The 57,265-nt window shown below is 76.7% G+C and carries 55 protein-coding genes (1 of these 55 cut by a window edge); 16 read left to right on the top strand and 39 right to left on the bottom strand.

Translation table 11 applies throughout. The features are described 5' to 3' along the window. From ACI78U_RS06335 to ACI78U_RS06295, 9 genes are all read right to left on the bottom strand, one after another. Positions 1-1,309, bottom strand: partial view of an ATP-dependent helicase gene (locus tag ACI78U_RS06335; RefSeq protein WP_456874435.1) — the 5' end (the start) only. The gene continues 2,096 nt to the left of window position 1, outside the view; 1,309 of the gene's 3,405 nt are visible here — the first part of the coding sequence; its start codon is at positions 1,307-1,309; its stop codon lies off the left edge, out of view. After that, positions 1,306-4,494 (bottom strand): ATP-dependent helicase, encoded by a 3,189-nt coding sequence (locus ACI78U_RS06330; RefSeq protein WP_456874434.1) that lies wholly within the window; start codon positions 4,492-4,494, stop codon positions 1,306-1,308. Before ACI78U_RS06330 ends, ACI78U_RS06335 begins: the two co-directional genes overlap by 4 nt. 76 nt (positions 4,495-4,570) lie before the next feature. Then, positions 4,571-4,885, bottom strand: coding sequence for an MGMT family protein (locus tag ACI78U_RS06325; protein WP_456874433.1), 315 nt, complete (start codon positions 4,883-4,885; stop codon positions 4,571-4,573). Positions 4,886-4,888: 3 nt separating this feature from the next. Beyond that, positions 4,889-5,479 (bottom strand): TIGR03086 family metal-binding protein, encoded by a 591-nt coding sequence (locus ACI78U_RS06320; RefSeq protein ID WP_456874432.1) that lies wholly within the window; start codon positions 5,477-5,479, stop codon positions 4,889-4,891. Positions 5,480-5,612: 133 nt separating this feature from the next. After that, positions 5,613-6,773 (bottom strand): adenylyltransferase/sulfurtransferase MoeZ, encoded by a 1,161-nt coding sequence (gene moeZ / locus ACI78U_RS06315; protein WP_456874431.1) that lies wholly within the window; start codon positions 6,771-6,773, stop codon positions 5,613-5,615. Between the two features lie 105 nt (positions 6,774-6,878). Beyond that, complete coding sequence (locus ACI78U_RS06310) at positions 6,879-8,519, bottom strand: hypothetical protein (protein WP_456874430.1); 1,641 nt, start codon at positions 8,517-8,519, stop codon at positions 6,879-6,881. Then, the gene (locus ACI78U_RS06305; protein ID WP_456874429.1) at positions 8,516-9,439 is read right to left on the bottom strand and encodes an ATP-binding cassette domain-containing protein; all 924 of its coding nucleotides are present in this window, start codon (positions 9,437-9,439) and stop codon (positions 8,516-8,518) included. The genes ACI78U_RS06310 and ACI78U_RS06305 overlap by 4 nt, the downstream gene beginning before the upstream one ends. Before the next feature lie 120 nt (positions 9,440-9,559). After that, positions 9,560-10,513, bottom strand: coding sequence for a DUF3152 domain-containing protein (locus tag ACI78U_RS06300; RefSeq protein WP_456874428.1), 954 nt, complete (start codon positions 10,511-10,513; stop codon positions 9,560-9,562). Positions 10,514-10,638: 125 nt separating this feature from the next. After that, positions 10,639-11,727 (bottom strand): alpha/beta fold hydrolase, encoded by a 1,089-nt coding sequence (locus ACI78U_RS06295; RefSeq protein ID WP_456874427.1) that lies wholly within the window; start codon positions 11,725-11,727, stop codon positions 10,639-10,641. A gap of 68 nt (positions 11,728-11,795) precedes the next feature. Between ACI78U_RS06295 and ACI78U_RS06290 the strand changes: the two genes are divergently transcribed. Then, positions 11,796-12,437, top strand: coding sequence for a TetR/AcrR family transcriptional regulator (locus ACI78U_RS06290; protein ID WP_456874426.1), 642 nt, complete (start codon positions 11,796-11,798; stop codon positions 12,435-12,437). Positions 12,438-12,534: 97 nt separating this feature from the next. Next, positions 12,535-12,771 (top strand): DUF3107 domain-containing protein, encoded by a 237-nt coding sequence (locus ACI78U_RS06285; protein ID WP_089402287.1) that lies wholly within the window; start codon positions 12,535-12,537, stop codon positions 12,769-12,771. Positions 12,772-12,831: 60 nt separating this feature from the next. Here ACI78U_RS06285 and ACI78U_RS06280 read toward each other — a convergent pair whose 3' ends face one another. Continuing rightward, complete coding sequence (locus ACI78U_RS06280; RefSeq protein WP_456874425.1) at positions 12,832-13,482, bottom strand: ferritin-like fold-containing protein; 651 nt, start codon at positions 13,480-13,482, stop codon at positions 12,832-12,834. Positions 13,483-13,917: 435 nt separating this feature from the next. Between ACI78U_RS06280 and ACI78U_RS06275 the strand changes: the two genes are divergently transcribed. The 4 genes from ACI78U_RS06275 to ACI78U_RS06260 are packed head-to-tail and all read left to right on the top strand — an operon-like array spanning position 13,918 to position 18,506. Then, entirely contained in the window at positions 13,918-15,492 is a 1,575-nt protein-coding gene (locus tag ACI78U_RS06275) for a DEAD/DEAH box helicase (protein WP_456874496.1), read from the top strand. Positions 15,493-15,507: 15 nt separating this feature from the next. Continuing rightward, a complete protein-coding gene (locus ACI78U_RS06270) occupies positions 15,508-16,671 on the top strand; it encodes an outer membrane protein assembly factor BamB family protein (protein WP_456874424.1) in 1,164 nt (387 codons plus the stop codon). A 48-nt stretch (positions 16,672-16,719) separates the two neighbouring features. Further along, the gene (locus ACI78U_RS06265; RefSeq protein ID WP_456874423.1) at positions 16,720-17,640 is read left to right on the top strand and encodes an alpha/beta fold hydrolase; all 921 of its coding nucleotides are present in this window, start codon (positions 16,720-16,722) and stop codon (positions 17,638-17,640) included. Continuing rightward, complete coding sequence (locus tag ACI78U_RS06260) at positions 17,637-18,506, top strand: oxygenase MpaB family protein (RefSeq protein WP_456874422.1); 870 nt, start codon at positions 17,637-17,639, stop codon at positions 18,504-18,506. The genes ACI78U_RS06265 and ACI78U_RS06260 overlap by 4 nt, the downstream gene beginning before the upstream one ends. Here ACI78U_RS06260 and ACI78U_RS06255 read toward each other — a convergent pair. Continuing rightward, entirely contained in the window at positions 18,503-19,390 is an 888-nt protein-coding gene (locus tag ACI78U_RS06255) for a LysR family transcriptional regulator ArgP (RefSeq protein WP_456874421.1), read from the bottom strand. The two genes, ACI78U_RS06260 and ACI78U_RS06255, sit on opposite strands and share 4 nt — an antisense overlap. A gap of 76 nt (positions 19,391-19,466) precedes the next feature. On the opposite strand from ACI78U_RS06255, the gene ACI78U_RS06250 reads away from it, so the two are divergent. After that, entirely contained in the window at positions 19,467-20,105 is a 639-nt protein-coding gene (locus tag ACI78U_RS06250; RefSeq protein ID WP_456874420.1) for a LysE/ArgO family amino acid transporter, read from the top strand. On the opposite strand, the gene ACI78U_RS06245 is transcribed toward ACI78U_RS06250, so the two are convergent. The 5 genes from ACI78U_RS06245 to ACI78U_RS06225 all read right to left on the bottom strand — a co-directional run bounded on the left by ACI78U_RS06245 (position 20,102) and on the right by ACI78U_RS06225 (position 23,450). Then, positions 20,102-20,959 carry a RecB family exonuclease gene (locus ACI78U_RS06245; RefSeq protein WP_456874419.1) on the bottom strand — a complete coding sequence of 286 codons (858 nt, stop codon included), beginning with the start codon at positions 20,957-20,959 and terminating at the stop codon, positions 20,102-20,104. The two genes, ACI78U_RS06250 and ACI78U_RS06245, sit on opposite strands and share 4 nt — an antisense overlap. A gap of 35 nt (positions 20,960-20,994) precedes the next feature. Then, entirely contained in the window at positions 20,995-21,852 is an 858-nt protein-coding gene (locus ACI78U_RS06240) for a PHP domain-containing protein (RefSeq protein WP_456874418.1), read from the bottom strand. A gap of 43 nt (positions 21,853-21,895) precedes the next feature. Next, positions 21,896-22,534 (bottom strand): PH domain-containing protein, encoded by a 639-nt coding sequence (locus ACI78U_RS06235; protein WP_456874417.1) that lies wholly within the window; start codon positions 22,532-22,534, stop codon positions 21,896-21,898. 6 nt (positions 22,535-22,540) lie between these two features. Beyond that, positions 22,541-22,699 (bottom strand): hypothetical protein, encoded by a 159-nt coding sequence (locus ACI78U_RS06230; RefSeq protein ID WP_456874416.1) that lies wholly within the window; start codon positions 22,697-22,699, stop codon positions 22,541-22,543. 127 nt (positions 22,700-22,826) lie between these two features. Further along, entirely contained in the window at positions 22,827-23,450 is a 624-nt protein-coding gene (locus ACI78U_RS06225; RefSeq protein ID WP_456874415.1) for a DUF6758 family protein, read from the bottom strand. Positions 23,451-23,531: 81 nt separating this feature from the next. On the opposite strand from ACI78U_RS06225, the gene ACI78U_RS06220 reads away from it, so the two are divergent. Further along, positions 23,532-23,984: an NUDIX hydrolase gene (locus ACI78U_RS06220; RefSeq protein ID WP_456874414.1), complete on the top strand. Its 453-nt coding sequence runs from the start codon at positions 23,532-23,534 to the stop codon at positions 23,982-23,984. A 24-nt stretch (positions 23,985-24,008) separates the two neighbouring features. On the opposite strand, the gene ACI78U_RS06215 is transcribed toward ACI78U_RS06220, so the two are convergent. Continuing rightward, on the bottom strand, positions 24,009-24,518 hold the full coding sequence (locus tag ACI78U_RS06215; protein ID WP_456874413.1) for a MaoC family dehydratase: 510 nt from the start codon (positions 24,516-24,518) through the stop codon (positions 24,009-24,011). 130 nt (positions 24,519-24,648) lie between these two features. Beyond that, on the bottom strand, positions 24,649-25,302 hold the full coding sequence (locus tag ACI78U_RS06210) for a TIGR04222 domain-containing membrane protein (protein ID WP_456874412.1): 654 nt from the start codon (positions 25,300-25,302) through the stop codon (positions 24,649-24,651). A gap of 194 nt (positions 25,303-25,496) precedes the next feature. On the opposite strand from ACI78U_RS06210, the gene ACI78U_RS06205 reads away from it, so the two are divergent. Both ACI78U_RS06205 and ACI78U_RS06200 read left to right on the top strand, forming a co-directional pair. Next, entirely contained in the window at positions 25,497-25,985 is a 489-nt protein-coding gene (locus tag ACI78U_RS06205; protein WP_456874411.1) for a hypothetical protein, read from the top strand. Continuing rightward, positions 25,982-26,914 carry an MFS transporter permease gene (locus ACI78U_RS06200; RefSeq protein WP_456874410.1) on the top strand — a complete coding sequence of 311 codons (933 nt, stop codon included), beginning with the start codon at positions 25,982-25,984 and terminating at the stop codon, positions 26,912-26,914. The genes ACI78U_RS06205 and ACI78U_RS06200 overlap by 4 nt, the downstream gene beginning before the upstream one ends. Before the next feature lie 3 nt (positions 26,915-26,917). Here ACI78U_RS06200 and ACI78U_RS06195 read toward each other — a convergent pair whose 3' ends face one another. After that, positions 26,918-27,211, bottom strand: a complete 294-nt coding sequence (locus ACI78U_RS06195; RefSeq protein ID WP_456874409.1) for a WXG100 family type VII secretion target — start codon at positions 27,209-27,211, stop codon at positions 26,918-26,920. Between the two features lie 158 nt (positions 27,212-27,369). On the opposite strand from ACI78U_RS06195, the gene ACI78U_RS06190 reads away from it, so the two are divergent. Further along, positions 27,370-31,548 carry an FtsK/SpoIIIE domain-containing protein gene (locus ACI78U_RS06190; RefSeq protein WP_456874408.1) on the top strand — a complete coding sequence of 1,393 codons (4,179 nt, stop codon included), beginning with the start codon at positions 27,370-27,372 and terminating at the stop codon, positions 31,546-31,548. Positions 31,549-31,556: 8 nt separating this feature from the next. On the opposite strand, the gene ACI78U_RS06185 is transcribed toward ACI78U_RS06190, so the two are convergent. From ACI78U_RS06185 to ACI78U_RS06170, 4 genes are all read right to left on the bottom strand, one after another. Further along, positions 31,557-32,069: a DUF6912 family protein gene (locus ACI78U_RS06185; RefSeq protein ID WP_456874407.1), complete on the bottom strand. Its 513-nt coding sequence runs from the start codon at positions 32,067-32,069 to the stop codon at positions 31,557-31,559. A gap of 69 nt (positions 32,070-32,138) precedes the next feature. Then, entirely contained in the window at positions 32,139-33,521 is a 1,383-nt protein-coding gene (locus ACI78U_RS06180) for a WS/DGAT/MGAT family O-acyltransferase (RefSeq protein ID WP_456874406.1), read from the bottom strand. Between the two features lie 104 nt (positions 33,522-33,625). Next, a complete protein-coding gene (locus tag ACI78U_RS06175; RefSeq protein WP_456874405.1) occupies positions 33,626-34,918 on the bottom strand; it encodes an AAA family ATPase in 1,293 nt (430 codons plus the stop codon). Then, positions 34,918-35,877, bottom strand: coding sequence for an SAF domain-containing protein (locus tag ACI78U_RS06170; protein ID WP_456874404.1), 960 nt, complete (start codon positions 35,875-35,877; stop codon positions 34,918-34,920). The genes ACI78U_RS06175 and ACI78U_RS06170 overlap by 1 nt, the downstream gene beginning before the upstream one ends. A gap of 205 nt (positions 35,878-36,082) precedes the next feature. On the opposite strand from ACI78U_RS06170, the gene ACI78U_RS06165 reads away from it, so the two are divergent. Continuing rightward, positions 36,083-36,400, top strand: a complete 318-nt coding sequence (locus ACI78U_RS06165) for a helix-turn-helix domain-containing protein (RefSeq protein ID WP_456874403.1) — start codon at positions 36,083-36,085, stop codon at positions 36,398-36,400. Between the two features lie 3 nt (positions 36,401-36,403). On the opposite strand, the gene ACI78U_RS06160 is transcribed toward ACI78U_RS06165, so the two are convergent. Next, positions 36,404-36,973 carry a hypothetical protein gene (locus ACI78U_RS06160; protein WP_456874402.1) on the bottom strand — a complete coding sequence of 190 codons (570 nt, stop codon included), beginning with the start codon at positions 36,971-36,973 and terminating at the stop codon, positions 36,404-36,406. Between the two features lie 82 nt (positions 36,974-37,055). Here ACI78U_RS06160 and ACI78U_RS06155 point away from each other — a divergent pair, with 82 nt between their 5' ends. Next, positions 37,056-37,778, top strand: a complete 723-nt coding sequence (locus ACI78U_RS06155) for a hypothetical protein (RefSeq protein ID WP_456874401.1) — start codon at positions 37,056-37,058, stop codon at positions 37,776-37,778. 73 nt (positions 37,779-37,851) lie between these two features. After that, the gene (locus tag ACI78U_RS06150) at positions 37,852-38,400 is read left to right on the top strand and encodes an Rv3235 family protein (protein WP_456874400.1); all 549 of its coding nucleotides are present in this window, start codon (positions 37,852-37,854) and stop codon (positions 38,398-38,400) included. Between the two features lie 62 nt (positions 38,401-38,462). On the opposite strand, the gene secA is transcribed toward ACI78U_RS06150, so the two are convergent. Then, entirely contained in the window at positions 38,463-41,597 is a 3,135-nt protein-coding gene (gene secA, locus ACI78U_RS06145; RefSeq protein ID WP_456874399.1) for a preprotein translocase subunit SecA, read from the bottom strand. A gap of 71 nt (positions 41,598-41,668) precedes the next feature. Next, positions 41,669-42,370 (bottom strand): SDR family NAD(P)-dependent oxidoreductase, encoded by a 702-nt coding sequence (locus ACI78U_RS06140; protein WP_456874398.1) that lies wholly within the window; start codon positions 42,368-42,370, stop codon positions 41,669-41,671. A gap of 42 nt (positions 42,371-42,412) precedes the next feature. Here ACI78U_RS06140 and ACI78U_RS06135 point away from each other — a divergent pair, with 42 nt between their 5' ends. Continuing rightward, complete coding sequence (locus ACI78U_RS06135; protein ID WP_456874397.1) at positions 42,413-42,805, top strand: pyridoxamine 5'-phosphate oxidase family protein; 393 nt, start codon at positions 42,413-42,415, stop codon at positions 42,803-42,805. A gap of 112 nt (positions 42,806-42,917) precedes the next feature. Then, on the top strand, positions 42,918-43,436 hold the full coding sequence (locus ACI78U_RS06130; RefSeq protein WP_456874396.1) for a GNAT family N-acetyltransferase: 519 nt from the start codon (positions 42,918-42,920) through the stop codon (positions 43,434-43,436). A 39-nt stretch (positions 43,437-43,475) separates the two neighbouring features. Here the strand turns inward: ACI78U_RS06130 and hpf are convergent, their stop codons facing one another. The 13 genes from hpf to ACI78U_RS06065 all read right to left on the bottom strand — a co-directional run. Beyond that, on the bottom strand, positions 43,476-44,198 hold the full coding sequence (gene hpf, locus ACI78U_RS06125) for a ribosome hibernation-promoting factor, HPF/YfiA family (protein WP_456874395.1): 723 nt from the start codon (positions 44,196-44,198) through the stop codon (positions 43,476-43,478). Between the two features lie 36 nt (positions 44,199-44,234). Next, positions 44,235-45,020 carry a ComF family protein gene (locus tag ACI78U_RS06120; RefSeq protein ID WP_456874394.1) on the bottom strand — a complete coding sequence of 262 codons (786 nt, stop codon included), beginning with the start codon at positions 45,018-45,020 and terminating at the stop codon, positions 44,235-44,237. Positions 45,021-45,083: 63 nt separating this feature from the next. Continuing rightward, complete coding sequence (locus ACI78U_RS06115; RefSeq protein WP_456874393.1) at positions 45,084-46,802, bottom strand: LpqB family beta-propeller domain-containing protein; 1,719 nt, start codon at positions 46,800-46,802, stop codon at positions 45,084-45,086. Next, on the bottom strand, positions 46,799-48,517 hold the full coding sequence (mtrB, locus tag ACI78U_RS06110) for an MtrAB system histidine kinase MtrB (protein ID WP_456874392.1): 1,719 nt from the start codon (positions 48,515-48,517) through the stop codon (positions 46,799-46,801). The genes ACI78U_RS06115 and mtrB overlap by 4 nt, the downstream gene beginning before the upstream one ends. Before the next feature lie 7 nt (positions 48,518-48,524). Beyond that, a complete protein-coding gene (gene mtrA / locus ACI78U_RS06105) occupies positions 48,525-49,232 on the bottom strand; it encodes an MtrAB system response regulator MtrA (RefSeq protein ID WP_456874391.1) in 708 nt (235 codons plus the stop codon). 217 nt (positions 49,233-49,449) lie between these two features. Continuing rightward, the gene (gene ahcY, locus ACI78U_RS06100) at positions 49,450-50,946 is read right to left on the bottom strand and encodes an adenosylhomocysteinase (RefSeq protein ID WP_456874390.1); all 1,497 of its coding nucleotides are present in this window, start codon (positions 50,944-50,946) and stop codon (positions 49,450-49,452) included. 121 nt (positions 50,947-51,067) lie between these two features. Beyond that, positions 51,068-51,907 carry an HNH endonuclease family protein gene (locus tag ACI78U_RS06095; RefSeq protein WP_456874389.1) on the bottom strand — a complete coding sequence of 280 codons (840 nt, stop codon included), beginning with the start codon at positions 51,905-51,907 and terminating at the stop codon, positions 51,068-51,070. A gap of 66 nt (positions 51,908-51,973) precedes the next feature. Next, positions 51,974-53,149, bottom strand: a complete 1,176-nt coding sequence (gene manA / locus ACI78U_RS06090) for a mannose-6-phosphate isomerase, class I (protein ID WP_456874388.1) — start codon at positions 53,147-53,149, stop codon at positions 51,974-51,976. A gap of 92 nt (positions 53,150-53,241) precedes the next feature. Next, positions 53,242-54,198: a DUF808 domain-containing protein gene (locus ACI78U_RS06085; RefSeq protein WP_456874387.1), complete on the bottom strand. Its 957-nt coding sequence runs from the start codon at positions 54,196-54,198 to the stop codon at positions 53,242-53,244. Positions 54,199-54,335: 137 nt separating this feature from the next. Next, positions 54,336-55,478, bottom strand: a complete 1,143-nt coding sequence (locus tag ACI78U_RS06080) for an SIS domain-containing protein (RefSeq protein ID WP_456874386.1) — start codon at positions 55,476-55,478, stop codon at positions 54,336-54,338. Continuing rightward, the gene (locus ACI78U_RS06075) at positions 55,475-55,684 is read right to left on the bottom strand and encodes a Trm112 family protein (RefSeq protein WP_456874385.1); all 210 of its coding nucleotides are present in this window, start codon (positions 55,682-55,684) and stop codon (positions 55,475-55,477) included. The genes ACI78U_RS06080 and ACI78U_RS06075 overlap by 4 nt, the downstream gene beginning before the upstream one ends. Next, on the bottom strand, positions 55,681-57,042 hold the full coding sequence (locus ACI78U_RS06070; protein ID WP_456874384.1) for a phosphomannomutase/phosphoglucomutase: 1,362 nt from the start codon (positions 57,040-57,042) through the stop codon (positions 55,681-55,683). The genes ACI78U_RS06075 and ACI78U_RS06070 overlap by 4 nt, the downstream gene beginning before the upstream one ends. A gap of 117 nt (positions 57,043-57,159) precedes the next feature. Then, on the bottom strand, positions 57,160-57,265 hold a 106-nt coding region (locus ACI78U_RS06065; protein WP_456874495.1), incomplete at its 5' end, for an integrase core domain-containing protein.

Below are 57,265 nucleotides of genomic sequence, written 5' to 3'. Positions count from 1 at the left end.
CCAGCCGGTCGGCCAGCGCCTCGGTCTCGTCGGCGACCGTCGTGTACAGGCCGGCGGTGACCAGCCCCTGCCCGGCGCCGGGTGCCGGGGTGAGGTCGGGCAGCGGTACGTCCGGCGCCGGCAACAGCCCGGCGACGTCGTTGGCGACGGCGAGCACCGCGCCGTCGTTGCGCCAGCTGGTGGCCAGGGTCAGCCGCTGCGCCTCCTTCCCGCGGGCGCCGGGGAAGGTGCGGGCGAACCGCTCGATCGTCCCGGCCGACGCGCCGCGCCAGCCGTAGATCGACTGCCGGGGATCGCCGACGGCGAGCACCGGGTGCCCGCTGCTGCGGCCGAACAGCGCCTCGAGCATGCGCAGCTGGCCGACGCTGGTGTCCTGGTACTCGTCGAGCAGCACGATCCGCCAGCGGGCGCGCTCCCGGCGGCCGACCTCGGGTGCGCTGACCGCGACCCGCGCGGCCAGCGCCACCTGGTCGGAGTGGTCGATCGCGCCGGCGGCCCGCTTGCGTCCCTCGAAGGCCTCGACCAGCGGCAGCAGCGCCACGCGGGCTCGCTGCCGGGCCAGCATGTCGAGCACCGGCTTGTACGGGCCGCGCTTGCCCTTCGCGTCGGGGTAGCCGGCGATGCGCCGCTCGAGCTGCGCGGTCCACTCCCGCAGCCGGTCGGCGCTGATGTCGTGCTCGCCGAGCTCGCCGGCCAGCGCGAGGACGTCCTCCACGGTGGTCAGCGGGCTCAGCGGCACGTCGGTCATGTCGCCGGTCCAGCCGGAGACCACGGAGGACGCCTGTCCCCAGCACATCGCCGGGCCGAGCACGCCGGCGCCGGGCTCGACGCCGATCCGCAGCCCGTGCTCGCTGACCAGCGACGCGGCGTAGCCGTGGTAGGTCGACACCGTCGGCATCCCGACGGCGAGCCGCTCCCGGAGCCCCGGGTCGGTCTCCGGGTGCCGCGCCAGCGCGGCCAGCCGGATCCGGATGCGCTCGTTGAGCTCGCTGGCGGCCTTGCGGGTGAAGGTCAGCCCCAGGACGGCGTCGGGGGCCACCAGCTCGTTGGCGACCAGCCAGCACACCCGGGCGGCCATCGTCTCGGTCTTGCCCGACCCGGCCCCGGCGACGACGACCAGCGGCCGGTCGGCCGGCGCCGACACCACCCGCGCCTGCTCGTCGGACGGCGCGTAGGACAGCCCGCAGCGCGCGGCGACCTCAGCCGGGGTGAGCACCCGGCGCGGCTGCACCGGCTCGGGCGCCGCGCCGAACAGGGCGTCGTCGAGGGCGAGCTGGTCCTCGACCCGAGTGGGCGTCCGCCGGCTCACGAGGTGACCTGCCGGCCGCGCTCGTGCAGCGGGCAGCTGCGCCGGGCCGGGCAGCGCGCGCAGTGGCTGCCGGTGCGCACCTCGAAGGTGGCCGCGCCCATGCCGTCGCCCACCTGCGCGACCAGCTGACCGGCCCAGCTGTCGGCCACCGGGACGTCGGCGGGCAGCGGGTCCTGCGCCTGCTCCTTGGCCTTCTGCCCGGAGCCGACCTGCAGCAGCGCCGCCCCGCCGGGGGCGTCGCCGTGGTCGCCGAAGGCACCGGCGGCGACGGCGACCTGGTAGGCGGCCAGCTGGCCGTGGGTGTCGATGTCCTTGGCCTGGGTGCGGCCGGTCTTGAGGTCGACGACGACCAGCCGCCCGGCGCCGTCGCGCTCGAGCCGGTCGACCTGGCCGCGGATGCGGGCGCGGCCCACGGTGACGTCGAAGTCGGCCTCCGCGGCCAGCAGCTCGCGGCGGTTGGCGGCGTGCCAGCCGAGGAAGCGCTCGAGCATGTCGCGGGCGGCGATCCGCTGTCGCTGGTCGGCCCAGCCGGGACCGAGGTCGAGCCGGTCGAGCTCCTCGGCCAGCGCGGCCCGCGCCTCGGCCGCGGCGAGCCCCTCGGCCACCCGCTGCGCGACGGTGTGCACCGCCGAGCCGACGGTGCGCGTGCTGTCGGGCGAGGCCTCGGCGCCGACCGCGCCGAGCACCCACGTGAGCGGGCACCGCTGGAAGGTCTCGATCGCCGAGGGGCGCACCCGCACCGGCTCGCCGTCGGGCACCAGCGGGGCGTCGTCGGACAGCGGCGCCAGGCCCCACCAGTCGGCCGGGGAGGCGCCGGGCACGCCGTCGTCGGCCAGCCGGCGCAGCACCGCGGCGGCGGCCGACCGGCGGGCCGGCCCGGTCTGCGGGTCGCTGACCGCCCGCCGCAGCTCGGCGACCAGCGCCGGCAGGGTGAGCGAGCGGGGCAGCGGCGTCAGCGGCCGGCCGTCGTCGGGCGGGGCGGCGACGAGGTCGAGGAAGCGGGAGGCGGTGGCGCCGGCGTCGGGCCCGTCGAGCGCCCCCTCGACGGCGGTGACCACCAGCCGGCGGCGGGCGCGGGTGCAGGCGACGTAGAACAGCCGCCGCTCCTCGGCCAGCATCTGGGTGCGCCGGTCGACCACCGCGCCGTCGATCCCGGCCACCCGCTCGACGAGCAGCTCGGTGCCCAGCAGCGTGCCGCGGTCGCGCAGGTCGGGCCAGATCCCCTCCTGCACGCCGGCCACGCAGACGACGTCCCACTCCAGGCCCTTGGCGGCGTGCGCGGTGAGCAGCCGGACCGCCTCGGTCACCGATCCGCGGCCGGCGTCGGCCAGCCCGGGCAGCTGCTGGGCCGTGAGGTGCTCGACGAACGCGCCGACGGTGGCCGAGGGCAACCGGTCGACGAAGCCGGCGGCGGCGTCGAACAGCGCGACGACGGCGTCGAGGTCGCGGTCGGCGACCGCCCCGGCCGACCCGCCGGCGGCGCTGGCCCGCGCCCACCGGCCGGCCAGGCCGCTGCGCTGCCACATCGCCCACAGCACGTCCTCGGCCGACCCGTCGCGGGCCAGCGCCACGCGGCCGGCGGCCAGCACCCCGGCGACCCTGCGGGCCGGGCGGGCGACGGCCTCGGGCAGTTCCTCGAGCAGCGCCTCGTCGGCGAGCGCGGTGGCCAGCGGCGCGCCGCGCTCGTCGGCGTCGACCCCCCGCTGGGCCTGGGCGATCCGCACCGCGCGGCGCAGCCGGCGCAGGTCGAGCACGGTGGCGCCGCCCAGCGAGGAGGCCAGCAGCGCCTCGGCGCCGGGCTCGTCCAGCGCCAGCGTGCCGGGCTCGGCGCCCGGCCGCGGCAGCAGCGCGGTGAGCGCGGCCAGCAGCGGCGCGACGGCGGGCTGCGCGGCCAGCGGGAGGTCGTCGCTCGCCACCTCGACCGGGACGCCGGCCGCGGTCAGCGCCCGCCGCAGCGGCCCGATGGCCAGCGCGGTGCGCACGACGACGGCCATCCCCGACCACGGGACGCCGTCGACGAGGTGCGCGCGGCGCAGCGTGTCGGCGACGTAGGCGGCCTCGACCGCCGCGGACCCGAAGACGTGCGCCTCCGCGGCGCCCTCGTCGGTGCCCTCGGCGGCGGTGAGCCGGCGGTGCTCCCACGGTCCGGGCAGCGCCTCGGCGACCCGGCGGCTGACCGCCAGCAGCGCCGGGCCCGAGCGACGGCACACCCCCAGCGACAGCCGCGGCGCGGGCCGGCCGGTGACGGTGCGGAAGCGGTCGGGGAACTCGACGATGCCGCGCGGCTCGGCGCCGCGGAAGGCGTAGATCGCCTGATCGGGGTCGCCGACCACGACCAGGTCGCCCCCGCCGCCGGCGAGCAGCTGCAGCAGCTCGACCTGCGCCGGGTCGGTGTCCTGGTACTCGTCGACGAACAGCCAGCGGGCCCGCTCCCGTTCGGCACGCAGCAGCGCGGGGTCGTCCTCGAGCTCGGCGATCGCGGCCCGGACCAGCTCGGCGGGGTCGTAGCCGGACGCGTCGCCGCCGCCGGCGGTGGAGAACGCGGTCACCGCCTCGTACTGTTCCTGGAACGCCGCCGCGTGCAGCCAGGCCTCGGTCCCGGTCTCGCGGGCCCACTCGGCCAGCGTCTCGGGGCCGACACCGCGCTCGGTGGCCCGCAGCAGCAGGTCGCGCAGCTCGTCGCGGAACCCGGCCGTCGACAGCGCGGGCAGCAGTGACGCCGGCCAGCGCACCGCGCCCTCGCCGGCGAGGTCACCGCGCAGCAGCTCGGCGACGACGGCGTCCTGCTCGGCGGCGGTGAGCAGGCGGGGCGGGGCCTCCCCGCGCAGCAGCGCCGCACGGCGCAGCACCCCGTAGGCGTAGGAGTGGAAGGTGCGGGCCAGCGGCTCGCGGATGGTGCGGGCGACCCGCGCGGTGACCCGCTCGCGCAGCTCGGCGGCGGCTCGGCGGCTGAAGGTCAGGACGAGGATCTGCTCGGGGTCGACGCCGCGCTCGATGCGCGCGGCGACCGCCTCGACGATCGTCGTCGTCTTGCCCGTGCCGGGGCCGGCCAGCACCAGCAGCGGCCCGCCCGGGTGGTCGACGACGGCCTGCTGGGTGGGGTCGAGCACCGGCCGCGGCGCCGTTCCCGCCGTCGGCTGCACCAGCCGGTAGACCGGTGCCGCCTCGTCCCCCCGTACCGCCACCCTCCGATGACACCACGCGCGGCCGACACCGTCAGGGAGCCGTCGGTCACGTCGGTCGCCCGGGTCCGGCCGGAGCTCACGGCCAGCGGACGGCGTCGAGGTCGACCCGGCCGCCGCGCACCGGCACGCCCTCGGCCGCGAGCCGCCCGAGCTGCTCGACCCGCACCGGCTCCGCGCAGGTGCCGTCGGCGCGGACGACCCGGTACCAGGGCACCGCCGCCCCGCCGGAGGACAGCGCGCGGGCGACCCGGCGCGGGCCGACGCCGACCAGCCGGCCGATCGCGCCGTAGGTGCTCACCCGGCCCGGCGGGATGCGCTCGACGACGTCGAAGACCGCCTCGTCGACGTCGGCGGGGTCGACGTCGACGGGGTCGGCGTCAGCGGCGCCCACGGGTCACGCCCGGCGGCCGAACCGGGCCAGCAGCCGGACCTGGGGAGACGCGTCGGCGGGGACCGGGACCGGCGCGGAGAAGAGGCCGGGCACCCCGTCGCGCGGCAGCCGGGCGGCGAGCCGCCCTGCGGCGCGGACCAGCGCCGGGTCGAGCGTCGCGTCACCGCCGGTGGCGCGGGCGAGGTCCCAGGAGTGCACGGTGAGGTCGACGGTCAGCTCGTCGACGTACTCCCACGCCGGGGCGGGCCCGCGGGACAGGTGCACGGTGCCTTCGGCCAGGTCGGCGCCGGCGACGGCGGCGAGCGCCTCGTCGGCCGCGGCCTCCCACGCGGTCAGCGGGTCGGGGGCGAGCAGCGGGTCGGTGCCCGCGGGCACCCGCGCGGCGACGTCGTCGAGCGGCTCGCCGGCCAGCAGGCCGGGCACCCAGTGCGCCTCGCCGACGAGGTGCGCGACCAGGTCGGCGACGGTCCAGCCGGGCAGCGCCTCGAGGTCCCACTGCCCGGGTTCCACGGCGTCGACCCGGTCGGTGAACGTGGCCTGGGCACGCTGGAAGAGCTCCAGCAGTTCGGTCGGGGACGGCGTCGGCTCGGGCACGCGGCCAGTCAACACGGACGCCGAGGGCCCGGCACCCGATGCGGGGTGCCGGGCCCTGGTGAGGTGCTGGAACGGCCCCCTCGCAGGGCCCCGCCGCGAGCCTGCGAGCGGTGGGGGGCGAGGGGGTCCTTCGTCAGTAGGTGGGCAGCGTCTTGTCGATGCGGGTCGCCCACGCGGTCACGCCGCCCTGGACGTGGACGGCGTCGGAGAAGCCCGCGTTCTTGACCGCGGCCAGCACCTCGGCCGAGCGGACACCGGTCTTGCAGTGCAGCACGATCGGCTTGTCCTGCGGCAGCTGCGAGAGCGCCCGGCCGGAGAGGATCTCGTCCTTCGGGATCAGCTTGGCGCCCGGGATGGACACGATCTCGTACTCGTTGGGCTCCCGGACGTCGATCAGCTCGAAGTCCTTGTCGGCGTCGATCATGTCCTTGAGCTCGTCGACGGTGATCGTCGAGCCGGCGGCGGCGGCCTGCGCCTCGTCGGAGACGACGCCGCAGAACGCCTCGTAGTCGATGAGCCCGGTGATCGGCTCGGCCTCGGGGTCCTTGCGCACCTTGATCGTGCGGAAGGTCATCTCCAGGGCGTCGTAGACCATCAGCCGACCCAGCAGCGTCTCGCCGATGCCGGTGATGAGCTTGACCGCCTCGGTGGCCTGGATGGCGCCGATGGTCGCGCAGAGCACGCCCAGCACGCCGCCCTCGGCGCAGGAGGGGACCATCCCGGGCGGCGGGGGCACCGGGTAGAGGTCGCGGTAGTTCGGCCCGTGCTCGGCCCAGAAGACCGACACCTGGCCGTCGAAGCGGTAGATCGAGCCCCACACGTAGGGCTTGCCGAGCAGCACGCACGCGTCGTTGACCAGGTAGCGCGTGGCGAAGTTGTCGGTGCCGTCGACGATCAGGTCGTACTGGCCGAAGATCTCGAGCACGTTGTCGCTGTCCAGCCGCGTCTCGTGCAGCCGCACGTCGACCAGCGGGTTGATCTCCTTGATCGAGTCGAGCGCGCTCTCGGCCTTCGACCGGCCCACGTCGGAGGCGCCGTGGATGATCTGGCGCTGCAGGTTCGACTCGTCGACGACGTCGAACTCGACGATGCCCAGCGTGCCGACGCCGGCCGCGGCCAGGTACATGAGGACCGGCGAGCCCAGGCCACCGGCGCCCACGGCCAGCACCTTGGCGTTCTTCAGGCGCTTCTGCCCGTCCATCCCGACGTCGGGGATGATCAGGTGGCGGCTGTACCGGCGCACCTCGTCGATCGACAGGTCGGCAGCGGGCTCGACCAGGGGCGGCAGGGACACGCTTGCTCCTCTTGGTTCGCGGACTCCGGCACGGGCCGGTGTTCGTGCGGACAACAGCGTCCCAGGCGCCGCTGTTCCCCCGTCGCGAGCCCCGGAGCGAGGGCCTCAGCCGCGCAGGTCCCGGCGCGCGTACGCGGCGAGCCCGGCGACTGCGAGCACCAGTGCGGTGACCAGCATGCCGACGGCACCGGCGACGTCCACCGGCTCGGCGGGGACCGCCGCCAGGTGCGCGAACGGTGAGATCCCGCGCACCCACGACGGCCAGCCGAAGCTGTCGGCGAGCACCAGCAGCAGGTATCCCCCGGCGGCGGGCAGGACCCCGATGGCGAGCACGGCCTGCGGCGCCAGGCCCAGCGCCAGCAGCGCGGCACCGAGGCACAGCAGCGCGACCGGGACCACCGACAGCGCGCCGGCGAGGGCGTCACCGGGGCCGAGCCCGGCCCCGACCCAGGACGCCCCGGCCCAGGTGGTCAGGCCCGCGGTGGCCGCGACGACGACGGTGCCGACGGCGACGGTCGCGGCCTCCCAGGTCACCCACCGCACCCGCCCGACCGGCCGGGAGTACAGCAGGGTGAGCCGGGACGCCGACTCGTCGGCGGCGACGGAGGCGATCCGCGCGGCGGCGTACGCGCCGACGGGCACCGCGAGCAGGGTGAACAGGGAAGCCGCGTAGCCCTCGACCGAGGCCAGCCGGGAGAAGCCGGCGGCGGCCGCCATCTCGGCGAAGACCGGGTTGTCCCGCAGGAAGTCCAGCATCGCGGTGGCCAGCAGGCCGATGAGCAGGAAGTAGGCCCCCACGCCCAGCGACCAGGTCAGCGTCGCGCGGCGGGTCCGGTGCACCGCGAACCCGGGCAGCGAGCGCAGCAGCCGGCTCGGCGGGCGGGCCCGGTCCCGGCCCTGCCACCGGCCGGCGCCGACGTCGCGCGCCCCGGCCAGGATCGCGGCCAGGACGGCCGGCACGGCGACCAGGACGGCGAGGACCAGCAGTGGGGCCCAGCGGTCGTGGGCGTACGGGGCCACCCGGCCGAGCAGCCCGAACGGGCTGAGCCACTGCAGCCACGCCAGGGCCTCGACGCCGTCACCGACCATGCGGGCCAGCAGGCCGGCGAGCAGGACCGTGACGGCGAGCCCGGAGGCTCCGCGCCGGTCGCCCAGCAGCTGCCCGGTGAGCACCCCGAGCGCACCGCCGGCCATGGCGGTGCCGCCGACGAGCGCTCCGAACAGCACCGCGCCGGCCGGCGCGGTGCCGGCAAGCAGCATCCCCGCGACCACGGCGGCGCCGACGACGACGCCGGCGGCGAGCAGCACGCCGAGCGCGGTGCGGACCAGCGTGGCGAGCCGGACCCGGCCGGCGAGCAGCAGGTCGGTCCGGCCGGCGTCCTCCTCGCCCCGGGTGACCCGCGTGCCGGCCAGCGCGGCCCACACCCCCGCGAGCGCCGCCGCGACCGTGCCGGTGCGCCACACGGTGAAGCCGCCGGGGTCGTCGAGGGCCAGCGGCGGCCCGAAGAGGGTCCGGATCGCCGGGTTGTCGGCGAGCGCCGTGAGCGAGTCGAGCCCGACCGCGCCGCTGAACGTCTGCTCGTACTGCTGGGCCACGAACGCGGTCAGCCCGCCGCACAGCACCGCGACGACGAGGGTCCCCCGGCGCACCTCACGGACCGCCGCGCGGCGGACGGCGGTGCCCGGGGAGTCCGGCGCGGCCGGCCGCGGGGCACCGGTGACCCGCGCGGGCGTCCGGGTCGTCATGCCGCGGCCCGCCCGTAGTAGTCGAGGAAGATCTCCTCGAGGGAGGCCTCCCGGACGTCGAGGCGCACCACGTCGGCCTCGCCGAGGGCGCGCAGCACCGCGCCGGGCGGACCGGTCAGGGCGAGGGTGAGCTGCAGGGGCGTCGTCCAGCGGACGTCGGCCACCCCGGGCAGCACGGCGATCCGCTCGAGGCCGGGCGCGGGGCGGGCGAGCTCGACGGTGACCTCCGAGCGGCGGAGCCGGCGCAGCTCCTCCAGCCCGGCGACCTCGACCAGCCGGCCGGCCCGCAGGATGCCCACCCGGGTGCAGACCGCCTCGACCTCGGCCAGTTGGTGGGAGCTGAGGAACACCGTCTGTCCCCGCTCGGCGGCCTCGGCGATGCAGCGCCGGAACTCACGCTCCATGAGCGGGTCCAGGCCGCTGGTCGGCTCGTCGAGCACCAGCAGGGGCGCCCGGGTGGCGAAGGCCGCGACCAGGGCCACCTTCTGCCGGTTGCCGGTTGAGTAGGCGCGCGCCCGCTTGCCGGGGTCCAGGGCGAACCGCTCGACGAGCTCGTCGCGGTAGGGCAGGTCGGTGCCCGGTCCCACGCCGGCGAGCAGGTCGAGGCACTCGCGGCCGGTGAGCCCGGGCCACAGCGCGACGTCGGCCGGCACGTACGCGAGGTGGCGGTGCGCCCGCTCGACGTCGTCCGCCGGGTCGCCGAAGACCTCGGCCCGGCCGGTGGTGGGCCGCAGCAGGCCCAGCAGCATGCGGATGGTCGTGGACTTGCCGGCGCCGTTGGGCCCGAGGAAGCCGAAGACCTCCCCCGCGGGGACCGACAGCGACAGGTCGACCACGGCCCGGGTGGCGCCGAAGCGCTTGCCCAGGGCCTCGAACAGGACGGCGGGCGGAGCGGACTCGGGCGTGGCGGACTCGGCCATGGCACTCCGATCGGAGCCGTAGGGACCACGACTGCCGACCAGGCTTCCCGGCGCACCGCCGAGCAGCGTAGTGCCCGGGGCCCGCCCCGGGGAGGACCTTGGTCACCGCGACCGGGCCGGTCAGGGGAAGGGCCAGGCGTTCCTCGCGCAGCCGTCGAGACCGAGCGTCTGCTGCTGCATGACCGGCGCGGGCAGGCCCGGCGCCGGGCACGGCTGGTGGCCGTTGCCCAGCGCGTGGCCGACCTCGTGGTTGACCACGTACTGGCGGTAGGTCGCGATGTCGCCGTCGTAGTGCGGGACGGCGGTCTCCCAGCGGGCCAGGTTGATGACCGCGCGCTCGCCGTACCGGCAGGAGGTGTAGCCGCCGGTGCCCACGCCCGGGCAGTAGCGCTCCATGCTCCCGGGGCTGACCAGGCTCACCCGGAACTCGTAGGCGCCCGGGTCGGTGGCGTCGACGCGCTGGAAGGCCATCCGGCCGCCGTTGCCCCAGGACCGCGGGTCGCCCAGGGTCGCCTCGACCGCGGCGGCGAAGGCCGCGGCGTCGACGCCGATGCCGTCCTCGACCTCGACGACGAACCGCTGCAGCGGCCCGCTGCCGTGGACGCCCGAGGAGCCGGGCACCACGGTCACGGTGCCCGCGCCCTGCTCGACGTAGGTCCCGGCCGCGGCCGTGGGGAGGCCGGTCGGGCCGGCGTCACCCTCGGCCGGCGCGGGCGGCGGGGTCGTGGCGGCGGTGGACGGCGCGGTCGACCGGGCGGTCGGGGCTGCCGACGACGTCGCCGGGCTCGCTGCGGGGGCCGGTGAGGAGGTGGCCCGCCCGGCGGTGACCACGTCGACCAGGGCCAGGACGGTGGCCAGCGTCAGCAGCGGGATGGCGTAGGCGCGCCAGCCGTGCCGGGCGACGAAGCGGCGCAGCCGGCCGGGCCGCCGGCGGCGCGGCGCGGGCGGTCGGGCGGCGACCTCACCGGACGGGGGACGGCGCCCCGGCGGGGGTACCGGGGGCCGGCGGCGCACCGGCTCGGGTACCGGCCGCAGCGGGGCGCCGGGGCGCCGGCCGGGCGGCGGACCTGCCACGTGCCGCCTCCTCGCGGTCGTCCTGCCGTCGCGCCGCGCCCCGGGTGGCATCGCGCGCCTCGGGGTCAGGTTCTCACGCCGCCGCGGCCCGCCGGGCGCGTCGCGGGGAAGGGCGCGTCGGCGGGTCAGCCGGCCCGGGTCTCCGGCGTGCTCGTCCCACTGCCCGGCGCGGGCCGCTCGTCCGGCCGCCCGGCGTCCTCGAGCAGGCCGAGCACCGCCCGCGCCGTCTCCTCGGGCGCCTCGAGCATGGCCACGTGCCCGACCGTCTCGAGCACCAGCAGCCGGGCGTCGCGCACGGTGGCGGCCAGGCGCGGCGCGAGGCGCGGGTCGACGAGCCGGTCGCGGTCGCCCCAGACCACCAGCGTCGGCATCCGCAGCGAACGGGCCAGCCGCCAGGCGTTGGCCCGGCCGACCCGCAGGTAGGAGGTGAGCAGGCCGCGCATGCTGCGGGCGAGCGACCGGTTGGCCCAGGCCTGGGCGGCGCGCTCCCGCGCCTCCTCGACGGCGGCGTCGAGGCGCTCGCGCGGCACCCGGGCGGGCTCGCCGAAGCACATCGCCAGCACGCCGCGCACCGACTGCTCGGGGGTCACGCGGGCCAGCCGCCGCTCGGCGAGGGTGGGCACACCCGGGAGCAGGAGCAGCAGCAGCGCCCGGCCGAAGGACTGCGGCACGCGGTAGACCGGCATGGCCGGCGAGACCAGCGTCAGGGTGGCGACCAGGTCGGGACGGCGGGCGGCGGCGACCAGGCTGACCAGCCCGCCGAGACTGTTGCCCAGCAGGTGCACCGGGCGGCCCTGCGCCTCGCCGGGCTGTGCCACGACGTGCTCGAGGACGTCGACGACGGCGCGGACGTGACCGCGCACCGAGTAGGAGCCCGACGGCGGCGGCTGCGAGCGGCCGAAGCCGGGCAGGTCGGGCGCCCAGCCCTCGCAGCGCACCGCCAGCAGCCCGGCCAGGTCGGTCCAGTTGGTCGAGGCGCCGCCCAGGCCGTGCACGTACACCGCCCGCTCGCGCGGCCCGTCGGCCGGGCCGGTGGCGGGCGTGGTGCGCACGAAGACCGTGCCGCCGGTGACCGGCACCTCCCTCCCGGGCCAGGCGGCGGGCGGGGCGGCGGGGACGGTCAGGTCCGCCGTCGAGAGGCGGGCGGTGGAGAGCGGCGCCACCGTGGGGGGCGCGGGGGTCCGGCGGGTGCGCGCTCGGCGGGCCTCGGGCACCCGGCGACGGTATGCCAGGCGGCCGCGGCGCGTGCGCCGGGTGACCCGCCGGTAACATCCCCGGCGCCATGCAGTCCTCCCGTCCGGTCCCCGCCCGCCGCACCTCGCGGTTGCCGCGCGGCGCCCGGCGGCTGCAGCTGCTGCAGGCGGCGCAGGAGGTCTTCGTCGCGCAGGGCTTCCACGCAGCCGCCATGGACGACATCGCCGACCGCGCCGGCGTCAGCAAGCCCGTGCTGTACCAGCACTTCCCCGGCAAGCGGGAGCTGTACCTGGCGCTGCTGGAGCAGCAGGTCACCGAGCTCACCGAGCGGCTGGGCGAGGCGATGGGCGGCACCGAGGACAACCGGCAGCGGGTGCAGGGCGCGGTGGGCGCCTACTTCGACTTCATCGACGCCGAGGGCGGCGCCTTCCGCCTGGTCTTCGAGTCCGACCTGCGCAACGACGAGGACGTGCGGGCGCTGGTCGACCGCGGGAACCGCGCCTGTGTCGAGGCGATCGCGGAGGTCATCGCCGGCGACACCGGCAGCCCGCCGGAGCAGGCGCACCTGCTGGCCTCGGGGCTGACCGGGCTGGCCGAGACCAGCGCCCGCTGGTGGCTGGCGCAGAAGGGCACCGTCCCGCGCGACGAGGCGGTGTCGCTCATGTCGGCGCTGGCGTGGCGCGGCATCTCGGGGTTCCCCCGGGTCGAGGGCGAGCACCCGGCGGGCTGAGCGCCCGTTCGCTGACGGCGCAGCCGCGCGACGGGGCCCGCCGACCGGCGCTGGACTAGCGTGGTCGGCAGCCGTGCAACCCGAGGAGGCATCCCGAGTGGAAGTCAAGATCGGTGTCCAGCACTCCCCCCGGGAGCTGGTCGTCGACAGCCCGAAGACCCCCGACGAGATCGCTGCCGACGTGGCCTCCGCCATGTCCGGCGGCACGAAGGACGGGCTGCTGACCCTGGAGGACGAGCGGGGCCGCCGCGTCCTCGTCCCGGTCGACCGGATCGCCTACGTGGAGATCGCCCAGGCCGACCAGCGCCGGGTGGGCTTCGTCGCCGGCGCCTAGCTCCGGCAACGCACGTCCCGCAGGGGCGTCCCCGCACCGCGGGGGCGCCCCTGCGTCGTGTCAGGGTTTGAGGCCGAGGGTGCGCATCCGCTCGGTGTGCGCAGCGGTGATCCGGTCGACCAGCCGGGCGATGCCGGTGAGGTCGCCGGTCCCCTCCATGATCAGCTGCGCCAGCCCCTCGCGCTCGGCGATGACCGCCTGCGACTGGGAGATCGCCTCCCCGACCAGCCGCCGTCCCCACAGGGCCAGCCGCCCGGCGAGTGCGCGCTGGGAGCGGATGGCAGCACGCACCTCGCGGACGGCGAACTCCGCGTGCCCGGTGTCGGCGAGCACCTCGAGGATGAGCGAGCGGTCGGGCTCGGGCAGGAAGCCGGCGATCTCGCGGTAGAAGTCGGCCGCCAGGCCGTCCCCGACGTAGGCCTTGACCAGGCCCTCCAACCACGTCCGCGGCCGGGTGCCCTCGTGGAAGCCGTCGAGGGCCGGCACGAACGGCGCCATCGCCGCAGCGGGGTCGGCGCCCAGCTCCCGCAGCCGCGCCGCGAGCCGGTCGTGGTGGCCCATCTCGGCGGCGGCCATCCTCGCCAGCGCGGCCCGGCCGTCGAGCGTCGGAGACAGCCGGGCGTCCTCGGCCAGCCGGTCGAACGCCGTCAGCTCGGCGTAGGCCAGCACGCCGAGCAGGTCGACGACGGCGCGGCTGTCGACCGTGCTCACGTGCCACCTCCGGGTGGGGTCGGGGCGGGCGGCCCGCGCGGCGACAGAGGCTAACCGCTCCCCGCGCTACCATGGGAACAGGCGGGCCGCCAGGTCCGCTGGTATCTGTGCGCTGACGATCGCTCGCCGACGCCCCGAGGAGCCCGTGACCGGGCACACCGGGCCGTCGCCCGGGGGCAGATCGAGCCCCGGTCCGCTGGCCGCGTCGGCGCTGGACACGCATCCCGCGACACCCGACCGCGGAGCGCCCGGACGACGCCGTCGTCGCCCGCCGGCCGCTCCCCCAGCCGACCAGAGGCGAGAGCACTGACCTCCACAGACCACACCCCCACCACCCCCGAGCTCGAGCACGCCGAGACCGGCGCGCCCGCGCCCGAGCAGGTCGAGCAGACCGTCGAGGCCCTCGGCGGCGCGCCCGTCGAGGAGACCGCGCCGCTGTTCAGCGACTTCGACGTCCACCCCGACGTCGTCGCGGCGCTGGCCGAGGCCGGCATCACCCGGACCTTCGCGATCCAGGAGCTCACCCTCCCGCTGGCGCTGGCCGGCAACGACCTCATCGGGCAGGCCCGCACCGGCACCGGCAAGACCCTCGGCTTCGGCGTCCCGCTGCTGCAGCGCGTCGTCCCCGCCGCGGAGGGCGGTGACGGCGTCCCGCAGGCGCTGGTCGTCGTCCCCACCCGCGAGCTGTGCGTGCAGGTCGCCCGCGACCTGGCCACCGCCGGGAAGAAGCGCGGCATCCGCGTTCAGGCCATCTACGGCGGCCGGGCCTTCGAGCCGCAGGTCTCCGCGCTGCAGGCCGGCGTCGAGGTCGTCGTCGGCACCCCCGGCCGGCTGCTCGACCTGGCCCAGCAGGGTCATCTGATCCTGGGCAAGGTCGGCGTGCTGGTCCTCGACGAGGCCGACGAGATGCTCGACCTGGGCTTCCTGCCCGACATCGAGCGGGTCCTCGGGATGGTCCCGGCGAAGCGGCAGACCATGCTGTTCTCCGCCACGATGCCCGGCCCGATCGTGAACCTGGCCCGCCAGTTCATGACCCAGCCCACCCACATCCGGGCGCACGGCAACGACGAGGGCTCGACCGTCCCGCAGACCACCCAGTTCGTGTACCGGGCGCACAACCTGGACAAGCCCGAGCTGCTGGCCCGCGTGCTGCAGGCGCGCGGCCGGGGCCTCGCGATGGTCTTCTGCCGCACCAAGCGGACCGCGCAGAAGGTCGCCGACGAGCTGGTCGACCGCGGGTTCGCCGCCGCCGCCGTGCACGGCGACCTCGGCCAGGGCGCCCGCGAGCAGGCGCTGCGCGCGTTCCGCAGCGGCAAGGTCGACGTCCTGGTCGCCACCGACGTCGCCGCCCGCGGCATCGACGTCACCGGCGTCAGCCACGTCGTCAACTACCAGTGCCCCGAGGACGAGAAGACCTACGTGCACCGGATCGGCCGCACCGGCCGCGCCGGGCGCGAGGGCGTCGCGGTCACCTTCGTCGACTGGGACGACGTGCCGCGCTGGCAGCTGATCAACAAGGCGCTCGACCTGCCGTTCGCCGACCCGCCGGAGACCTACTCCACCTCGCCGTGGGTCCGCACCGACCTGGACGTCCCCGAGGACGCCACCGGCCGGCTGCCGCGCTCGCAGCGCACCCGCGAGGGCCTCGACGCGGAGGTACTCGAGGACCTCGGCGAGACCGGCCGGAAGCCCAAGGGCGCCGGCCGCGGACCGGCACGGGAGGAGGTCCGCGACTCCTCCCGGGAGGACGGCGACCGCCCGGCCCGCTCGCGGTCGCGCTCCCGCCGCCGCACGCGGGGCGGGGAGCCCGCCGACGGGTCGGCCCCCGCCGCCGAGGCCGCCACTGCCGCCGACCCGGCCGACGCCGCTGCCGAGCAGCCTGCGGACGAGGGTGCGCCGCGCCGTCGCCGTCGCCGCCGCGGGGGCGCCCGTCGCCGCTCCGCCGGTGCCGCCGGCACCGACGTGGGCGGCGACTCCGGCGACGGCGGCGACTCCGAGTCCGCCGCCTGACGCCGATCTCCGCCGTTGGCGCTGCGTCCCCCGCCGTTGCGGGTCTGGGTCTGGACGGCGGCCACGCTCGCGCTGGCGCTGGTCGCCGTCCTGCTCTGGCGCGGCTCCAGCGTCGCGGCCACCGACAGCACGACCGCTGACCCGCCGTGGGTCCCCGACGCCGCGCCCGCCGCGGAGGTGGCCCGCGCCTGGTCGGTCGCGGCCGACGCCGGGCTGCCCCGCCGGGTCGTCGAGGGCGGCCGGGTCGTGGTGCCCGGTGAGCGCGGCCTCACCGCCGTCGACGCCGTCACCGGGGACGAGGCCTGGCACTACCGCCGGGCCGACGCCCGGCTGTGCGGCCTGACCGCGGTCGACGGGCTGGTGGTCGCCGTCTTCCGCACCCACGACCGCTGCGACGAGGCCCTGGCCCTCGACGCGGCCACCGGGGTGCGCCAGTGGACCCGCAACCTCAGCCTCCGCGCGGACGCCACGATCGCCGGCACCGAGCAGGCCGTGCTGGCCGGCAGCCCGACCGGGGTCGTGGTGCTCGACCCGGCGGGCAACAACGTCCGCTGGCGGGTCGCGGCGGCCGAGGACTGCCTCCTCGAGGACACCGACGTCGGTAGCGCCGGGGTGGTGCTGCTGCAGCGCTGCCCCGGGACCGCGGCGCTGCAGCTGCGGCTGTTCGACGCCTCCACCGGCCAGCCCCGGTGGACCAGGGACGTCCCCGTCCCCCAGGGCGCCGGCATCCGGCTGGTCGGCGCCGACCGGCTCGTCGGCGTCGTCACCGGCGACACCCTGCTGGTGCACCGCCCCGACGACGGCACCCTGCTCCAGCAGCTCCCGCTGCCCGCCGCCGGGGCCGACCCGGCCGCCGAGCCGCTGCTGCAGGCCGGCGCGGGCGACGTCGCGCTGGTGTGGGCCCGCGGCACCCTGTGGGCGCTGGACCAGGGCACCGGCGCCCCGCGGTGGGAGCTGCCCGCGCAGGGGCTGCCCACGGGGGGCGTCGGCAAGACCGCGTCGGGCTCGGCCGCCGTGTGGGTGCCCGAGTCGGGCGGGTTCGTGCTGCGCGACCTCGCCACCGGCGCCGAGGCCGGCCGGGCGGCGGTCGACGGCGGCCTGGAGGCCGGCGGGCAGGCCTCGCTGGTCGGGCCGGTGCTGCTCTACCGGCTCCCCGACCGGGTGCACGGCTTCGCCTGACCGGACGTCCTCGCTGCGGCGCCGCCGCGGCGGAGGTTGACTGGACACATGGTCCTGCCCGGGAGCCCCGAGATGCCGTCGGTCACCCTCGCCATCCCGTCCGACGACCTGCGGCAGCTGGCCGACCACGACGCGACCCCGCGGATCCTCGCCGGCCGGGCGGGCCCGCTGGCCGCGCTCGACACCGGCGGCGACGGGCGCCGCGGCACCGTCCTGCTGGTGCCCGGCTACACCGGCAGCAAGGAGGACTTCGCGCCCCTGCTGGCGCCGCTGGCCGCCCGCGGGCACCGGGTGGTCGCCATCGACCAGCGCGGGCAGTACGAGTCCCCCGGGCCCGACGACCCCGCGGCCTACACCGTCGCCGAGCTCGCCGCCGACGTCGTCGCGGTCGCCGCCCTGCTGCGCGAGGAGACCGGCATCCCCCACCTGGTGGGGCACAGCTTCGGCGGCCTGGTCGGCCGTGCGGCGGTCCTGGCCGACCCGGCCGCGTTCCGGTCACTGACGCTGCTCGGCTCCGGTCCCGCCGCGCTGGCCGGCCCGCGGGTCGACCTGCTCGAGCACCTCGGGCCGCTGCTCGACCAGGGCGGCGTCCCGCTGGTGGCTGCCACGCTGGAGCAGCTGGCCATGACCGACGAGCGCGCCCTGGCCGTGCCGCGGGCGACCCGCGCGTTCTACGGCCGCCGGTTCCTCGGCAACACCGCCGCCGGGCTGCGCGGCATGGCGCAGGCGATCACCACCGAGCCCGACCGGGTCGCCGAGCTCGCCGCCACCGGCGTCCCGGTGCTGGTGGCCCACGGCGAGGCCGACGACGCCTGGTCCCCGGCCGTCCAGGAGGACATGGCCCGGCGGCTGGGCGCCCGCCACGAGGTCGTCCCGCACGCCATCCACTCCCCCGCCGTCGAGAACCCCCTGCGGACGGTGCAGGTGCTCGAGACCTTCTGGGCGTCCCTGCCCGGGACCACCCGGTGAGCGGCGGGCGGCCCTCGGCGCGCGACTGGACGCCCGAGGAGGACCGGCTGGGCTTCTTCGGGCCGGACAGCGTCACCTGGCGGGTGCACGCCGACCCCGTCTACGGCGTCGGGGGGCTGCGGGCGCTGCTGCTGCAGGCCCTGCACCCGGTCGCGATGGACGGCGTCGCGCGCAACTCGGTGTTCCGGGAGTCCCCGTGGCAGCGGCTCGCCCGTACCGGGGAGTACGTGGACACGCTGACCTTCGGCACCCGGCGGGAGGCGATCCGGCTGGTGCGGCGGGTGCGCGGCATGCACCGGCGGCTCGGCGGCACGGAGGGGACGACCGGGCGCACGTACCGCGTCGACGACCCCGACCTGCTGCTGTGGGTGCACGCCTGCCAGGTGGACTCGCTGCTCGACGTCGCCCGCCGGGCCGGCGTCGTCACGCCCGCCGAGGCCGACCGCTACGTGGCCGAGCAGGTGGTCGCGGCCGAGCTCATCGGCGCCGACGCCGGCGACGTGCCCGCCTCGGTGGCCGACCTCGATGCCTACTTCACCCGGATGCGCCCGGCGCTCGCGCTCACCCCGGACGCCCGCGACGCCTGGCGGTTCATCGCGCTGCCACCGATGCCGCGGTGGGTGCAGCTGCTGACCCCCGCCCGGCCGGCGTGGGGCACGCTGGCGTCGCTGGCGGTGGCGACGCTGCCGCCCTGGGCCCGCCGGCTGGCCTCGCTGCCGGGGTTCGCGGTCACCGACGCGGCGGCGACGGCGGCGCTGCGGGCCTTCCGGACCGGCCTGCTGGCGCTGCCGGACCGGGCGCGGCTGTCGCCGGTCGTGCGTGCCGGGTTCGAGCGGACGGCGCCGCCGACGGCCCTGGGCGCCTAACCACCGGCGGCGGGCTGGTCGAGGGCGCGCCGCGCCGCCGCCAGCACCGCGGCGGCCACGCGGTCCAGCGACGGCGAGCGCAGCTTCCACTGCTGCCAGTACAGCGCGACGTCGACGGCGCCGTCCGGGTCGAGCGCGACCAGCTCGCCCGGCGGCTCCTGCTGGGCGGGCACCATGCCCCAGCCGAACCCGAGGCCGACGGCGGTCACGTAGTCGGCCGAGGCCGGGACGTGGTGCACCGGCGGCGTCCGCTCGTCGACCCCCCGCGAGCGCAGGTAGCGGTACTGCAGGTCGTCGCTGCGGTCGAAGACCACGACGGGCGCCCGGGACAGCGCCCCGGCGGTGACCCCGTCGGGGAACCAGTGCTGGGCGAACGCGGCCGTGGCCATCGGCCGGTAGGACATGCTGCCCAGCCGGGTGACGCTGCAGCCGGGCACGGGCTCGGCGTCCGCGGTGACCGCCGCCGTCACCCGGCCCTCCCGCAGCAGCACCGCCGTGCGCTCCTCGTCCTCCCGGTGCAGCTCGAAGGCCAGCTCGCCGGCGAGAGGGGCCAGCGCCGGCAGCACCCAGGTGGCCATGGAGTCGGCGTTGACCGCGACGGGCAGGGGCACCGGCCCGTGCGCGGCGTCGCCCACCAGCTCCCGGGTGACGTCGGCGGTGAGCAGCGTCAGCTGACGGGCCAGCCGCAGCACCGCCTCCCCGGACCCGGTCACCCGCACCGGCTTGCTGCGCACCAGCAGCACCCGGCCGGTGGCCGTCTCCAGCGCCCGCAGCCGCTGGCTGATCGCGCTCGGCGTGACGTGCAGGGCACGGGCGGCGCCGTCGAGGGTGCCGGCGGCGACGGTCGCCTCGAGGGCGCGCAGCTGTCCGAGGTCGAGGTCCACCCGATCATCAGAACAGCTACAGATCCTGCAGCAACGCGAACGGCGCTTCCGACGAGGGCCGCCTAGCGTCGCCGCCGTGTCCGCTGCCGTGTCCCCCGCCCTGCTGGCCGCCGTCTCCGGACTGGGGCTCGGGCTCTCGCTGATCGTGGCGATCGGCGCGCAGAACGCCTTCGTGCTGCGGCAGGGGCTGCGCGCCGAACACGTGGCCGCCGTCGTCGCCGTCTGCCTGGTCTCCGACGTCGCGCTCATCACCGCCGGGACCGCCGGGGCCGGCACGCTGGTCAGCCGGGTGCCCGGCGTCCTCACCGCGGTGTGCTTCGCCGGCGCGGCGTTCCTCGCCGCCTACGGTCTGCTGGCCGCCCGCCGGGCGCTGCGCGCGGCGGCCCTGGTCCCCGACGAGACCGGACGCCGCGCGGGGCTGGCGGCCACGCTGACCACCTGCCTGGCGCTGACCTGGCTCAACCCGCACGTGTACCTGGACACGGTGGTGCTGCTCGGGTCGCTGGCCGGCACCTGGGAGGAGCTGCGGTGGTGGTTCGCCGGCGGCGCCGCGCTGGGCAGCACCGTCTGGTTCGTCGCCCTCGGCTACGGCGCGCGGCTGCTGCGGCCGGTCTTCGCGCGGCCGGCGTCGTGGCGGGTGCTCGACGCCGTCATCGCCGTCGTCATGCTGGCGCTGGCGGCGTCACTGGTCGTGCAGGGCGTCCGCGGTGCCTAGCCGGACGCGGCGGGCTCGTCGGCCGGCAGGAAGCTCCAGGTCTCGCGCGCCGGCGCGGCGCCCTGCCCGGGCGGGCAGCTGCGCCGGAAGTCGCACCAGCCGCACTGCCGCCCGGGTGCGGCCGGGAACGCCTCGTCGGGGTGCACGCCCTCCTCGACCCGCCGGGTGGCGACGCCGATGTCCGCGGCGACGTCCTCGGCCCGCCGGACGTGGTTGGCCAGCGAGCGCTCGGTGTGCTCGAAGGCCGCGACCGTGCCCGACGGCAGGTGGTGCAGCTCCACCCGGCGGCAGGGCCGGCGCAGCGTGCGCTGCACGCCGAGGACGTACACCGCCAGCGCCGGTGAGCCGCGCGCCTCGTCCTCGGTACTGGGCACCCGGCCGGTCTTGTAGTCGACGACGACCAGCTCGTCCCCGCGCTGGTCGATCCGGTCGACCCGTCCCGACAGCGCCAGCGCCGGCGTGGTGGCCGCGACCTGGCGCTCCAGGCCGGCCGGCTCGTCGTCGGGGTCGACCGTGGCCAGGTAGTCGGTGAGCCACCCGGCGGCGCGGGCGCGCCAGCGGGCGGACTGCTCGGCGTCCCGGAAACCGGTGTCGGACCAGACGCCGTAGAGCAGCTGCCGCGCGGCCACCGCGGTGCGGCTCCCCCGCGGCAGGTCCCACCACGAGCGCAGCGCCGCGTGCACGGCCGAGCCGACCGTGTTGTGCGCCCACGGCGGCCCCTTGGGCGGCGTCGGCCGGTCGACGTAGGCGTGCCGGTAGCGGCGCGGGCAGTCGGCGAACGCGGCGAGCTTGCTCGGCGTCGCGGGGAACAGCCGCCGCGGCATGCCCGGCATCTCCAGTTGCGCGCTCCCCACACCGCCACGCTAGCGGCCGGGACGGCGGACCCGCGTCAGTCGGTGAACGGCGCGCTGCCGGTGCCCGCGGCCAGCAGCGCCTCGAACTGTCCGGGCTCGGTGGTACACGCGCCGATCGGCGTCGTCTTGTTCGTGCCGTGGTAGTCACTGGACCCGGTGGTGAGCAGGCCCAGCTCGCGCGCCAGCCCGTGCAGGTGGTCGCGCTCGGCGGGGCTGTGGTCGGGGTGGTCGACCTCGAGGCCGAGCAGCCCCGCGCCGGCCATCGCGGCGACCGCGGCGTCGTCGACCACCCGCCCCCGCCGGGTGGCCAGGCCGTGCGCGAACACCGGCACGCCGCCGGCCTCCCGGACCAGCCGGATGCCCTCGAGGACCTCGGTGTCGGCCTTGGCGACGTAGTGGGGACTGCGGTGGGACAGCAGTGTCGCGAACGCCTCGTCCACCGACTCGACGACGCCGGCCTCGACCAGCGCCCGGGCCACGTGCGGCCGGCCGACGACCCCGCCGCCGGAGGCCTCGACGATGCGCTCCCAGACCACCGGGTAGCCGGCCGCGGCCAGCGCGGCGACGATCCGCTCGCCGCGGCCCAGGCGCTCGGCGCGCAGCCTCGCCAGCTCGCCGGCCAGCGCCCGGTGCGCCGGGTCGAACAGGTAGGCCAGCAGGTGCACGCTGATCGGCGGCTGGTCGGCGGGGAACCACCGGCAGGACAGCTCCAGGCCGGGGACGACGGTCAACCCGGGCGGGCGGGCCGCGGCGGCGGCCGCCCAGCCGGCGGTGGTGTCGTGGTCGGTGAGGGCGACGACGTCGAGGCCGGCGGCGCGGGCGGTGGCGAGCAGGGCCGCGGGGCTGTCGGTGCCGTCGGAGACCGACGAGTGGGTGTGCAGGTCGATGCGCATCGGCGTCCAGCCTCCCCTGCCCGCGCGGGCCGCGCCCGGTCGGTCAGCGCGCCGGTGCGGGCGGGTCCTGGCGGGGCGCGCCGGGGATCGGCTGGGTGTCGTGCCGCGGCCGCTCGCGGGCGGGCGGCTCGGGGTTGCCCTCGTCGTCGCCGGCGGCGGCGCTGCCCAGGTCGCTGCCGAACAGCAGCCCGCTGACCTCCTGGTAGAGCAGGTCGGCGCGCGGCAGGAAGGTGATCTGCGACAACGCCTGCTGCTGACCGGCGGACTCGAAGCGGAAGGTGCCGTAGCCCAGCACCTGACCCAGCAGCGTCTCCTTCCAGGTCAGGTCGGTGATCCGGCGCAGCGGCAGGAGCGTGACGGTGCGGGCGATGATCCCCGAGGTCAGCAGCACCCGGCGGCGGGTGACGATGAAGTGCCGCATCCACCACTCGCCGACCCGCAGCGCGAGCGTGCCCAGCGCGGCGAGGACGACGAGCAGCCCGAGGCCGGCCGAGAACCGGTTGTCCGGGTCGAGGGTGAGCACCCAGATCCCGGCCGCCAGCACCGGCAGCGTCTTGGTGGCCGGCCACAGCAGCACCGCCCAGTGGCGGCGGGTCGCGACGACGGCCTGCTCGCCCGGGAGCAGGTACTTGGCGGCGTCCTTGGCCCACCGCGGCGGGCGGCCGTCGGCCGGGCCGGTCACGGCCGCCTAGACGAGCGAGGTGACGAAGGCGGCGATGGAGGAGGCGGCGTCACCGAGGGCCTCGCCGGCGCTCTTCACCATCTCGGCCGAGGACTCCGGCTGCTGGATGACGTACCAGACGACGAAGGCGATGGCCAGCCAGACGAGGACCTTCTTCAGGTTCACCGTCACCTCCGGGGATGTGCTCGGACCCGCGGGCGGCGTGCCCGCGCGGCTCGGCCCGGAGGCCGGTCCCATGGGTAACACAGGCCCCAGCCGGGACCGTCCGGACACGCCGGTCGGGACCGGGCGTTCACTCCCCCGGCAGCAGGTGCTCGCTGGGCGGGCCCAGTGGCAGGTCGGGGTAGAGCCGCTCGCGCAGGTCGAGCAGCCGCCGTGGCTCGGCCAGCAGCCAGCCGGCCGACATGGGCCAGGTGACCAGCCACAGCCACACCCCGTAGGCCTCGCCCACGAAGGCGGCCCGGTCGTCGGACGTGGGGACCGCCCACAGGGGGGCGTGCTGCCCGGCGGCCTCGACCGCCGCCGACGACGGCCCGGTGATGACGTCGCCCGGGTCGAGACCCGGCAGGCCCGCGTAGCCGCAGCCCACGCCCATGCCCGGCTCCTCCGCGACCAGCACCATCTCGGCCGACCCGCCCAGCGGTGCCGGGCCCGCGCAGCCGACGACGATCGCCCGCGCGCCGGGCTCCCCGCCCCACGCCAGGCCGGTGACCGACCAGCCCGTCGGCATCGGGTCGGGCACCCAGGCCGGGACGCGGGCGTCGGCGGTGACCGCCGCGATCGCGTCGTGCGCGATGAGCGCCGTGTGGTGCAGCGGGGTGACGGCGCCGTGCAGGTGGCACCAGGCCACGGCGGAGTCCCCGGGGCGCACGACCAGCGGCTCGCCGCAGCGAGGGCAGACCGGGGAGGGGCTCATCGGGGAACACCGTCCTGTCACGCGGGGCTCACGTCAAGCGCGGGCGGACGATCCCGGCTCGCGCCGTCGTACCCTGCGCGGGTGCCGTCCGCGTCGTTCCCGCCGGCCGCGCCTCCCCCGGCTCGGGACGGTGCCGTGACGGTGGCCTGCGTGGGGGCGGTGGTGCTCGACGGCGCCGGCCGGTTGCTGCTGGTCCGCCGGCGCAACGCCCCGGGCCGCGGGCTGTGGTCGGTGCCCGGCGGGCGGGTGGAGCCGGGCGAGTCCCTGGCCGCCGCGGTGGCGCGGGAGGTCCGCGAGGAGACCGGGCTGGACGTCCGCGTCGGCGCCGAGGTCGGGCGGGTGACCATCCCGGGCGACGGCGTCGTCTACGACGTCGTCGACTTCGACTGCACCCTCACCGACCCGCGCGCCCAGCCGGTACCCGGCGACGACGCCGACGCGGTGGTGTTCGCCGGCCCGGCCGACCTCGAGCGGCTGCCCTGCACGCCGCGGCTGCTGGAGACGCTGCGCGGCTGGGGCGCGCTGCCCGCCTGACCGGGCGGGCGGCGCGCCACCCGCTCAGGAGCGGGGCCGGGGCTCCGGACGGCCGGTCTGCTCGCCGCCGCGGGCCTCGCCGTAGGAGCGCTTGGGCACCATGACCTTGCGCCGGAAGACGCAGACGACGGTGCCGTCCTGCTTGTAGCCGATGGTCTCGACGTGCACGACGCCCCGGTCGTCCTTCGACCGCGACTCGGTCTTGTCCAGGACCGTCGTCTCGCCGTAGACGGTGTCGCCGTGGAAGGTCGGCGCCACGTGGCGCAGCGACTCGACCTCCAGGTTGGCGATCGCCTTGCCCGAGACGTCGGGCACGCTCATGCCCAGCAGCAGCGAGTAGACGTAGTTGCCGACGACGACGTTCTCGCCGAACTCCGTGGTCTCCGCGGCGAAGTGGCTGTCCAGGTGCAGCGGGTGGTGGTTCATCGTGATCAGGCAGAACAGGTGGTCGTCGTACTCGGTGACGGTCTTCCCCGGCCAGTGCTTGTAGACCGCGCCGACCTCGAACTCCTCGTAGTACCGACCGAACTGCACCGTTCCTCCTGTCCCTGCAGGCCAGCGCGCCGCTGACCGCACCGATGGCACGGCGGTGGCACGCCACGACCGTGGGCAGCACACTCGCACAGGGGTGCCGCAGGTCGTGTAGCCGGTGGTCCGGGCCGGGCTAGAGGCCTCCCCCGTCGCCCGCGCCGCCTCCGAGGAACCCCGTGGCGGCGGCGCCGCCGGTGGCCGTTCCGTAGGTCTGCCGTGCGGCGATGCCCGGGTCCTCGGCAGCGATCCGGTGCCGCTCGGCGCGGACGCTGCGGCGGCTCAGGTCGTGGTCGGTGCGTGGCGGCTCGAAGACGGCGGCCCGCAGGTCGCCGTCGTGCACGGCGGCGCGGCCGTGGAGGGCGACCCGCCACACGTCGTCGGTCTCGCCCCACTGGTCCCGCAGCCAGGCCAGTGCCCGTCGTCCGTCGGCGGTGAGCGCGACCGTCGCCCGGCCCCGGCCTAGCGCCCGGCCCAGGACGGAACGGGCCGCCAGGCCGTCGCTGCGCAGCCGTCGGCCGACCTCGAGGAGCCGGGCGTCGTCCTGCAGCCGCCACTGGACGGTGTCGACCGAGCGGTGGCCCGACGGCCCGACGGCGTCGAGGACCGCCGCCTCGACCGGGTGCTGCCGGGTCAACTCGACGGTCGCCAACTGGCCGGGTGAGTGCACCCGGACCCGTCCCGAGCGCACGAGCGCCACGATGGCCGTGTCGACCACGCGGGGCGGTCCGCCGCCGAGGTGGGCCGCGTCGTAGACGTCCAGCTGGGAAGGGGTCCGGGATGCTGCCATGGCGCGGCCTCACCTTCGGGCGGAGGGCTCGTGCGGGACAACGGTCCCACCGCCGGACCGGCCGGCGGAAGTGCGGGGCACGCGCAGCCCGTCCGGCGCGAGGGCCGCGCCGCGGGCGTGGCGAGGCGAGGCCAGCCGGCCATCACGCGGCGTCGGTGCCCCATCTGCGCGGCCGCCGATCCTACGATGCCCCGGTGGTCCGCCCGCTCCGCTCCGGCGACCCCACGGAGGGCGACGTCGTCGTGTTGTCCCCCGCCGGGCGCCGCATCCGCCTGGCCGCCTCCGCCGTGGTCCTGGCCCTGCTGCTGACCGGGACGCTGTGGGGCACCGACGCCCATTTCCCGTTCGGCCCGTTCAAGATGTACTCGACGCGCGCCGACACCGACGCCCCCGTGATCTCGACCCGCGTCGTCGGCCTGACCGGCGACGGCCGGGAGGTGCGGCTGTCCGGCGGTGAGGTCGGGCTGCGCCGCGCCGAGTTCGAGGGCCAGCTGCCGCGCCTGGTCGACCACCCCTCGCTGCTGGTCCTGCTGGCCGACACCTACGCCGAGAACCACCCCGGCGGGCCGGAGCTCGTCGAGGTGCAGGTGGTGCAGCGCCACTTCGAGCTCGTCGACGGCGCGGCCACCGGCGAGTGGACCGACCGCGTCCTCGTCGGGCAGGAGCTGGAGGTCGGCCCGTGAGCGCCACCCTGCCCACCGCACCCCCGGCGGCGACCAGCGGCCGCCGGGTCCTCGGTGCCCTGCGCGGGTTCTGGACCCGGCCGGTGCCGCTGGCCCGGATCGCGGTGTTCCGCACCATCGCCTACCTGTTCGTGCCGGTCGACGTCTTCCTCACCACCGCGTGGGTGAGCGCGCACGCCGACGTCCCGACCGCCTACTACCAGCCCCTGGTCATCGGGCAGCTGCTGCACCTGCCCACGCCGACCCCGACCGTCGTGCACGTCGTCCAGTGGGCGCTGGTGGCCACCGCCCTGGCCGCCGCCACCGGTCGCGCACCCCGTCTGCTCGGTTCCGCGGTGTTCCTCCTCTACCTCGAGTGGATGGTCATCGCGATGAGCTACGGCAAGGTCGACCACGACCGCATCGCCTACCTCGTCGCCCTGGCCGTGCTGCCGACGATCGGCGTGGCACGGTGGCGGGACCGCCGGTCGTCGGAGGCCGCGGGCTGGGCGATGGCCGCGGTCTTCGTGACCGTGGTGCTCACCTACTTCCTGGCCGCCTGGGCGAAGGTGCGCTTCGGCGGCTGGGACTGGGCGACCGGCTCGACGATCACCCGCGCCGTGATCCGCCGCGGCACGGCCCTCTCGGAGTGGACGCTCGACGTGCCCGGCCTGCTCACCACCGTGCAGTGGGCGATGCTGCTGCTCGAGTTCGCGGCACCGCTGGTGCTGCTCGTCCGGTCCGACCGGGCGCGGGTGGCGCTGGTGGTCTTCCTGCTCGGCTTCCACCTGATGGTCTTCGGCGGACTGCGGATCATCTTCCTGCCGCACTGCGTCGCGATCCTGTCGATCCTGCCGTGGGAGCGCTTCCCCGACCTGGTCGCCGAGGTGCGCCGACGGGGAGGGCGGCGACGGGTACCGGCCGCGGCCGCCCCTGCCCCCCCGGGCTGAGCCTCAGACCAGCGCGCCGATCCGGGCGGCCACCTCGGCCTCGTGCTGCTGGTACGAGGCGGCGACCGCGGTGAGCAGCCCGCCCATCCCGGTGAGCGCGTCGCTGACCGACTGCGCGGAGACCCGCCACTGCTCGTAGAGGGCGCTGAACTGCACGGCCGCCTGGCTGTCGGTCCACCCGTCGAGCACCGAGCCTGTGACGCTGCTCGACAGGGTGGCCTGCCGGGCCGCCGTCTCGGCCGCCTCGGCCTGGCACTGCCCGGCCATCGACTGCAGCGTGGCGATGTCGACCTTCACGAGGGTCCTCCCGTCCGTCCCGGGCACCTCCCGGGATCGGCTGCGGACGCTAGGGCCGGGCCCGGACGACGGGCTCCGGACCGTCCACAGGCACAGGGCGCGTCCACAGCCTCCGGGCGCCGGCCGCGCGAACGGCAGCGGGCGGCGACGGTCGGCGGGTGCCCGCTGCCCCGCCTCCCGACGTGCCGCCGCGCTGCTGGACCGTGGTCGGTCCCGACGGCGCCGTGGACGTCGAGGTCCGCGCCGCCGACGGCGATCCGCTCGGCGCGGTGCTGCCCGCCCTCACCGCCGCCCTCGGCGTCCCGCCGGCGCCCGTGTGGTCGGACAGCACCGCGCTGTCCGCGGACCTGCCGCTGACCTCTCCCCTCCTCGCGCACGGCGCGGTCCTCGGCCTCGGCCGTCCCGCGCCCCGCACCGGCCGGCCGGCGTCGAGCCCGCTCGAGCTGCACGTGGTCGGCGGTCCCGCGGCCGGGACCACGGCCGGGCTGGCCAGCGGGCGGCACGTGCTGGGCCGCGGCGCCGACGCCACGCTGTCCCTCCCCGACCCCGGTGTCTCGCGCCGGCACGCCCGGCTCGACGTCGGCGCGGGCGGGACCACGGTCGCCGACCTCGGCTCGACCAACGGCACACGGCTCGACGGCGAGGAGGTGACCGGCGACCCGGTGGCCTGGCCGCCGGGCGCCGTGCTGCGCCTGGGCGCCAGCGCCCTGGCGGTCGCCGGCCCCCGGGACGTCCCGGCCGGGCTGCGCCCGGGACCGGGCGGGCGGTGGCTCGTGCACCCGGGCGCCGCGCCGCCGGTCGAGCGATCCGAGGTGGAGGTCGTCGTGCCGGCCGCTCCCGACGAGCCGGCCCGCCGCCGCCTGGCCTGGATCGCGGTGCTCCTGCCGGCGGTCGCCGGGGTGTCCCTCGCCTGGCTGCTGTCCACCCCGACGTTCCTGTTCTTCGCGCTGCTCTCACCGCTGGTCGCGGTCGGCACCTGGGCGTCGGACCGGTGGGCCGGCCGCCGCTCCGGCCGCCGCGCGGCGGCCGTCCACGCCGAGGAGCTCCGCGCCGCCCGTGCCCGGCTGGCCGAGGCGGTGCGCGCCGACGTCCGGGCGGCCCACCGCGCCTGCCCCGACCTCGCCGCGCTGGCCACCGCGGCGCGCCGGCGCACCGCGGTGCTGTGGTCGCGCGGTCCCGGCGACGACGACGCGCTGACGGTGCGCCTGGGTACGGGGTCGGGACCGACACGCGTCGTCCGGGTCGAGGACGGCCGACGGCAGGCCGAGACCGCCGCCGAGCTGCCGGTCACCGTCGACCTGCGCCGCGCCGGGCACCTGGGCGTCACCGGCCCGCGGGCACCGGCGCTGGGCGTGGTGGCCGGGGTGCTCGCCCAGGTGGGCACCCTGCTCCCACCCGGCGGCGTCGACGTCGCGGTCCTGACGACGGCCGCGCGTGCCGCCGACTGGAGCTGGGCGCGGTGGCTGCCGCACCTGGTCCCCGAGGCGGTCCACGTGCGCCCGGCCGGCGGAGGGGTCCACGAGGAGGAGGCGGCACTGCTGCGCCGGCTCGGGGGCGTGGCCGGCAGGCAGGAGGCGGCCCGCCGCCCGGGCGCGCCGCCTGTCCCCGGTCGGCTGCTGCTGGTGGTCGACCGGCCGGCCGGCGCGGACCTGCGGGACGTCCTGCGCCGGTGCCGCGACTCCGGTGCCGTGCTGCTGTCCCTCGGCTCGCGGGCGGACGAGCTGCCGGTGCCCGGCGGAGTCCTGCTGGAGGTCGGCGGGGAGACCGGAGACACCGGCCTGCTCGACCGCGGCGACGGCACGCCGCAGACCGAGCTCGTCGTCGACCGGCTGCCGCGGCCGGTCGCCGCCCGGTGGACCCGCGACCTCGCCGCCCTGTCCCCGGGACGCACCGCCTCGGCCCTGCCCCGGGCGGTCCGCCTGCTGGAGCTGACCTCCGGCGGGCCGGCCGGGGACACCGACGAGCCGGCGGTGGCCTGGACCCGGGCGCGGACGTCGCTCACCGTCCCCCTGGGGCTGAGCGGGAACGGGGTCGTCACGGTCGACCTGTGCCGCGACGGGCCGCACGCCCTGGTGGCCGGCACCACCGGCTCGGGCAAGTCGGAGCTGCTGCAGACCCTGGTGGCCGGGCTGGCGCTGGGACACCCGCCGGACCGCTGCTCGTTCCTGCTGGTCGACTACAAGGGCGGCGCCGCCTTCGCCGAGGCCGCGACGCTGCCGCACACCGTGGGCCTGGTCACCGACCTCGACGCCGCGGCCACCGGGCGTGCGCTGCGCTCGCTCACCGCGGAGCTGACCCGGCGGGAGGCGCTGCTGGCCGCGGCCGGGGTCGCCGACGTCGGCGCGCTGCCCGACGAGGTGGACCTCGCGCGGCTGGTCATCGTCGTCGACGAGTTCGCGGGCCTGGCCGAGGAGCTGCCGGAGTTCGTCGGCGGACTGGTCGGGATCGCCCAGCGCGGCCGATCGCTGGGCGTGCACCTGGTGCTGGCGACCCAGCGTCCCGGCGGGGTCGTCTCGCCCGAGATCCGGGCCAACTGCTCGCTGCGGCTGTGCCTGCGCACGATCGACGAGGCCGACTCACGCGACGTGCTGGGCAGCCCGGAGGCGGCCCGGATCCCGGCCGACCGGCCCGGCGGAGGCCTGCTGCGCGTGGGCTCCGCCCCGCCGGTGCCCTTCCAGACGGCGCGGGTGGCGGTGGGCCCGTCGGCACCGGCCGGGCCCACGGTCCGGCGCTGGACCTGGCCACCGTCCCCGCCGCCCGCGGACGACGCAGCCGTCGGGGGCCCGTCGGACCTGGCGCGCATCGCCGAGGCCACCGCCCGCGCGGCCGACCGCACGGGCGTGCGCGCGCCACACCGTCCCTGGCAACCCGCGCTGCCCGGCCGGGTCAGCGCCGCCGACCTGCCGGTCCCGTCCGGGAGCGCCCCGGCGCAGCTGCCCGTCGGCCTGGTCGACCGGCCCGACCGGCAGTCATGGGAGCCGCTCGTGCTCGACCTGTCCCGGGGCGGGGGCTGGCTGGCCGTCGGCGGCCCCGGGAGCGGCCGCACCACCCTGCTGCGGACGGTGCTGGCCGAGGCGGTCGGCCGCCTGCCACCCGGCCGGATGCACGTCCACGTCCTCGACCACGCCGGGGGCGCGCTGGGTGCCGCGGCCGCGCGGCTGCCGCACACCGGCACCGTGGTCGGCGGCGCCGACGCCCTGCGCAGCGTCCGGCTGGTGGCCCGGCTGACCGAGGACGTCGCCGCCCGCCGCGCCGCGCCGCCCGGGGCCGGAGCCGAGGACACCGGGGCACACCCCGCGGACCCCGCCCTGCTGCTGCTGGTCGACGGCGTGGAGTCGCTGATGACCCAGCTGGACGACGCGGTCCCCGGACAGGGCTCGGCGGAGTTCCTCCGGCTGGTGCGCGACGGCGCCTCGGCGGGCCTGACCTGCGTCATGACCGCCGACCGCGCCGTCCCAGGCAGCCGACTGGCCGCGGCCGCGGGCACCCGGCTGGTCCTGCCGCTGCCCGACCGCGCCGACTACGCCGTGGCCGGTGTGCCGGTCCGGTCGGTCCCCGGGTCCCGGCCGCCCGGGCGGGCGTTGCTCGGGGAGGACGCGCTCGAGTGCCAGGTGGCACTGCCCCGGCCGCTGCCGGCGTCGCTCGCGGACCGGCCGGGCGCGTCGAGCGCACTGCGCATCCCGGAGCTGCCGGCCGATCCCGAGCTGCCGGCCGGCCCGTCGGCCGGGACCACGCCCTCGGCGGTCCCGCTCGGGCCGGGCGGCGACGGGGGGCGGCTGCTGTGCGTCGACCTGCGCCGCGGCGGTGGGCTGCTGGTCGTCGGTCCCCCGGGCAGCGGACGGACGGCCACGCTGCGGGCGCTGACCACGACGCTGACCGGTGCGGGCGTCCGGGCCGCGTGGCTGGTGCGGGGCCCCCGCGCGGCCGGCCCGGACTCCTCCGGCGCGGTGCCGATCCCCGCCGACGACGTCACCGGCTGGCGGGCCTGGCTGGCGGATCTCACGGGGCGTCCGGGCGTCCTGGTGCTCGACGACGCGGCCACGCTCGCGGACGCGCCGGTCCTGGCGCTGACGGCGGCGGTGGACCTGGCCGGGCACGACGTCGTGGTCCTCGCCGCCGGCACCGCCGGAGAGCTCGCCGGGGCCTTCCGCGGACCCGTCGCCGACCTCCGCCGCGGCCGCAGCGGCCTGCTGCTCTGCCCGGGCCCCGGGGACGCCGACCTGCTCGGCGTGCGGCTGCCCCGCACGCCGGTGCCGGTGCGTCCCGGCTCCGGCTGGCTGGTCACCGCGGGCGCGGCCCGTCGGGTGCAGGTCGCCCGGCACCCCGGCCGGCCGTGACGGCGTCCTCAGAGCAGGTCGAGGACCGCGCCGATCTCCTGCGTCGCGTACCAGGCGAGCTCGTGCCCCTCGGCCTGGTCGACCACGAACTGGGCCTCGTCGCTGCCCAGGTCGGCCTCCAGCACGACCGCCACCGCCGCCCGCACGTCGGCTTCGGCGGCGGCGCCGTCGACGTGCGCGCTGGCCACGTCGGCGAGCGGCACGTCGGCGGTCACCCGGACCGCGCCGGGGTCGGTGTCGACGTCGTCGGCCGGCGTGACGGCGGTGTCGGGGACGTCGGCGGCCAGGACCACACGGCGGCGGGCGGCCGTGGGGTCGACGTCGAGCAGCCGCAGGCTGGCCCGGGCGGCGGCGAGCAGGGCCGCGTACTCGAGCTCCTCGACGTCGGCCGCGGCGTCACTGAGCGCGTAGTGGTCCCGCAGCCCGGGGGTCACGGCGAAGGCCGTGTGCGGTCCGCCGAGCCGGCCCTCGTCGACCAGTCGCCGCAGGACGTTGGTCGTCGCCGGCAGGTAGATCCGCACCCGGCCGCTCCTCTCCTGTCGGGGATGGCGACGGTATCCCGCGCCCGCGGGCGCACCGCGCCGAGCCGGTCAGCGCACCGACTCGGTCAGCGCCGCGACCTCCTGCTCGACCAGGTCGGCGAGCACGTCGACGTCGCCGGCGCCGTCGAGGTCGGCGTTGAGCCCGACGTGGACCCGCCCGTCGTAGCTGGTCATCCCCACCGCCAGCGCCTGACCGCCGAGGAGCGGCACCACCGGGAAGACCTCGAGCATCCGGCTGCCCGCGGCGTAGAGCGGCACCTGCGGTCCCGGGACGTTGGTCACGACCAGGTTGAACACCCGCCGCGACAGCCCGCGGGCCGCGCGGGCACCGAGCGCGTGCAGCGTGGGCGGGGCGAACCCGGTGAGGGCGACGAGGGCATCGGCCCGCACCGACCGTCCCGAGTCGGTGACCCCGCGCATGGCATAGCCCAGTTGCGCCAGGCGCACCCAGGGGTTGGGCTCGCCGACGGGCAGGTCGACGAGGTGGGCCGACACGCCGCCGCCCGCGGCGCCGCCCTCCTCGTCCTGCAGGGAGACGGGCACGAGCGCGCGCACGGCGGTCGAGGCGAGCACCGGCTCCCCGCGCGAGAGCAGCCAGTCGCGCAGGGCGCCGGTGAGGATGGTGAGCAGGACGTCGTTCACCGTTCCGCCGTGCGCCTTGCGGATCGCCTTGAGGTCCTCGAGGTCGGCGCGCGCGACCGCCACCCGCCGCTGGGTGCCCAGCGTCCGGGCGAGCGGCCCGTGCGGTGCCGGGACGACGGCCGACCCGGCGGCGCGGGCCAGCCCGCCGGCCACGCTGCGGACGCGGGCCGCCGTCGACCGCAGGTCGCCCATCGCCGACCATGCGTTCTCGAGCGCCGTGGTGGGCCGCTGGACGTACTCGGCGAGCGCGTCCCGGACCAGCTCGACGCGGCCGGGGACGCGGCGGGGCACCCAGTCGTCGACGGCGGGCAGGGCCGCGTCCGGGGTCGTGTCGAGCAGCACCTGGGCGATGTCCACCGCGACGAGCCCGTCGACGAGCGCGGGGTGGGTCTTGGTCACCACGGCGACCCGCCCCTCGGCCAGGCCCTCGACGAGGTAGACCTCCCACAGCGGGCGGGCGTGGTCCAGCGGGCGCGAGGTCACCCGGGACACCAGGTCGAGCAGCTGCGCCTGGGTGCCCGGCCGCGGCACCGCCGACCGCCGCACGTGGTAGGCGACGTCGAAGTCCGGGTCGTCGGCCCAGACCGGGTTGGCCAGGTGGCCGGGCACCGGGACGACCCGCTGCCGGTACCGGGGCACCAGCGGCAGCCGCGCCTCGACCAGGTCGGCGAGGGCGTCGAGCCCGCCCTCGACCGGTTCGAGGACGAGCACGCCCGCGACGTGCAGGGGGGCGCCGGGCTCCTCGAGGTAGAGGTACGACGCATCCAGGGTGCTCAGCCGCTCGGCCATCGTCCTCCTCCGGCTCGGGGGTCCACGCTACGGCGACGAGGGCGTCCTCCCCAGCCGGACCGGCGCGGACCGCCCGCCCGGGGGAGCCGCGGCGGGCCGGCGGCTCATCCGGCGCGCCGGCGCAGACGCCGGCGTCCCCGTGCCGGCTCGGGCACCCGCGCGAGGTCGGCGGCCAGCGTGCGCAGGCCGGCCCGCAGCGGGGACCCGGGTGCCACCTCGGCCAGGGTCCGCCCGGAGGCGAGCGCCGCGTCGGTGGCGGCCCGGTCGGCCGGCAGGAAGCTCCGCACGCCGCGGCCGGCGAAGCGCTCGAGCGCGTCGCCGATCTCCTCGCGGGGGTCGCCGGGCACCGGACCGCGGCGCAGCTGGTTGACCACCACGACCGGTTCGACGTCCGGCAGCAGGTCGCGCAGCTGGCCCAGCGCCCGGATGGTGCGCTGCAGGGCGACCGGGTCGGCGCCGCTCACGCAGAGGACGTCGTCGGCGGACTCCAGCACGGTGACGGTGGCCCCGTTGCGCCGCGGCGCCGCGGTGTCGAAGGACAGCTCCTCGTCCTCCTCGAGGTTGAACGCGCAGTCGACGACGGTCAGGTCGGCCATCCGGCGGGCCTCGTCGAGCACCGCCGCGACCGCGTGGGGACGCAGCTCGGGCCACCGGTCGGCCCGGGCCAGCCCGGTGAGCACCCACAGCTGCGGACGGACCGACCAGGCCAGCCGGCGCAGGGCGGCCTCGTCCAGCGTCCCCGCGGCGGCCTGGCGCGCGGCGCCGGCCAGCCCGGGCGACTCGTCGAGCAGTCCGAGGACCTGCGCGACGACCCCGCCGTACACGTCGGCGTCGACCAGCAGCGTCGGCACCCCCAGGCGCGCCGCCTCGTCGGCGAGACCGACCGCGACCGTCGTCCGGCCCGGCGCCCCGGTCGGGCCCCACACCGCCACCACCCGGCCCCGGGAGGGACGCCGCGGCGCGGGCTCGGGGCCGGTCCGGCCGGGAGCGGGCAGCGCCGTGCGGGGGTCGGCCACGTCGTGTCCGGTCGCCACCGGGCCGGTCACGGCCTCGCGCAGCGCGCGGACGACGTCCTCCGGCGGCGCGTCCGCAGGCAGCACGGTGGCCACCCCCAGCGCCCGCAGCCGCTCGGCGGCACGGCCGTCGGCGGGGTCGGCCAGCCCGACGACGGCGACCCCGGCCGCGCCGAGACGGGCGACCGCGTCGACGTCGAGGCGGTGCAGGTCCGCCGACAGCAGCGCGGCCTGGGCGGTGCCGGTGGCGGCCGTGGCGAGCAGGTCGGAGGCGTCGACGCACCGCCGGACCACGGTCACCCCGTGGTCGGCCCGGTCCAGGGCGCCGACCAGCGCGGCCTCCCACGCGGCGCCGGTCACCGCGGTGACGACCTGCAGCGCCATCAGGGCGCCGACCCGGCGGGTGCGGCCGGCGGAGCGGCGGCGGGGGGCACGGGAGCCGTCGCCTGGTCCGCGGCCGGCGCGGGCAGGGCCGGCCCGGACGGCGCGACCGGCAGCGGGGCGGGCGGCGGTGACGAGGCCGGCACGGAGGCGACCGGCGCCGAGGAGGCGGACGGTGAGGAGGCGGGCGGCGTAGCGGACGGGGTGCTCGACGGGGTGCTCGGTGGGGCCGAGGCGGAGGGACGGGCCGGGCGCGCGGTGCTGCCCGGCGCCCCCGCGGGCGCCGCGGCGTCGTCCACCGAGCCGTGCACGACCACCACGAGCGGCCGGCCGCCGATCGACCCGAGCACGGCGGCGGCCTCGGCGGCAGGGACGCCGATGACCACCTGGACGGTCGTCGCCGCCGTCGACAGCACGCCCTCAGCGCGGCCGCTGACGGCCTGCACCGGCGCGGCCGCGACCACGAGCGTCACGCCCTCGCCGGTCGTGGTACCGGCGGGGTCGGTCACGCCGTAGACGTCGACGACCTGCCCGCGCGCGAGTCCGGGCGGTACGTAGCCGGCCTGCACCGGCAGGGCGACCTGCACCAGGTCCTGCGGCTCCTCCAGAGCGCTGCGCGGCAGGAGCTCCCCGGCGCGCACCGTGCGGGCGAGGGTGCGCCCGGCGGGGTCGGTGCCGGTGGACAGGTAGGCCCCCGCGGCGTCGCCCAGCCGCACCTCGACCGCGACGAGGTCGGTGGCCGTCAGCTCGGTGCCCGCGGCCAGGTCGCCGGCCACCGACCACACGGGCACGGTGGCATCGGCAGCGCTCACGACGCGGGCGCCGAGCAGCACCGAGCCGAGCACCAGCAGCACCCCGAGGACCAGCCGCAGGTCCAGCCAGCGCGGCGGGCGCACCCGCCGCGGCACCGGCCCGGCCGCCGCCTCCCCCGCCATCGGCGCCGTGTGCGTGGCAGCGCTCACCGGACCCTCCTCTGCTGTCCGGGACGCCCCGGCCGCCCACCGCGCGGTGGGCACGGACCTGACCGGCGATCAGCGCGCGGTCGGACGCAGATGATGCGGTACGGGAGCGGTTGCGTGCACGGACTGTCCACACGTTCGGGTGTGGACGAGATGCGCGCGGGTGAGCGCGTTCCTGACAGACTGGCGGGCGACCGGACGGAGAGCCATGCCCACACCGCGCTTCCTGACCCTCGACGACGTCGCCGAGATCCTCAACGTCTCGTGGTCGCAGGCCTACGCGCTCGTACGCCGCCGTGAGCTGATCGCCATCCAGATCGGTGGCCGCGGCCAGTGGCGGGTGGAGACCGACGAGCTCGAGCGGTTCATCCAGCAGAAGTACGCCGAGGCCCGCGCCGGCGCCGTCCCGACCGCCGACGAGCTCGCCCCGGAGGCCCCCGCGGCACCGGCGCACACGGGGACCGGCACGCCGGCCGACACCCCGGCCGCGGCCGCGCCCGCCCGCGGACGTCGCTCGCGCGGCTGACCCTCAGGGGGCGCCGGGGGCCAGCGTCCGCACCACCGCCACCGCGCCCAGCACCGCCGCCCGGACCGACCGCACGGCGCCCGACCGCCGGAACTCGTCGGGTGCGTGCTCGGCCAGCTCGACGAAGTCGGCCCCGACCCGGTCGACCGTCCCGGTCAGCACCCCGCCGTCGTCGAGGACGACGGCCACCGCGCTGCGGTCGCGCGCCAGTCCGCGCAGCGCCCGGCGCAGGTCCAGCGCCGCCCGCACCGGGGAGACCGGCCCGGCCGCCGCGGTCGAGCGCACCAGCCCGGACACCGCGACGACGGCCGGCAGGGCCACCAGCACCTCACGGCCGGCGTCGTCGGTGAGCAGCGCCCAGTCCGGGCCCACCTCACCGAGCCGGCCGACGACCTCGCCGGCGCCCCGGCAGCGCAGGGACACCCGCTCGCCCACCGCACCACCCAGCCGCTCCGCCAGCCGGACCGCGGCCGTCTCCGCCCGTGACCGGGAGGGCAGCTCGGCCCGCTCCTCGGCCGCGGAGGCCTCGTCGAACTCCGCCTGCAGGTCGGCGAACAGCTGCTGCCAGCGCATGCCCGGAGCCTAGATCCACACTGACTCTTGCGTTTGCACGCGTTTGGTTGCTTTAGTGCTGCGATCGCACGGAGGAGGGCACATGTCAGGGAGCCGACTCGTCGCCACGACGGCGGCGATGGCCGGGATGGCGGCCGTCCTGCGGGTGCTCACGCCCGACCTCGCCGCGCTGACCGCGGTCGAGTTCGATCCCCAGCGCATCGCCGACACCGCCGGCCCCGAGACCCTGCTGCTCGCCGCGGTCGCCGCCGCCGCCTGGCTGGTCTGGGCGTGGGGCGCCCTCGGCCTGGTCCTCACCGCGCTGTCGGCGCTGCCGGGCCTGGCCGGTGCGGTCGCCGGGGCCGTGCTCCGCCACCTGCTGCCCGCCTCGGCCCGGCGCGCGGCCGCCCTGGCCCTCGGCGTCGGCCTGGTCGCAGCGCCCGCGCTCACCGGCTGCACGACGACGGTGTCCGCTCCACCGGTCGCCCCCGCGGCCGCCGTGCAGGCCGCGACCGTGCCGGACTGGCCACCGGCCTCGTCCGCACCCGCCGCCGCGTCGGGGCCGGCGCCGGCGGCCGCCGTCCCCGACTGGCCGGCGGCCGCCGTCCCCGACTGGCCGGCGCCGGCGCCCGGCGACCACGTCGTGCTCCGCGGCGAGTGCCTGTGGTCGATCGCCGAGGCCGATCTCCGCGCCCGCACCGGCCGGGAGCCGACCGACGCCGAGGTGGCCGGCGCCGTCCACGGCTGGTGGCGGGCCAACGCCGCCGTGATCGGCGACGACCCCGACCTCCTGCTGCCCGGACAGGTCCTGCGCCCGCCGACCTGACCGCGGCACCGCCCTCCCACGGCCGCTCCCCCGGCCCGAGCCGACCGCCACCGACCCGACCCCGGGAGCCCCCGTGACCGCCCCTCCGCAGACCACCGCGCCGCAGACCCCGCCCGGCACCGGCCGCCCGCCCCGCCTGACGATCGTCCCCGCGCTGCACCCGCCGCTGCAGGGGCCGGCCGTCGCGCTGGTCGACCCCAGCACCCCGCCGCCGCGCCCGCCGCACCGGCCCGGCCCGCGCCCGGTCCCCGACGGCGGCCGGCGGCCGGACCTGTTCGGCCCCGCCTGGTCGGTCCGGGCGGACCTACCGGATCCGCGCGCGGCGGGCCGGCTGCTGTTCACCACGGTGCTGGAGGCGCTGGCCGGCAGGCGGCCGCTGTCGCAGGTGCAGCGGCTCACCGCGCCCGGCGTGCACGGCGCGCTGGCCACCGGACGGCGTCCGGCGTGGTGCACCGGCGGCACCGCGCCGCTGCTGCTGGGGCCGGTGCACGTCTGCGAGCCGGTCGACGGCGTGGCCGAGATCAGCGCGGTGGCGCGCCGCTCAGGTCGGGCGCACGCGGTCGCCGCCCGGCTCGAGGGCGTCGACGGGCGCTGGCGGTGCACCGCACTCTCGATCGGCTGACGAACGACGGCGCCCCGCCGACCACGCGGGTCGACGGGGCGCCGGAGGGACGGGGTCCTTCCTCAGCGGCCGGCTGCTCCGTGGCAGACCTTGTACTTCTTGCCCGACCCGCACGGGCAGGGCGCGTTGCGGGCGGGCTCCTTGGTGCCGGTGACCGTCGCGGTCTTGGCCGCCTTCGCGGGGCCGCTCTCCTTGGGAGAGGCGTCGAGCGAGGGCGCCGAGTAGCTCAGGTTCTCCTGCCGCCGCGGCTCGTCGAGACCCTTGACCGCCAGCTGCGGGCCGGTGCCCGACGGCGACGGCGTCTCGTCGGCCGGAGCGGCCGGCGTCGTCGGCGCCGCGTGCCGGCCGCCGGTGCGCGCGCCCGGCCGGCCCGCCGGGGCACCGGTCGAGCGGCGGGCGGCGGGCTTGGCCGCCGGCTTGGACACCGACACCGGAGCGGCCGGGGCCGGAGCGGCGCCGTCCCCGTCGGTCGGAGCCGGGGCCTCGGCCGGAGCCGGGGCCTCGGCCGGAGCCGGGGCCTCGGCCGGAGCCGGGGCTGCGGCGGCCTGCGCGGCGGCCTCGCGGGCGGCGGCCTCCCGGACGGCGGCCTCCTGCGCGGCCCGCTGCCGGGCGAGCACCCGGGCGGTGCCCTCCTGCGCGGCGGCCAGCGCCCGGGCCTCGGCCTCGGCCTGCTGGGCCCGCGCCTCGGCTTCCTGCTGCTCCTTGGTCTTGACCTCGAGGTTGAACAGGAAGCCGACCGACTCCTCCTTGATGCCGTCGAGCATCGCGGAGAACATGTCGTAGCCCTCGCGCTGGTACTCCACGACCGGATCGCGGTTGGCCATCGCCCGCAGGTGGATGCCGGCCCGCAGGTAGTCCATCTCGTAGAGGTGCTCGCGCCACTTGCGGTCGAGCACGCTCAACAACACCCGCCGCTCGAGCTCCCGCATGACCTCCGAGCCCAGCGCCGCCTCGCGCTCCTCGTAGGCGCGGTGGACGTCGTCGAGGAGCTCGCTCTTGAGCGTCTCGGCCGTCAGCGCGGACTGCTCGCCGTCGGCGACCCGGTCGAGCAGCTCCGCCAGCTGCAGGCCCACCGGGTAGAGCGACCGCAGGCCGGTCCACAGCTGCTCGAGGTCCCAGTCCTCGGCGTAGCCGGTCTCGGTCGCACCGTCGACGTAGGCGCCGACGACGTCGTCGAGCATGTGCTGGACCTGCTCGTGCAGGTCCTCGCCGTCGAGGACCTTGCGGCGCTCGTCGTAGATGACGGTGCGCTGCCGGTTGAGGACCTCGTCGTACTTGAGGACGTCCTTGCGGACCTCGAAGTTCTGCTGCTCGACCTGCGTCTGCGCCGAGCGGATGGCCCGGGTGACCATCTTCGACTCGATCGGCTGGTCGTCGGGGACCCGCAGCGTGGTCATCATCGACTCGAGCATCGGGCCGTTGAAGCGGCGCATCAGGTCGTCGCCGAGGGAGAGGTAGAACCGCGACTCCCCCGGGTCGCCCTGCCGGCCCGAGCGGCCGCGCAGCTGGTTGTCGATGCGGCGGCTCTCGTGCCGCTCGGTGCCCAGCACGTAGAGGCCGCCGGCCTCGGTGACCTCCTCGTGCTCGGCCTTCACCTGGTCCTTGGCGGCGGCCAGCGCCTCGTCCCAGGCGGCCTCGTACTCGTCGGGGGTCTCCGACGGCGAGAGCCCGCGGGCCCGCAGCGCCTCGTCGGCGATGAACTCGGGGTTGCCGCCGAGCTGGATGTCGGTGCCGCGGCCGGCCATGTTGGTGGCCACGGTGACCGCGCCGAGCCGGCCGGCCTGGGCGACGATCGCCGCCTCCCGCGCGTGGTTCTTGGCGTTGAGGACCTCGTGCGGGATGCCGCGGCGCAGCAGCAGCTTCGACAGGATCTCGGACTTCTCGACGCTGGCGGTGCCCACGAGCACCGGCTGCCCGGCCTCGTGGCGCTCGGCGATGTCGTCGATGACCGCGTCGAACTTGGCCGACTCGGTCTTGTAGATGACGTCGGAGCGGTCCTCGCGGACCATCGGCCGGTTGGTCGGGATCGGGACGACGCCGAGCTTGTAGGTCTGGGAGAGCTCGGCCGCCTCGGTCTGGGCCGTGCCGGTCATCCCGGAGAGCTTCTCGTAGAGCCGGAAGTAGTTCTGCAGGGTGATCGTGGCGAGCGTCTGGTTCTCGTCCTTGATCTGTACCTTCTCCTTGGCCTCGATGGCCTGGTGCATGCCCTCGTTGTAGCGCCGGCCGGCCAGCACGCGGCCGGTGAACTCGTCGACGATGAGCACCTCGCCGTTGCTGACGATGTACTGCTGGTCGCGGTGGAAGAGCTCCTTGGCCTTCAGCGCGTTGTTCAGGTAGCCGATGAGCGGGGTGTTGACCGCCTCGTAGAGGTTGTCGATGCCGAGCTGGTCCTCGACGAACTCCACGCCCTCCTCGGTGACGGCGACCGTGCGCTTGGCCTCCTCCACCTCGTAGTGCACGTCGCGCTTCATCAGCGGGACGATCCGCGCGAACTCGACGTACCACTTGCCGGCCGACTCGGCGGGGCCGCTGATGATCAGCGGGGTGCGGGCCTCGTCGATGAGGATCGAGTCGACCTCGTCGACGATCGCGTAGTGGTGGCCGCGCTGGACCAGGTCGGCCTTGGCCCAGGCCATGTTGTCGCGCAGGTAGTCGAAGCCGAACTCGTTGTTCGTGCCGTAGGTGATGTCGCAGGCGTACTGCTCGCGGCGGTGCGCCGGCTTCTCGCCGGACAGGATCGTGCCCACGCTCAGGCCGAGGAAGCGGTGCACCCGGCCCATCCACTCGGCGTCGCGCTTGGCCAGGTAGTCGTTGACCGTGACCACGTGCACGCCCTCGCCGGTGAGCGCGTTGAGGTAGGCCGGCAGCACGCCGGTCAGGGTCTTGCCCTCGCCGGTGCGCATCTCGGCGATGTTGCCCAGGTGCAGCGCGGCGCCGCCCATGAGCTGCACCCGGAAGTGCCGCTGGCCCAGCGTCCGGGTGGCGGCCTCCCGGACGACGGCGAAGGCCTCCGGCAGCAGCTGGTCGAGGGTCTCGCCGTCGTCCAGACGCTGCTTGAACTCGTCGGTCTTGGCGCGCAGCTCGGCGTCGGTCAGGTCCGCGACGTCGTCGGCGAGCAGGTCGATCGCGTCGGCGATCCGCTCCAGTCGACGGACGAGCTTTCCCTCACCGGCACGGAGGATCCTCGAGAACACCACGGGTCCAGCGTAGGCGGCCCACCCGGCGTGCCGGGGACGCCGCACGTACCCTGCCGCGGCGGCGGGGGTGGTCAGCGCACCACGAGCCGCCGTTCCCGCTGGTCGAGGACGACCTCGCGGGCTCCCTGCCGCAGCCCGTCGAGCACCGCCCGCACCACCTCGTCGCGGTCGTGCCCGGCGGACAGCCGCGGCGGCGTCCCGGCCAGGGCCCGGTCGACCAGGCCGGTGTCGACGTGCGGGGGCCGGACGTCGAGGACCGCGATCGACCGGCCGCGCAGCTCGCGGCGCAGCACCGCGGCCCACGCCGACAGGGCCGCCTTGCTCGCCGAGTACTCCGCCATGCCCAGGGTCGGCGCGTCGGCCACGATCGCCGAGAGCAGGACCAGCGCCCCGCCGTCGGCCAGGTGCGGCAGCGCGGCCCGCACCAGGCTCATCGGCGCCAGCGTGTTGACGGCGAACAGCTCCTCGGTGACCGCGTCGTCGGCGTCGGCGGCGGGACCGAAGGCCACCACGCCCCACGCGACGACGACGGCGTCGAGGCCGCCGAGGGCGTCCGCGGCGTGCTCGACCGCGGTCCGGACGGCGTCGACGTCGACCGCGTCCGCGGCGAGCGCGGGCGCCCCGCCGAGCTCCGCGGCCAGCGCCTGCAACCGCCCGTCGTCGCGGCCGGTCAGCGCCACCCGAGCACCGGCCCCCGCCACGGCCCGCGCCAGCTCCCCGCCGAGCACGCCCGTCGCGCCGGCCACCAGCACCCGCGCCCCCGTCAGCTCCACGCGCGGCCGGTGCCCGCCGCGACGGCGACCTAACCTCTCCCCGTGGCCCACGACCCGCACGATCTCGCGCCGGAACTGCTGGCCTTCCTGACCGAGCGGCACCTGGCCACGCTCACCACGTTGCGCGCCGACGGCAGCCCGCACGTCGTGCCGGTCGGCGTCACCTTCGATCCCGGCACCGCCACCGCGCGGGTGATCACCTCCGGCGGGTCGGCCAAGGCCCGGCACGTGCGCGGCGGGCAGCCACGCGTGGCCGTCTGCCAGGTCGACGGCCGCCGGTGGCTGACCCTCGAGGGCACGGCGGTGGTGCGCGACGACCCCGCGTCGGTGGCCGACGCCGAGGCGCGCTACGCCCGGCGCTACCGCGCACCCCGGGAGAACCCCGCGCGGGTGGTCCTCGAGATCTCGGTCGACCGCGTGCTGGGCAACGCGTGACCATCAGAGCATGACTGCTTCTCGGCCCCGTCCGGAGGCTCGTCGCGAGCGTGCGAGCGATGAGAGGGACGGGGTCCTTTCGCTGACCGGCGTCGACCTGACCGCCGAGGTGGTGCGTACCGAGCGCCTCCTGCTGCGGCCGATGCGGGAGGACGACGTGGACCCGGTGTTCCGGGCCTGCCAGGACGCCGAGACCCGGCGCTGGCTGACCGCGCTGCCCTCCCCCTACACCCGCGACTCGGCCGCGGACTTCGTGCTGCGCACCGCGCCCGCCGGCCGGGCCGCCGGGACCGACCTCGGCTGCGCGATCGAGGCCGACGGCGCGTTCGTCGGGGCGTGCGGGATGCACCACCTGACCGGCGGCCGCCTGGGCCCGGAGATCGGCTACTGGATCGCCCCGTGGGCGCGTCGGCGGGGCTACGCGGCCGAGGCGGCCGCGGGGCTGGCCGTCTGGGCGCTGTCCCGCGGGGCGGCGCGGGTGCACCTGTTCACCGACGTGGCCAACGAGCCGTCGCAGGCGGTGGCGCGGCGGGCGGGGTTCGCGGAGGAGGGCGTCGTCCGGCGGTGCCTGGACCACGCCGACGGCACCCGCGGCGACGCCGTCCTGTTCGGCCGGGTGGCCGAGGGGTGAGGGCGGGGGCCCGGCGGACGTGCCGGGCCCCCGCCGGTGTCAGCGCGGGACGGCCGCGGGCTCGGTGGCGGCGGGCGTGGCGGCGGCGGACGCAGACGCGGCGGTGCCGGCCTGCCCGACGGGCGGGTCGACCAGCCGGATGAGGCCGTAGTCGAAGGCGTGCCGCCGGTAGACGACCGTCGGCCGGCCGGTGTCGGCACAGTGGAACAGGAAGAAGTCGTGCCCCACGAGCTCCATCTCGAGCAGGGCCTGGTCGACGGTCATCGGGACGGCGGGGTGGTGCTTCTCGCGGACGATCCGCCCCGGCAGGTGCTCCTCGGCGTCGGTCTCGGGTGGTTCGGCGTCGACCTGTGATCCGGGGAGCTGTGCGAGGTCGGGGATGCCCACCGCCGGTGTCTGCAGCGGTGCGGCCTCGGGCGCACTCGTGACGCGGACGCTGGGCGGCGTCCGGCGGCCGTGGTGCACGCGCCGGCGGTCGTTGGCCCGGCGCAGCCGGTTGTCGAGCTTGGCGCAGCTCAGGTCGAGCGCGGCGTAGAAGTCCGGCGCACTGGCCTCGGCGCGGACCACCGGTCCCTTGCCACGGAGGGTGATCTCCACCCGCTGGCAGTTGGCGGACTGGCGAGGGTTCTTCTCGTGGAACAACTCGACGTCGATGCGGGACAGCTTGCCGTCGAACCTCTCGAGCTGGCCGACCTTGTCCTCCACGTGCTGCCGATAGTGCTCGGGCACCTCGACGTTGCGGCCACGGACCACGATCTCCATCAGACCTCCCGGTCATGGGGTGTGACCGATGCCACGCTAGTCCCTGTCCGAGGGGCCGGACAGTCGATCGAGACGACCGCCGGACGGGCTCCGGACGGCGTGCGGGGACCCCGCCGGTGCCGGAACGGGAACGGCTCCGGGGCCCGGGCGCGGGGTCGCGGCGACCACGGCGGCGAGCACCGGCGCGGCGCCGTCCGGACGGGTCGCGGCCAGGGTCACGGCCGCCTCGGTGAGGGTCGCACCGCTGGTCACGACGTCGTCGACGACCACCAGCAGCGACCCCGGCGGCACCGCGCCCGCCCGGGCGGTGAACGTCCCGGCCAGGTTGGCCCGCCGCTGGGCGACGTCCAGCCCGGCCGAGTCGCGCACCCGGCCGGTGCGCGCGAGCAGCCGCGCCGGCCGCGCGTCGACGCCGGCCGCCCGCAGCTCCGCGACCGCGGCGACGGCGAGCTCGCGGACGTGGTCGCGGCCGCGTGCCCGCAGCGCCGCCCGGGTCGGCGGGACCGGCACGAGCAGCACCGGCCGGCCGGGGAGCAGCGCGGCGTGCACGCCGACGGCCAGCGCGAGCGCGGCGCCGAGCGGGCCGGCCAGCTCCGCCCGGCCGCGCTCCTTGAAGGCGACCACCGCCGGGCGCACCGGCCCGGCGTAGGCGCCGGCGGCCACCGTCGGCGGCATGCCCCACGGCACCCGCCGCGGCGCGGCCTCCCGCGGCCGGGTCAGCAGACCCGTGCAGCGCCCGCAGAGCACCGGCCCCGGAACGCCGCAGCCGGCACAGGTGCGCGGCAGCACGAGGTCGGCGAGGGCCGCCGCGAGGGCACGCACCGCCGCATCCTGCCGCGTCCGGGGAGCCCGCGGGCCGTCCCCGCCCGACCTGTGGACGCGGCCCTACACCGGGTAGAACGGCTCGGTGCCCGGCACCGGCTGCTGCCCGCGGACGAGGGTCACCCAGGTGCCGCCCGACAGCTCCCACACCGAGCCGCCGGCGCTCACCAGCGGCCGCTGCCCGGGGGCGGCGGCCAGGGCGGTGGGCTGGCTGGGCAGGCCTGCGGTGGGCTCCTCGTCCAGGCCCCACCCGTCGACGCCGACGACGTAGGGCACCACGCCGTCCTCCCCGCCGTCGGAGGCGAGCACCATCAGGCTGCCGGAGGTCCGCCAGGCGACGTCGGTGACCGCGTTGAGCGAGGGGGCGATCTCGCGCAGGTCGCGCAGCGCGACCGGCCCGTCGTCGGAGCGCACGACGGTGCCGACGAGCAGCGCCGAGCCGTCCCCCCGGCTGACGACGACGGCGGCGCGCACCCCGTCGGGCGAGAGCTCCAGCGCCGTCGCCCGGCCCTGCCCGGACAGCGTCGGGGCGTTGACCGGCTGCGGCGAGCCGCCCGCGGGCACCCGCACCACGGTGGTCTCGTCGCGGATCACCCAGAACTCCGGGCGGGTCGCGGCCACCGTCGGCGCCGACAGCCGGCTCGCCGGCAGCACCGGCGCGAGGTCCTGGCCGTACCGCCCGGCCAGCAGGGTCGCCGTCGCCCCGTTGACCGAGACGCCGACCATGTCGGTCAGCGCGCTGGTCCGCGGGTCCGCCCACACCGCGGCCGCGGACAGGGCGTACTGGTCCGAGCCGGCCGGCCCGGCCACCGGCTGGCCGTCGACGGTCATCAGCCGGCCGGCGTCGAGGTAGTGGCCGACGGCGTCGGCGGGGACGGACTCGGGGCTGAAGGCGGCCCAGTCGTCGGTGCGCTGGACGGCCGGGAGACCGTCGAGGGGCAGCGGGTCGCCACCGGCGGTGATCTCGACCGAGCTGATCCCGTCGAGCTGGTCGAGGGTCCAGACCAGCTGGGCGCACAGCTGGGACACCTGCGCCGGTGCCACGTCGCCGAGCCCGGCGAGGTCGACGGTGGCGGTGGCCCCGCTGACGGTCACCGCCCGGGTGAGGGTGACGCCGGTGAGGGGGTTGTCGACGCCGGCGGCCAGCGTCGGCGACGGGCCGTCGATCAGCCGCTGGACCAGGGTGGTCGGCTGCGCCTCGCCGCCGAGCAGGTAGCGCGGGTCGGGCACCATCCGCTGCCCCGTCCGGTCGACGAAGTAGGCGGCGAGGTCGTCGTAGAGCCGCTCGAAGTCCGGCACGAGCATGACCAGCCCGTCGGGCGGGTTGCTGATCCGCCACTGGCCGCCGACCTCGGCGAGGGTGAACTCGTGGGTGAACACCTCGCCCGCGGCGGCCGCGGTGAACACCCCGCGGGGGTCGATGGCGCCGACGAGGTCCCCGGTCATGACGACGGTGCCGGCGTCGGTGGTGACGGTGGCGTAGTCGGCGCCGACCAGGGTGATGCCCGACTCGTCGGACCAGGCGGCCGCGGCGTCGGGGGTCAGGTGGTCGCGGGCGACCGGGTGCCGCTGCAGGTTGCTGGCCGCGGCGTCGACGAACCCGCGGACGATCTCCTCCCGGGGCGCGTCCGGGGCCGGGCCGAGCGGCTCGATGCCCACCTCGCCGGCCGGCCGGGCCGGTGCCTCGGTGATCTGCACCGGCGCCGAGGCGCTGGGCACGGTCGAGCAGGCGGTGAGCAGCCCCAGCACGAGTGCGGCCACGGCGGCCGGGCGCCGCCTCACCGCGGCACCGCCGGTCGGCGCACGATCGTCGGCCGCAGCGGCAGCGGCGAGCTGGTCAGGTCGGCACCGGCGCTGAGCGGGACGGTGAGCCGGAACTGCGCGCCGAGCCCGGGCTGGCCCCACACCTGCAGCCAGCCGCCGTGCAGCCGGGCGTCCTCCAGGCTGATCGACAGGCCCAGGCCGCTGCCGCCGACGGTGCGCACGCGGGAGGGGTCGGCCCGCCAGAACCGGTCGAACACGTGCTGGGCGTCCGCCGAGGACAGGCCCACGCCGTGGTCGCGGACGGTCACCGCGGCCGCCGTCCGGTTGGCCGCCAGCGTCACCTCGACCGGCCGGCCGGTGCCGTGCTCGATGGCGTTGCCCACGAGGTTGCGCAGCACCCGCTCGACGCGGCGGGCGTCGACCTCGGCGATCACCGGGTCCGGCGGGCAGGTCACCTGCAGGTCGCAGCCGTGCCGCTCCGCGAGCGCGGACATGCCGTCGGTCACCCGCCCGACGAGCACGCCGAGGTCGGTGGGCGCCCAGTCCAGGACGGCGGCGCCGGCGTCGTAGCGGCTGATCTCCAGGAGGTCCGACAGCAGCCGCTCGAACCGGTCGAGCTCCTCGTGCAGCAGCTCCGCCGAGCGGGCCACGTGCGGCCGGAAGTCACCGCGCGACTCGTGCAGGACCTCGGCGGCCATCTGCACCGTCGTCAGCGGGGTGCGCAACTCGTGGCTGACGTCGGAGGTGAACCGCTGCTGCAGCTGGGAGAGGGCCTCGAGCTGGGTGATCTGGCGCTGCAGGCTGTCGGCCATGGCGTTGAAGCTGGTGGCCAGCCGGGCCAGGTCGTCCTCGCCGCGGACGGCCATCCGTTCCTCGAGCTGCCCCTCGGCCAGCCGCTGGGCGATGCCGGCGGCGCGGCGCACCGGGTCGACCACCAGCCGGGTGACCAGCACGCCGATGCCGGCGACGAACAGGGTGAGCGCGATGCCGCTGATCGCCACGGTGCTGCGGATCAGCGAGAGCGTCTCCTCCTCCTGGTCGAGGGGGAAGGCGTAGTAGAGCTCGATCTGCCCCGCCGACGAGGCGCCGCCGGGGACCGGCGACCCCACCAGCAGCGTCGGCCGGGGCTCGCCGGAGTCGTTGGGGACCGGCCAGTACTGGTAGGACTGCCCGCCGCCGCGGACGTCGGCGCGCAGCCCGTCGGGCAGCGCCGGGTAGATGCCCTGCCGGCTGACCGCCGGCGGCCGCTCGGTGTCGCCGGTCCGGTACACCATGACGACGTCGAAGTCGCCGGCCGACCCGCCCCGGGTGAGCAGCTGCTGCACCGTGCGGTCCAGCGCGGTGCGCACGCTGGCCGCGTCGCCGGCGGCGATGCCGACCACCTCGGTCTGCGCGTAGAAGACGCCCGACTGCACCTGGTCGACCGCGGCCTGCTGCTTGACGGTGAGCAGCTGCGTGCGGATCTGGCTGAACAGCACCAGGCTGACGATGACGACGACCGTGCCGGCCACCACCATCGTGATCGCGCCGATGCGGACGTGCAGCGACGACCGCCAGGCCGACAGCGCAGCGGCCAGCAACGCACGCCCCGCCCGGCGAGCCCGGCCGGCCCGCCGGCGCACCCCGCGGCGCAGCGTGGGCAGGTCGCGGGGCAGCCGCCGCGCCGGCGCGGCCGGCGGGGCGGGCACCTCGGCGTCGCCCTCGGGGGGAGCGGCCCGCTCGGTCGTGCTCACTGCCGCATCACGGCGGGCCGGCCTTGTAGCCCACCCCGCGCACGGTCAGCACGATCTCGGGCTTCTCGGGGTCGCGCTCGATCTTCGCGCGCAGCCGCTGCACGTGGACGTTGACCAGCCGGGTGTCGGCGGCGTGCCGGTAGCCCCACACCTGCTCCAGCAGCAGTTCGCGGGTGAACACCTGGCGCGGCTTGCGGGCCAGGGCCACCAGCAGGTCGAACTCCAGCGGGGTGAGCGCGATCGGCTGGCCGTCCCGGGTCACCTGGTGAGCGGGGACGTCGATCTGCACGTCCCCGATGGCCAGCGTCTCGGCCTGCCCGGTCTCGCCGCGGCGCAGCTGGGCGCGCACGCGGGCGACGAGCTCCACCGGCTTGAACGGCTTGGTGACGTAGTCGTCGGCGCCGGCCTCGAGGCCCTGGACGACGTCGATGGTGTCGCCCTTGGCGGTGAGCATGACGATCGGGACGGTGGACTGGGCCCGGATGTCCTGGGCGATCTGCAGGCCGTTGCGGCCGGGCAGCATCAGGTCGAGCAGGACGATGTCGGGCCGGGTCTGCTGGAACACCGACAGCGCACGGTTGCCGTCGGAGACGAAGGCGGGGTCGTAGCCCTCGCGCCGCAGCACGATGCCGAGCATCTCGGCGAGGGCGGCGTCGTCGTCGACGACCAGGACGCGGCCGCGACTGGGCCCGGTGTTCGCTGCGGTCGGAGGCACGCGACCATTCTGCGACGTCACGGCCGGATCACGGTGGCGCCGGACCGACACGACCGGTCCGGCGCCACCATCCGCCCCGGGTGTCACCGGGGTCGGGCCGGGATCAGGTGACCTGATCATCGAGCGTCCTCCCTCACGTCCCACCGTGCGGGAGGACGCCCCACGGTGAGGGAGGACGCCCCACGGGCCCGGGTCGAGCGGGGGCGCAGGGGTCCGCTCAGTAGCGGTAGTGGTCGCTCTTGTAGGGCCCCTCGACCGGGACGCCGATGTAGTCGGCCTGCACCTTGGTGAGGTCGGTGAGCTTCACGCCGAGGGCGTCGAGGTGCAGCCGCGCCACGTGCTCGTCGAGCTTCTTGGGCAGCACGGTGACCGAGGGCTCCCTGCCCTCGTAGGCCGCGCGGTTGCCCCACAGCTCGATCTGGGCGAGCACCTGGTTGGAGAACGAGGCGCTCATGACGAAGCTGGGGTGCCCGGTGGCGTTGCCCAGGTTCAGCAGCCGGCCCTCGGAGAGCACGATGACGGTGTGGCCGTCGGGGAACCGCCACTCGTCGACCTGCGGCTTGATCGTGGTCCGCTCGATGCCCGGCGTGCGGGCCAGGCCGGCGATGTCGATCTCGTTGTCGAAGTGGCCGATGTTGCCGATGATCGCCTGGTGCTTGGTCCGCCCGAGCTGCTCGGCGGTGATGATGTCGCGGTTGCCGGTGGCGGTGATGACGATGTCGGCCCTGCCGATGACCTCGTCGAGCGTGGTCACCTCGAAGCCGTGCATCGCCGCCTGCAGGGCGTTGATCGGGTCGATCTCGGTGACGATCACGCGGGCGCCCTGGCCGCGCAGCGACTCCGCGCAGCCCTTGCCGACGTCGCCGTAGCCGCAGACCACGGCCACCTTGCCGCCGATCATCACGTCGGTGGCCCGGTTGAGGCCGTCGATGAGGGAGTGCCGGCAGCCGTAGAGGTTGTCGAACTTGCTCTTGGTGACCGAGTCGTTGACGTTGATCGCCGGGAACAGCAGCCGGCCCTCACGGGCCAGCTCGTAGAGGCGCATGACGCCGGTCGTGGTCTCCTCGGTGACGCCGCGGATGCCCTGGCCGATGCGGGTCCAGTACTGCCCGTCCTGCGCCAGCGTGCCACGCAGGGCGTCGAGGATGACGCCGTACTCCTCGGAGTCGGCCTCGGTGGTGTCCGGGACGGCGCCGTCGGTCTCGAAGCGGGTGCCCAGGTGCACCAGCAGGGTGGCGTCGCCGCCGTCGTCGAGCAGCATGTTCGGGCCGACGACGTCGCCGTTCTCGTTCCGGAACTCGAACAGGCGCTGGGTGCACCACCAGTACTCCTCCAGCGTCTCGCCCTTCCAGGCGAAGACGGGCACGCCCGCGGGCTGCTCGGCGGTGCCCTGCCCGACCACGATCGCGGCGGCGGCGTGGTCCTGGGTGGAGAAGATGTTGCAGGAGACCCAGCGGACGTCGGCGCCGAGCGCGACGAGGGTCTCGATGAGGACGGCGGTCTGCACGGTCATGTGCAGCGAGCCGGCGATCCGGGCGCCGGCCAGCGGCTGGGCGTCGCCGTACTCGGCGCGCAGCGCCATGAGACCGGGCATCTCGTGCTCGGCGAGCTGGATCTCCTTGCGGCCGAACGGGGCCAGGGAGAGATCGGCGACCTTGAAGTCGGTCTCGCCGTCGGGGGTGGTCAGGGCGCGGGTGCCGGTGGTGGCGGTCATGTCGCTCCAGGGTCGACGCCCCCGCCGCGGCGGGGACTCGGGGTCGCTGAGGTGAGCGAGCATGCCGAGGCTTCGGCGGGGCTCGTGCCGTCGACCAGCATAACGCCGGCCGGGGAGCGGCTCAGGACTCGCAGCCGACGCCGTCGCCGTCGCCGTCCAGGTCGGGGTTCCAGCCGGGGTCGCCCGTGCGGATCGGCGCGGCACCCGCGGCGCGGACGGCCGCGCAGTCGGGGTACGGCCCGGGGTCGGGGGCCGGCGGGGTCTGCTGGGCCGGCAGCGGGGTGCTGCCGGGCAGCGGCTCGTCGGGGCAGCCCCGGAGCACGGTGGCCACCGCGTCGCGTTCGGCGGCGGTCATCCACAGCCCGTAGGCGCGCTTGACCGCGACCTGGCGGGCGACGTAGGCGCAGCGGTAGCCGCGGGCCGGCGGCAGCCAGGTGGCCGCGTCGGAGTCGCCCTTGGCCTGGTTGAGCGGCCCGTCGACGGCGAGCAGGTTGAGCGGGTCGTTGGCGAACTCGGTGCGGCGGGCGTCGTCCCACTGCTGCGCGCCCTTCTGCCAGGCGTCCGACAGCGCGACGACGTGGTCGATCTGCACCGCCTCGCTGGTGCCCTCGCCGCGGCGGAACTCGATGGTGGCGTCGGAATAGGGGTCTTGGAGCGTCCCGGAGACGACGACGCAGTCGCTGCCCGGTCGGAACACCTCGCCGGTGAGGTCGCGGGCTAGCACGTCGTTGCGGGTGTCGCAGCCGTTGCGGTCGGTGTCGGCCCAGGCGTCACCGAACTCGTCGCGGTCGTAGCCGGTGCGGGGCGCCCGGCCGCGGACCTCGATCTGCTCGAGCTCGGCCAGGGCGGTGCCGGCGGACGGGACGGGCGCCGCGGGTGCCTCGACGGCGTCGCAGCCGGACGCGAGCACGGCCGCGACCCCGAGCGCCAGGACCGCCCGCCGGGAGGACCGGGTGAGCACGACCGACGCTACGTCCGCCGCCCCCGCGGTCCCGGCGGCGACACGCCCGCGTGGGTTCCTCCCGGTTCAGCGCAGGTTCGTCGTCGCCCGGTAGAGCACCGCCGGGCCGCGGGCGGTGACCGGGGCACCGGCGGGCACGAACGCCGACTGCCCGCGCTCGAGGACCACCTCGCCGTCGGCCCCGGTCAGGACCGCACGGCCCTCGGTGCACAGCAGGACCTGGGGACCGCGGGTGCCCAGCGACCCGGTGAGGTCGTCGAGCTGGCAGTGGGTGAGGTCGAAGTCGTCGACCGGGACCGGGTAGCGCAGGCCGCCCGGGCCGAGCACGGGGTGCAGGACCGGGATCTTGCCGTCGGAGAAGTCCAGGACCTCGATCAGCGCGGCCAGGTCGACGTGCTTGTCGGTCAGCCCGCCGCGCAGCACGTTGTCGGAGCTGGCCATGACCTCCACGCCGGCTCCGGAGAGGTAGGCGTGGAGGTTCCCGGCGGGCAGGAAGACCGCCTCACCCGGGGCCAGTTTGAGGTGGTTGCACATCAGCGAGATGACCACGCCGGGGTCGCCGGGGTAGGCCTCGGCGAGCGTGGTGGCCCAGCGGTAGGTGTTGATGAACTCGGGGTCGTGAGCGGCGACGAACCCGGCGGCCCGCTCCGCCACCACGTCGACGAGGTGGGTGCGCCGCTTGCCCGACAGCGCCAGCAGCTGCGGGATGGCCGACTGCAGCCCGCCACGGGCGAGCGCGGCGATCGTCGGTTTGAGCTCGGGCAGCTGGAGCTTGGCCAGGCAGTGCAGCGACTCCTCGACCGGCCGGAAGCCGCACAGCGCCTCGAAGGTGGTCAGGGCGAGCAGCAGTTCCGGCTTGTGCCACGGGTCCTTGAACGTCCGCGTCGGGTCGTCCTTCGGGACCCCCGCGGCCTCCTCGGCGGTGTAGCCGGCGCGCGCCTGCGCCATCGTGGGGTGCGCCTGCAGCGACAGCGGGGCGTCGGCGGCCAGCACCTTGAGCAGGAACGGCAGCCGGGCGCCGAAGCGCTCCACGACCGCCGGCCCGAGCAGCCGCTCGGGGTCGGCGGTGATCGCGGCGTCGAGCGGCCGGCCGTCGGCGAGCACGCTCGGCTGGTCGGGGTGCGCGCCCATCCAGAGCTCGGCGCAGGGTTGCTCGGCGGGGCTGGGCCGGCCGAGCAGTTCGGGGATGACGGTGCGGCTACCCCACGGGTAGTGCCGGACCGCGCTGGTGAGCTGCCACATCGGCGTGGAGGCTACTGGCGGGTCCGGTCGGGATGCACCGCCCGAGCGCGGCTGCCCCCCGCAGAGGGCAGGGCGGCTCCGTCAGGACGACGTCAGTGCGTCGTCGTCCCGCTCGCGGCGGGGTCCTTGCGCCGGTGCAGGGTGAGGCTGAGGACGAGCACGATCAGCGCACCGACGACGAGCCCGATGACCGCGCTGGCCCCGGTGTTGACCAGCCACCCCACGACGCCGCCGAGCGCCCCGGTGGCCTCGTGCGCCGCCTCCTCCCAGTGGTGGACGACGTCGTACACCGCGTGCAGCCCGAGCTCCTCGCTGCCGACGAGCAGGATGTGGCCGCCGACCCACAGCATCGCGACGGTCCCGATCACCGTCAGCGCGCTGAGCAGCTTCGGCATCCCCTTGACCAGGCCGCGGCCGAGCCCGGCCACGCCCTTCTTCCCCGACTGCGACAGCCGCAGCCCGGCGTCGTCCATCTTCACGATCAGCGCGACGACGCCGTAGACGACGACGGTGATGAGCAGCCCGACGACGGCGAGGATGACCGCCCGCGACCAGAAGCCCTCGCCGGCCACCTCGTTGAGCGCGATGACCATGATCTCCGCCGACAGGATGAAGTCGGTGCGCACGGCGCCGCGGACGACGGTGTCCTCGTCGGGCATCGCCTCCTCCGCCGAGCCGTGGTCGTCGTGGCCGCCCTTGAGCCGGTGCCAGATCTTCTCGGCGCCCTCGTAGCAGAGGTAGGCACCGCCGATCATGAGGATCGGGGTGAGCAGCCAGGGCAGGAACTGGCTGAGCAGCAGGATCGCCGGGAGGATGATCAGCAGCTTGTTGCGCAGCGACCCGAGGGCGATGCGCCGGATGATCGGCACCTCCCGCTCGGCGGCGATCCCGCGCACGTACTGCGGCGTGACGGCGGTGTCGTCGACGACGACGCCGGCGGCCTTCACGCTGGCCCGCCCGGCCGCGGCCCCCACGTCGTCGATGGAGGCGGCGGCGGTGCGGGCGAGCAGCGCCACGTCGTCGAAGAGGGCTACGAGTCCACCGGCCACGGGAGGTCCTTCCAGTCGGTCAGCACTCGTGTGCTGTCACGGTCGTGAGGGTCCGTCCGGCCGCAGCGCCGGCGCACCCCCGGGTGCCGGTACCCACCGGAACGCGATCGAACGCCGCGGGACCGGGAACGCGCGGCTCACCGGCGCAGCGCCCGCTCCTGGTCCAGCGCCAGGGCGAGGTAGACGGCGCTGAAGTCGGCGACCGCGAGCTGCCGCGCCAGGCGGGGCAGCCGGCCGTGGCGGTCGGGCTCCCCGTGCTCGGCCAGGCCGCTGACCGGGACGTTGCCGCTCGCAGCGGTGCGCAGCACCTCGGCCATCGCCTCCTGCGCCGATCGCGGCTCCCGCTCCCCCGCGCCGTCGTGGAGCGCGGCGTCGGTGTCGCGGACGGTGAGCAGCCGCAGCCGCCGGCCGGTGTCCTCGGCGCGGTCGCGGAAGAAGTCGTCGGGGTCACCGGCGGCCAGCGGGCCACCGAGGACGGCGCAGGCGGCCACCCGCTGGTCGGGCAGCCGGAACCCGGTGCTGGGCAGGCCCGCGAGCGTGGCGAGCTGGTCGGCGAAGCGCTCGGCGACGGTGCCGGCCAGCGGTCCCTCGGCGGCGATGACCGGGAAGGCGTCGAGCAGCTCGAGGGCGAGGGTCTTGGCCGGGTTGACGAAGGACTCCCGCGCCGGCCCGCACTCGACGGCGATCTCGTCGAGCGCGGCGGCGATCGCCTGGGGGTCGGCCACCTCGTCCCGGACCAGCCCGAGCTCGCCGGCCAGCCGGAGCAGCGGCGTCAGCAGCGACCACAGCGTGGTGTGCCGGACCCGCGAGCGCGGCAGCGGCACGTAGGGCATCCGCGCCGTGGAGCAGGCCGCCCGCAGCGGGGCGTCCTCGGCGCCGATGCCGAGCAGGCTCACGCCCCGGCGGGCGGCCTCGTACGCCGGCGTCACCGCGTACCGGCCGGCGCCGGTGCGGGTGGCGACGACGGCGATGTCGGTGGGCCCGGTCCACACCGGCAGGTCGGGACCCGGGACGACGTCGACGGTGACCGGGCTCGAGGGCCCCAGCAGGGCGCGCAGGACCGACGCGGCGACGGCGCCCTCCCGGCGGGCGACGATGACCAGACCGCGCGGGCGCCCGCCGCCGGTCACCCGCTCCAGCTCCGCCTCGTCGACCAGCCGGGAGGTCTCACGGACCTGCGCGCCGGCGCCGGCGACGGCGGGCAGCAGGCCGCGCGGGTCGCGGGCGCGCAGCACGTCGAGGTCGTCGAGGACCTCCTCGGCCAGCTCCGGCGAGGTCACGGCGCCGCCGTCCCGCCGTCCCGGCGCCGTGCCTCGTCGAGCAGCAGCACCGGGATGCCGTCGCGCACCGGGTAGGCGCGCTCGCAGGTCACGCAGACCAGCTCGCCGGCCGCCTCGTCGACGGTGAGCGGGCTGTGGTGGGTGTCGGGGCAGGCGAGGATCCCCAGCAGCACCGGGTCCAGGCCGAGCGGGCCTCCAGCGGTCATGCGCGCACCATCTCCAGCACTCGGTCCCGCAGCTGTTCCATCCGCGCCCGGTCGGGCGCCTCGACGTTGAGCCGCAGCAGCGGCTCGGTGTTGCTCGCCCGCAGGTTGAACCAGGAGCCGTCGGGGAGGTCGATCGTCAGCCCGTCGAGCTCGTCGACGGTCGCGCCCTCCCCCTCGAACGCCTCCCGGACGGCGGCGGTGCGCCCGGCGGCGTCCTCGACGGTGGAGTTGACCTCGCCCGACGCGGCGTAGCGGCTGTAGGCGGCGGTGAGTTCGGACAGCGGCCGGCTCTGCTCGCCGAGCGCGGCGAGCACGTGCATGGCGGCGAGCATGCCGGTGTCGGCGCGCCAGAAGTCGCGGAAGTAGTAGTGCGCGGAGTGCTCGCCCCCGAACACGGCGTCGGTGCGGGCCATCTCGGCCTTGATGAACGAGTGCCCGACGCGGGTGCGCACCGGCTGCCCGCCGTGCTCGCGGACGATCTCGGGCACCGCGCGCGAGGTGATCAGGTTGTGGATGACCGTCGTGCCGCGGCCCTTGGCCAGCTCCCGGACGGCGACCAGCGCGGTGACCGCCGACGGGCTCACCGGCTCGCCGCGCTCGTCGACGACGAACACCCGGTCGGCGTCGCCGTCGAAGGCCAGGCCGATGTCGGCGCCCTCCCGGCGGACGGCCTCCTGCAGGTCGACCAGGTTGGCCGGGTCCAGCGGGTTGGCCTCGTGGTTGGGGAAGGTGCCGTCGAGCTCGAAGTACAGCGGCACGACGTCGAGCGGCAGCCCGTCGAGGACCACCGGGACGGTGTGCCCGCCCATGCCGTTGCCGGCGTCGACGACGATCCGCAGCGGCCGGATGGTCGAGAGGTCGACCAGCGAGCGCAGGTGCGCGGCGTACTCGTGCAGCACGTCGCGGGAGGTGACCTCGCCGGCCCGGTCGGGGGTCCGCTCGTAGTCGTCGCGCTCGGCCCACTCGCGGATGGTGACCAGCCCCGACTCCTGCCCGATCGGGGCGGCCCCGGCCCGGCAGAGCTTGATGCCGTTGTACTGCGCGGGGTTGTGGCTGGCGGTGAACATCGCGCCCGGGACGTCGAGGGACCCGGCGGCGAAGTACAGCAGGTCGGTGGAGCCCAGGCCCGCCTCGACGACGTCGACGCCGCGGGAGAGGACACCGGCGGCGAAGGCCCGGGACAGCGGCACCGACGAGGGGCGCATGTCGTGGGCGGTGACGACGGTGGTCGCGCCGCTCTCGCGCACCACGAACTCGGCGAACGCGGCGCCGATGCGCCGCGCGACGTCCTCGTCCCACTCGTCGGGGACCACGCCCCGGACGTCGTAGGCCTTGATGATCGACGACAGACCCGCCACTGCCCACCCTCGCCTGGACTGGCCGGGCGCTGGTCCCCCGGTCCGGCCGACCTTATCGACGCGCGCGGGGACGGGCTCCCCGGAGGTCCGGCTAGTTGTCGTGACCGGACAGGTTGTTCACGCGGCCAGTCGGCTGATCGGTGGGTGGCCTCCGAGGGCGGAGTGGCTGCGGGCAGTGTTGTAGTGCTCCAGCCAGGCGTCCAGGGCGGTGGTGCGCTGGTCA

The sequence above is a fragment of the Geodermatophilus sp. SYSU D00710 genome, assembly GCF_054050195.1.
This window is presented reverse-complemented; position numbering and strand designations above follow the sequence as displayed.

Excerpts from the sequence above, each read along its gene's own strand:
- ACI78U_RS06310 (WP_456874430.1), bottom strand. The coding sequence starts at position 8,519 with ATGACGACCCGGACGCCCGCGCGGGTCACCGGTGCCCCGCGGCCGGCC.
- ACI78U_RS06305 (WP_456874429.1), bottom strand. The coding sequence starts at position 9,439 with ATGGCCGAGTCCGCCACGCCCGAGTCCGCTCCGCCCGCCGTCCTGTTC.
- ACI78U_RS06290 (WP_456874426.1), top strand. The coding sequence starts at position 11,796 with ATGCAGTCCTCCCGTCCGGTCCCCGCCCGCCGCACCTCGCGGTTGCCG.
- ACI78U_RS06265 (WP_456874423.1), top strand. The coding sequence starts at position 16,720 with ATGGTCCTGCCCGGGAGCCCCGAGATGCCGTCGGTCACCCTCGCCATC.
- ACI78U_RS06240 (WP_456874418.1), bottom strand. The coding sequence starts at position 21,852 with ATGCGCATCGACCTGCACACCCACTCGTCGGTCTCCGACGGCACCGAC.
- ACI78U_RS06225 (WP_456874415.1), bottom strand. The coding sequence starts at position 23,450 with ATGAGCCCCTCCCCGGTCTGCCCTCGCTGCGGCGAGCCGCTGGTCGTG.
- ACI78U_RS06210 (WP_456874412.1), bottom strand. The coding sequence starts at position 25,302 with ATGGCAGCATCCCGGACCCCTTCCCAGCTGGACGTCTACGACGCGGCC.
- ACI78U_RS06180 (WP_456874406.1), bottom strand. The coding sequence starts at position 33,521 with ATGGCCGAGCGGCTGAGCACCCTGGATGCGTCGTACCTCTACCTCGAG.
- ACI78U_RS06175 (WP_456874405.1), bottom strand. The coding sequence starts at position 34,918 with ATGGCGCTGCAGGTCGTCACCGCGGTGACCGGCGCCGCGTGGGAGGCC.
- ACI78U_RS06165 (WP_456874403.1), top strand. The coding sequence starts at position 36,083 with ATGCCCACACCGCGCTTCCTGACCCTCGACGACGTCGCCGAGATCCTC.
- ACI78U_RS06160 (WP_456874402.1), bottom strand. The coding sequence starts at position 36,973 with ATGCGCTGGCAGCAGCTGTTCGCCGACCTGCAGGCGGAGTTCGACGAG.
- ACI78U_RS06155 (WP_456874401.1), top strand. The coding sequence starts at position 37,056 with ATGTCAGGGAGCCGACTCGTCGCCACGACGGCGGCGATGGCCGGGATG.
- hpf (WP_456874395.1), bottom strand. The coding sequence starts at position 44,198 with ATGGAGATCGTGGTCCGTGGCCGCAACGTCGAGGTGCCCGAGCACTAT.
- ahcY (WP_456874390.1), bottom strand. The coding sequence starts at position 50,946 with ATGACCGCCACCACCGGCACCCGCGCCCTGACCACCCCCGACGGCGAG.
- manA (WP_456874388.1), bottom strand. The coding sequence starts at position 53,149 with ATGTGGCAGCTCACCAGCGCGGTCCGGCACTACCCGTGGGGTAGCCGC.
- ACI78U_RS06075 (WP_456874385.1), bottom strand. The coding sequence starts at position 55,684 with ATGACCGCTGGAGGCCCGCTCGGCCTGGACCCGGTGCTGCTGGGGATC.